This is a genomic window from Cellulomonas sp. P4_D11, assembly GCF_056401915.1.
This window is the reverse complement of the sequence record NZ_JBFUIK010000009.1, coordinates 55,025-110,406: the sequence shown is the minus strand read 5'-3', so window position 1 is coordinate 110,406 and position 55,382 is coordinate 55,025. Positions and strand designations below refer to the sequence as shown.

The following is a 55,382-nucleotide window of genomic DNA, read 5'->3' as shown; positions in this document are numbered from 1 at the left end:
TTTCCCATCCCGAAGCCGAGCACCGAGATGTAGACCCCCGACTTTGCGTGCTCCTCGATGAGCTCGGTGAGCTCGTCGGGGCTGGACGGGCCGACGTTGAAGTCGCCGTCGGTCGCCAGGACGACTCGGTTGTTCCCACCCTCGACGAAGTTCCTGGCCGCCAGCTCGTACGCGGTCTGCAGACCCTGCGCACCGCCGGTCGACCCCCCGGCCCGCAGCTCGCGCAGGATCCGCACCAGCTCGCCGTGCTCGTCACCCCGCACGGAGTCGGCGAGCACCTGGTCGTTGCCGGCGTAGGTCACGATCGAGACGGTGTCGCCCTCGTCGAGCTGCTCCACCAGCAGCTCGAACGAGTCCGCGAGCAGCGGCAGCTTGTTCGGCTCGTCCATCGAGCCGGACACGTCGAGCAGGAAGACGATGTTGTTGCCGCGGCTGGTGGACTTCTCGGCCGTGGCCTGCACGCCGATCATCGCCAGCTGGTGCTCGGGCGCCCACGGCGCGTCCGCGACCTGCGTCGTCACCGTGAACGGGTCCGCAGCGTTCGGCGCCGGCGTCGGGTAGTCGTAGTCGAAGTAGTTGACCAGCTCCTCGATCCGGACCCCCTCCGGCGCGACGCCCTGGCGCAGCTGGCGGCGCAGGTTGCTGTACGACGCGGTGTCGACATCGGAGGCGAACGTCGACAACGGACTCGTCGCCACGTCCTGGAACGGCTGCTCCGGGGAGTCGTCGTACTCCTCCTGGTCGTCCATCGGCGCCTGGCGCCAGCTGTCGTCCGCGGCCGAGCCGTCGTAGGCGGTGTCCTGTCCGTAGGAGGCGTCGCTCGAGCCGTCCGCGCTGCAGGCGCCGAGCGCACCGGCGACGACGACGACGGCCACCGCGGCAACCACGCGGGTCGGCGTCTTTGCGCGGACGTCCACGCGACCATTCCGTCGTGCCGCAGACAGGGTGCCCATCGATGGAACGCGCATCAGTTGCCTCCGTTGTTCGAGGACTGAAGCGTTGCGTCCGGCGGGGGGCCGCGACCAGCACGGAACGGTCACGCGACCGTCCCGGTCGGGTAACGGGCGGCGGCATTTCAGGAATAGCGCCCATCGCAAAGAAAATGCGGCCCGACCTGGGGAGACAATCACCCACAACGAGGCGAGACCGCTGTCGACTATTCCGGTCCCGTCACCGTTGCGTCGAGCACCGACCCTTGTAGCTGCGGAACATCGGTCGCCACCGCGCAGTACACCGCCGTCGCACCCGCCGACCAGTCATCCGGGTACGGGAAGCTCACGTCCGTCCAGACGACCCGCTCGTCGAGCAGACCCGACAGGGGCAGGACCGACACGATCTCCAGGGCGTGCGGCTCGCCGCAGTCCACCGGGTCGGCCGTGCCGAGGTCCCAGGAGTTCGGGTACTCGCGCAAGCAGTCGCCGGCGACCAGATCCGAGCGCAGCGTGCAGTCGGGCAGCTCGTCCCCGAACGCCATGGCGCTCCGCACCACGCTCGCGATCCGGGGCCGACGTCCGGCGAAGCCACCGGGCCGACTACCATCGGCGGGCGGGAGCAGGCGAACCACTCCGGAGTCGTCCGGCGGGTTCCACGGACCACACCCTGATCTCCCGGGCCTCTAGCTCAATTGGCAGAGCAGCGGACTTTTAATCCGCGGGTTGTGGGTTCGATCCCCACGGGGCCCACCGTCAGTCGCGCAGACCCACCGTGTGCCGGAAGCCGGTCGCGGCGTCCCACCAGGTCGCGGCCGTCCCGATGCGGACGGGGGTCAGCACCTCCGAGGTGGTCCCGTTGCCCACCTCGCCGGCAGAGTTCCTCCCCCACCCGACGAGCGCGCCGCCCGTGGTCACGACCACGCTGTCCTGGTCACCGGCGTCCATCGTCCGCGCCTGCCACCAGCCGTTGCGCGGCAGGTAGGTCGGGGTGAGCCGGTTGGTCGTCGTGCCGTCCCCCAGCTGCCCGCCGTCGTTCTGGCCCCACGCCCAGACGCTCGACCCGCTCATGCCGAGCGTGAACGAGCCGCCGGCCTGCGCGGCCACCCATCGGCGGTCCGTCGCAACCTGCAGGGGGCGCGACCGGTCGTTCGTCGTACCGTCACCGAGCATCCCGTAGGTGTTGTCGCCCCACGCCCACAGGGTGGCGTCGCTCCGGATCGCCACGCTGTGCAGACCGCCTGTCGACACGGACACCCACCGCGCCTCGGTCCCGACGCGCACGGGAGCGAGTCGGCGGGTGAACGAACCGTCGCCCAGGACGCCCGAGGTGTTGCTCCCCCACGACCACAGGGTGCCGTCGCTCTTGATCCCGTGGCTGGACGAGCCGGCGGTGCTGACGGCGACCCAGTGGGTGTCGGTGCCGATCCTCACCGGGCTGAGCCTGCTGGTCGTGGTGCCGTCGCCCAGCTGGCCGGTCCAGTTGCGGCCCCAGCCCCACAGCGTCCCGTCGCGCTTGAGCGCGAGCGTGTGCGACGGACCGGCCGAGACCCAGGCCCACTGGTTGGTGGTCCCGATGCGTACGGGGGAGCTCCGCGGGGTCCGCGTGCCGTCGCCGAGCTCGCCGTCGTGGTTGCCGCCCCACGCCCAGAGCGTGCCGTCGGACCGGATGGCGACCGTGTGGTCGCCTCCGACGGACACGCGCGCCCACGCGCGCTCCGTGCCGACGCGTGCCGGGCTGAGGCTCGCCGTCGTGGTGCCGATGCCCAGCTGTCCCCAGGCGTTGTCGCCCCAGGCGTACAGGGCGTGCCCGGTCGGGAGCGCGACGGCCACGGTGGCCGCGCCGGTCAGGGCCGGGTTCGCGACGTCGCGCGCGGTGATCGTCCGCGTGCCGGGGGTCGCCAGCACCGCGCCCTGAAGGCCGGTGAGCACGAGGCGACCGGCGTCGGCGGCGACGAACCGGTGCTGCGCCGGCGTGAACCAGCCGCCGGCGCCGCCGTCGTTGCTGCTCAGGGCGATCGTGCCGAGGTACGACGGGACCGCGTTGGCCCAGGGATCAACTGCGGTCACGGTGAGAGGGAACCGCACGCCGGTCGTGGCCGCGGCAGGCGCCAGCACCTCCAGCGTCGTCACCGGACCCGGCAGGACCCGGACGCTCTCCCACCCTTGGGGCAGACCGGGGTCGGTCGCGGTGACTGCCCAGCCCCCGGCGGTGTACAGCGTCAGGGGGAAGTCATGGCTCCCGCGGTCGGCGGCCGTGTACGTCCACGGTGCGGGCAGGAGCGCACGCGGGTCGCGGGTCGTGAGGGTCACGGTGCCGCGGTACGAGGTCACCGTGTTGGCCCAGGCGTCCTTCGCGACGACCCGGACCGTGACCGTCCCCCCAGCCTGCACGGACGGCAGGTCCTCGATCTGGAGCTGAGTCACGGGCCCGGTCAGCACCCGGACGGTCGCGGTGCCCGCCAGGCCGACCGCGACGGTGTCGGCCGCCGAGACGGTCCGCGAGCCGGCGGTGTGCAGGGTGAGGCCTACGAACGTGTGCACGCCGGCGTCGGCCGTGCCGAACAGGTAGGGGGGCGGCACGACAGGGCCACGGGGGTCGTCGGTGCCGAGCTGGACCGTGCCGAGATAGCCGGCGGCGATCTCACCCGTGGCGGTCCGCGCGGTCACCGTGACGTCGACCGGTGTCCCTGCCACCGTCGTCGCCGGTGCGCTGACCTCGAGGACCACCGCGTCGGCGGGGTCCCCCGGCACGACGGCAGACGCCGCCGGTGCAGCGACCAGTGCCAGGACGCCGAGGAGCCCGGCGGCAAGCACCCGCGGCGCACCGCGTGCCGCTCGCACGGACAGGTGGCCTCGTCCTCGTCGCATCGTGCGCCTCCGCGCCGCGCCCGCGGCGGGGACCCGCCCCGTCGCTGGGACTTCCCTCTCCACGCTCGTCCGGCGGCGGGGCCGGTCCCAGGGTCGAAGGTCCCGGCGCCACCAGTTCACCGCTGGGCGAACACCGGAATGGCGACCCCGGACCGGTCGTTCTGATGGGCAGCACGCGCGGAGCTCGCCTGACGAGCCCCGCCCCACCAGCGAGACGAGGTACCCCGGACATGACCGCCACCACTGTCGACCAGCCCGTGACCGCCGCCGAGCTCACCCGCCAGGACCGCTGCGACCGCTGCGGCGCCCAGGCGTTCGTCAAGGCGACGCTCCCCGCGGCCGACGGGCTCGAGCTGCTCTTCTGCGGCCACCACTTCCGCGCCCACGAGCTCAAGCTGGTCGCAGCCGGCGCGACGATCCAGGACGAGCGCCACCGCATCGACGAGCAGGCGCCCGAGCGCGTCTGACGACGAGGACGCGGGCGCTCAGCCCCGCGTGTAGTACCCCGCGGCGATGTCCTCGAGCAGGCCCGGGTGCGTCGGCTCCCAGCCCAGCAGCCCGCGAGTCAGGTCGCTGGACGCGGGCGTGTCGAGCGCGAAGAACCGGCCGATCCAGCCGAAGTGCTCGGAGGCGTCGGCGGGGTCGACGGACGCGGCCGGGACGTCGAGCCCGCGGCCGATGGCCTCGGCGATCTCGCGCGTCTGCACGCCCTCCTCGCCGACCGCGTGGACGACCGACCCGGCCGGAGCGCCCTCGAGCGCGAGCCGGACCAGGCGCGCGGCGTCGAGCCGGTGCACGGCGGGCCACCGGGCGGAGCCGTCGCCCACGTAGCCGGAGACGCCGGTCGCCCGGGCGATCCCGGCGAGAACGGCGACGAAACCGTGGTCGCCCTCGCCGTGGACGGTCGGCGCGAACCGCAGGCCGACCGACCTGACGCCGCGGTCCGCGTGGTCGCGCGCGAGGTTCTCCGCGCCGCCCCGCATGCTCTCCGGCCCGCGCTGGGTGCTCGCGTCGCGCTCCGTGGCGACGCGGCCAGGGGTGAGGCCGGCGACGCCCGACGCCAGCAGGAACGGGCGGTCGGACCCCTCGAGCACGTCGAGGAACGTCTCCACGGCCGCGCGCTCGGTCCGCCACGCGCCGCCCATGTCGGAGAAGTCGTGGTTGAAGCCCAGGTGGATGACCGCGTCGGCGTCGACCGCGCCCTTGCGGAGGCTGTCCAGGTCGTCGAGGCTCCCGCGGTGCACGGACGCCCCAGCGGCGGCGATGGCGTCGGCGGACTGCGACGAGCGGGCGAGGCCGAGGACGTCGTGCCCCGCGGTGAGCAGCTCGGCGGTGACGGCGGACCCGATCCAGCCGGAGGCCCCGGTGATGAAGACGCGCATGGTGGAACTCCTCGAAGCGATGTCAGTAACTGTCATGAGCACCGTACGCGCGATGTCAGCGTCTGTCATCACTACACTGCTCGGCATGGGTCGATGGGAGCCGGACGCGCGTGGCCGCCTCGCGCGCGTCGCGCTGGAGCTGTACGCCGAGCGCGGGTTCGAGCAGACCACCGTCGAGGACATCGCCGAGCGCGCGGGCGTCACGGAGCGCACGTTCTTCCGCCACTTCGCCGACAAGCGCGAGGTCCTCTTCGACGGCTCGGGCCTGCTCCAGCAGCGCCTCGTCGACGCCATCGCGGACGCGCCGGCGGGGCTCGCCCCCATCGACGTCGTCGGCCACGCCTTCGCCGACGCCGCGGCCCTGCTCGAGGAGCGTCGGGACCACGCGCGCACGCGGGCCGGGGTGATCGCGGCGAACCCCGCGCTCCAGGAGCGCGAGCTGCTGAAGCTGGCCGGCCTGGCCGCCGCCGCGACCACCGCCCTGCGCGAGCGGGGCGTCCCCGACCCCGCGGCGCCGCTGGCCGCGCAGGCGGGCGTGACCGCGTTCTCGATCGGCTTCGAGCTCTGGGTCGCCGACGCGTCGTCGGCCGACCTCGCCACGCGCATCCGCGAGACGCTCGACCAGCTCCGCGCAGTGAGTGTGGGCGACCCGGCCTAGCGTGGCGGGCATGAGCGTGGAGGTGCTGCCCGCGGTCGGCCGCTACGACGACTTCTTCGAGGTCGTCGGCGTCAAGAAGCCCGGCGGCGGCGGGTGCTGGTGCATGGCGTACCGCGACAGCCGCGTGCCCAACGCGGAGCGCGCGCAGTACATGCGCGACGAGTGCGCGCAGGAACCCGGGCCGGGCGTGCTCGCCTACGTCGACGGCGAGGTGGCGGGGTGGTGCTCGGTCGCGCCGCGCAGCAGCTACCGGCGGCTCATGCACTCGCGCACGATCCCGTTCGTCGACGACCGCGACGCGTGGAGCATCGTCTGCTTCGTCGTCCGGCCGCGGTTCCGCCGGCAGGGCCTCATGCACGAGCTCCTCGAGGGCGCGATCGCCCACGCGAAGGCAAGCGGCGCGGAGGTGGTCGAGGGCTACCCGATCGAGGTCGGGACCGGCGACCGGGTGGACATCATCTCGGGCTACGTCGGTACCAGCCGGCTCTTCGAGTCGGCGGGGTTCGCGCGGGCCGCCCCGACCACCGGTCACAGCGGCGGCCGCCCGCGCGTGATCATGCGCCGCGACCTGTGATCACTCCACGCGGGACTGCTCCAGCACAGGAGCCGTGCCCCGCACGCGCGGGCCGTAGCGCAGCATGTCCGAGGCGAGCCCGATGGTCAGCACCCCGAGCGCCAGCACGACGAGGGCCTGCTGGAGCAGCGTCCAGCCGAGCGGCCTCATCGACAGGTGCGCCAGCAGCGCCATGAGCAGGCCGCGGCCGATGATCGCGACGGCCGCGACCAGCACCGTGTCCTGCCGCGGTCCCGTGCTCGACGCCAGCCGCACCAGCAACCAGACCACCACCGCGAGCCCGCCGGCGTAGACGGCGACGAGCGCGAGGCTGCGGTCCGGCACGGCGAGCAGCAGCACCGCGCCGCCGAGCACGCACAGCACGGCGCTGGTCCGGCACGTGGCCCGCCGGCCGTACCGGACGAGGAACGTCCGCTTGCCCAGCAGCGTGTCGCCGCGCACGTCGCGGAAGTCCTTGAGCAGCAGGCGGCCGATGATCGCGACGTACAGCCCGCCCAGCAGCGCGAGGTCGGCGGGCCGCACCTGCGCGTCGGCCGCGACCAGCCCCACGAGGTACGGCACCGCGACGACGCAGAGCGGCAGCACCAGGGAGGCGACCACCCCGCGCTTCGAGAGGCTGAGCGGCGGCACCGAGTACGCGGCCGCGACGAGCAGCCCGGCGACCAGGACGACGAGGACCGGCCAGCCCAGCGCCACGGCGCACGCCACCGCCAGCACCCCGCCGGTGACGGCGACGAGCACCAGCTCGCGAGGCGTGCTCCCGGTGGTGAGCGGCCGGGACCGGTCTCCCGCCAGGTTGATCCGGTCGACCGCCACGTCGGCGAGGTCGTTGAGGACCACCGACGCGAGCAGGTAGCCGATCACGACGACGAGGACGCCGGCCGTCCGCCACAGGTCGTCGGCCGCGCCGTGCTGCGCCAGACCGATGGCGGCATAGCTGCCGGCAAGCAGCACCAGCGCCGGGCGCGCCATGAGGACGACGAGGCGCACGTGCGCGCGCAGGTCGCCCGTCACTTGTTGCTCGCCCACTGGTTCATGCCCACGACGAACAGCACCCCGACGGCGACGACGACCAGCCCGCTGACTCCCAGGACGACCGCGAGCGCGATCCCCACGCCCTGCCAGCCGGTGAGCGAGCGGCGCGGTCGCTGGGGCGGCCAGGGCGGCGGGGCGGGCGGACGGTCGTCATCGGTGGGCACGGGCGGACCTTCCGGTTCGGGTGCCGGGAGACTATCTCGACGATGCTTGCGCTGTGCCAGGATCACCCGAGCATCCGGCAGACGAGTGAAGGAGCACCGATGGCAGGCGGTCTCGCCGCGCTTCTCGACGACATCGCCGCGCTGGCGAAGCTTGCGGCGGCCTCGGTCGACGACGTCGGCGCGGCCGCGGGCCGGGCGAGCGCCAAGGCCGCGGGCGTCGTCATCGACGACACGGCCGTCACCCCGCGCTACGTCCACGGCTTCAGCCCGGACCGCGAGCTGCCGATCGTGCGGCGGATCGCCGTGGGCTCCCTGCGCAACAAGCTGCTGTTCATCCTCCCGGCGGCCCTGCTGCTCAGCCAGTTCCTCCCGTGGCTCCTCACCCCGATCCTCATGGTCGGCGGCACCTACCTCGCCTACGAGGGCGCGGAGAAGATCTGGGAGCTGGTCAGCGGGCACGCGACGGAGCACACGACCACGCCGGTCGCCGTGCAGGGCGAGGCCACGGAGAAGTCGATGGTGAGCGGCGCGATCCGCACCGACTTCATCCTGTCGGCCGAGATCATGGTGATCGCGCTCAACGAGGTGGCCGACGAGCCGCTGCTGTCCCGCGCGATCATCCTCGCCATCGTCGCGCTGGCCATCACCGCCCTCGTCTACGGCGTCGTCGGGCTCATCGTGAAGATGGACGACATCGGCCTCCACCTGGCCGGGCGCAGCAACGGCGCGGCCGCCGCGACCGGGCGCGTGCTGGTCCGCGCCATGCCGAAGGTCCTGTCCGTGCTGTCGACCGTCGGGATCGTCGCCATGCTCTGGGTCGGCGGCCACATCCTGCTCTCGGGCGTCGACGAGCTGGGCTGGCACGCCCCGTTCGAGCTCCTGCACCACCTCGAGGAGGCCGTGCACGGCGTGCCGGGCATCGGGGGGTTCCTCGCGTGGCTCGTCGACACACTCGGCTCGGCGCTCGTCGGCCTCGTGGTCGGCGCCGTCGTCGTCGGTGTCATGCACCTCGTCCCCCGACGCCGGGCACCCGAAGCCGCCCACTGACCGCTGACGCCGAGAGGGCGCACCGGGACGGAGTGCGCGCGGTAGCGACATCGCCCGTGGCCGACCCGACACAATGACTCGCATGGAGCTCGGGTTCACGGCCGGCGTCGCGGCGATCGTCCTGTTCGGCGTCCTCGGCCAGATGCTCGGCAAGGCCACCCGCATCCCGTCGATCATCCCGCTGCTGCTGCTCGGCCTGCTGGTCGGCCCGATGCTGGGCTGGGTGAACCCGGACGCGATCCTGGGCGACGCGCTGTTCCCGCTGGTGTCGATGGCGGTCGGCCTGCTGCTGTTCGAGGAAGCGCTCAAGCTCGACTTCTCACGGCTCCAGGGGGGCGCACGACGGCCGGTGCTCGGCCTGGTGACCTCGGGCGCCCTCCTCACCGGCGTCGGTGCGACCATCCTGGCCCGCGCGGTGTTCGACCTGCCGCTCGACCACGCCCTGGTCATCGGCGCGATCCTCATCGTCTCCGGCCCGACCGTCGTCGGGCCCATGCTCGCGGTGATCCGGCCCAAGCAGCCGCTCGAGTCGGTGCTGGCGTTCGAGGGCATCTTCATCGACCCGATCGGCGCGACCGTCGCGCTCGGCATGGTCAGCATCGCGCTCCACGACGGCGCTCCCCACCTGGGGTGGACGGGGCTGACCGGGATCGTCACCGGCCTGGTGGCCGCGGGGGTGTTCCTCGCGCTGGTGGCCGTCGCCAAGGTCCCGCCGGCGACCCATGTCGCGCTCGGCGTCGCCGTCGCGCTCACCGCGTTCGCCGCCGCGGAGGCGTTCTACGAGGAGTCCGGCCTCTGGGCCACGACCGCCCTCGGGGTCGCGCTCGCCAACCAGCGGTGGGTGCGGCTCGAGGCGCTGCACGAGTTCGGCAGCCACGTCGGCATGCTCCTGATCGGGTCCCTGTTCATCGTGCTGTCGGCGCGCGTCGACCTCGACGCCCTCCTGCACTACGCGCCGCTCACCCTCGTCCTCGTCGCGCTCCTCGTCCTCGTCCTGCGACCGCTGGCCGCCGCGGCCGCCACGAGCCGGACCGTGCTGAGCCGAAGAGAACGGGCGATGGTCGGCTGGATGGCTCCGCGCGGCATCGTGGCCGCGTCGACCGCGAGCGTGTTCGCGCTGCAGTTCGAGGACGCCGGCGAGCCGTTCCCCGAGCTCGTGCCGGTGGTCTTCGGCGTCGTGCTGGCCACCGCGATCGTCTACGGCGCGACAGGTCCGCTGGTCGCGGGCCTGCTGGACGTACGGTCCGACGAGCCCGAGAACGTCGACGACGACGGGATCCCGCGGGAAATCTCCGGACGATCGTGATCATCCCGAGACGTGGATGTTACTTACCGGTAAGACCCTCGTGATGCTCGCAACATCTGTGTGCTACCCATAGCCCACTGAGAATCCAGCGGCGGACGCTCCCTGCGCGTCCGCGGCCCTGACAGAAGAGGTAGCGCATGTCCTCCCTCGCATCACCCCGACGCCGCTTCATCGTGGCGACCGCGGGACTCGCGGCGACAGCCCTCGTGCTGACCGCCTGCTCGGGCAGCAACGACGACGGCGGTGACGGTGGCAGCACCTCCGCCTCCGGTGGCGCGCTGACGATCGGCACCACGGACAAGGTCACCACGCTCGACCCGGCGGGCTCGTACGACAACGGCTCGTTCGCCGTCCAGAACCAGGTGTTCCCGTTCCTCATGAACACGCCGTACGGCAGCCCGGACGTCGAGCCGGACATCGCCGTCTCGGCCGAGTTCACGGCGCCGACGGAGTACACGGTCAAGCTCAAGCCGGACCTGAAGTGGGCCAACGGCCACGACCTGACGGCGTCGGACGTGAAGTTCACGTTCGACCGTCAGCAGAAGATCGCGGACGAGAACGGCCCGTCCTCGCTGCTCTACAACCTGGAGAGCACGGACGCCGTCGACGACACCACGGTGGTCTTCCACCTGAAGTCGGAGAACGACCAGATCTTCCCGCAGATCCTGTCCAGCCCCGCTGGCCCGATCGTCGACGAGGAGGTCTTCTCGGCCGACGCCGTGACGCCGGACGACACGATCGTCGACGGCAACGCCTTCGCCGGGCAGTACACGATCACCGGCTACGACTTCAACTCGCTGATCTCGTACAAGGCGAACCCGGACTACAAGGGCGTCCTGCCGCCGGCGAAGACCGACGAGGTCAACGTCAAGTACTACGCCGAGTCGTCGAACCTCAAGCTGGACGTCCAGGAGGGCAACATCGACGTCGCGTTCCGCAGCCTCTCGGCGACGGACATCGCGGACCTCAAGACGGACGACAAGGTCAAGGTCGTCGACGGCCCCGGTGGCGAGATCCGCTACATCACGTTCAACTTCGACACGCAGCCGTACGGCGCGAAGGCGGACGGCGCCGACCCGGCGAAGGCCCTCGCGGTCCGCCAGGCCGTGGCCGACCTGGTCGACCGCGCGCCGCTGTCGGAGCAGGTCTACAAGGGCACCTACACGCCCCTGTACTCCTACGTCCCGGACGGCCTGACCGGCGCCACCGAGTCGCTGAAGAGCATGTACGGCGACGGCAACGGCGGTCCCGACGCCGCGAAGGCCAAGGCGGCACTCGAGGACGCCGGCGTCACCACGCCGGTCGCGCTGAGCCTCCAGTACTCGAACGACCACTACGGCCCCTCGTCGGCCGACGAGTACGCCCTGGTCAAGCAGCAGCTGGAGAAGGACGGCCTGTTCAAGGTCGACCTGCAGACGACGGAGTGGGTCCAGTACTCCAAGGACCGCACCGCCGACGTGTACCCGGCCTACCAGCTCGGCTGGTTCCCGGACTACTCGGACGCGGACAACTACCTCACGCCGTTCTTCCTCACGGAGAACTTCCTGTCGAACCACTACGACAACCCTGAGGTCAACGACATGATCCTGAAGCAGGCGACCACGGCTGACCCCGCCGCCCGCACCCAGCTCATCGAGGACATCCAGGACGCGGTGGCCAAGGACCTGTCCACGGTCCCGCTCCTCCAGGGCGCCCAGGTGGCCGTCGTCGGCAAGGACGTGACGGGCACCGAGGACACCCTCGACGCCTCGTTCAAGTTCCGCTACGGCGCACTCGCCAACGGCTGACACCAGCAGCACTGGCCGACGGTCCCGCTCCCGAGCACGATCGGGGGCGGGGCCGTCCGGCCGTCCGCACCGCAACAGGCAGGAACCATGACCTCCACCACCACCGGAGCGCCCACGGGCGTCGCGCCCGGCGAACCCACCGCGCCGGCGACCCCGGCTGCGAAGAACAGGCGATCGGGGGGGCACCTGGGCAGCTATCTGCTGATCCGGTTCCTGCTGATCTTCCCGACGATCTTCATCCTGGTGACGACCGTCTTCGTCCTGATGCGCTCGACCGGCGACCCGATCACCGCCTCGCTGGGCGGGCGGCTGACGCACGAGCAGCTGCAGGAACGGATCCACGCCGCCGGGTACGACCGGCCGATCCTGGTGCAGTACTGGGACTACATCACCAACGTCCTGCGCGGCGACTTCGGCACGACGATCTCGACCAACCGCCCGGTGACGGAGGTGGTGCTGACGTACGGCGCCGCCACGCTCGAGCTGGCGTTCTACGCCATGATCGTGGCCCTCCTGGTCGGCATCCCGCTGGGCCGGATCGCGGCCGCGCGCCGCGACCGCAGCGTGGACGCGACCCTGCGGGTGTCCGGGATCGTCGCCTACGCGACGCCCGTCTTCTTCGCCGGCATCCTGCTCAAGCTCGTCTTCTCCGTGTGGCTCGGCTGGCTCCCCGTCGCCGGGCGCGCCTCGACCGACGCCCAGATCGAGATCCAGCGCAACGGCGCGGGGACCGGCCTGTACATCGTCGACGCGATCAGCACCGGTGACCCGGCCGTGGTGTGGGACGTCCTGCAGCACGCGATCCTGCCCGCCCTGGCGCTGGGCCTGCTGACCGGCGGGATCTTCCTGCGGCTCGTCCGCACCAACGTCATCGGCACGCTCTCCACCGGCTACGTCGAGGCGGCCCGCTCCCGCGGCGTCAACGAGCGCCGGCTGCTGCGCCAGCACGCCTGGCGCCCCGCGCTCGTGCCGATCATCACCGTGATCGGCCTGCAGGTCGCGCTGCTGCTCAGCGGCGCGGTGCTCACCGAGACCACGTTCGAGTGGAAGGGCCTCGGCTTCCAGCTGGTCCAGTTCCTGCTGGCGCGCGACTTCGTCGCCGTCCAGGGCCTGGTGGTGCTGCTCGCCGTCGTCGTGGCGCTGACGAACTTCGTCGTCGACGTCATCGCCGCACTCGTCGACCCGAGGATCAAGTACTGATGACCGTCATCGACCCGGATGCCATCCACGCCGCCCCGGCGGCGCCGGAGCACACCTCCCTCTGGAAGCGCCTGCCCGTGGTGCGCCACGTCCGCACGAGCGTCGGCCTGCAGCGCACGATGCTCGTCGTCGGCCTCGTGCTCGTGGCGATCTTCGTCATCACCGCGGCGTTCGCGCCCGTCCTCGCGCCCTACGGCTACGCGCAGCTGGAGTCGAACGGCGTGAACTTCGGTTCGCAGCAGCCGCCGTCCGCCGAGCACCTGCTGGGCACCACCGTCGGCGGGTACGACGTCCTGTCCCGGACCATCTGGGGCGCCCGCCCCGCGTTCCTCGTCATCATCGTCGCGGTGCTGCTCTCGATCTTCGCCGGGGTCATCCTCGGCCTGCTGTCGGGGTACTTCGGCGGCTGGGTGGACCGGGTGCTCGTGGTGATCGCCGACGCGCTCTTCGCGTTCCCGTCCCTGCTGCTCGCCATCGTCGTGGCCATCGTCATCAGCGGCGGTCAGTCGTCGATGTGGGGCGGCGTGATGGCGGCCGCGATCTCCCTGAGCGTGGTGATGATCCCGCAGTACTTCCGCGTCGTGCGCGCCGAGGTGGTGCGCGTCAAGGCCGAGGCGTTCGTCGAGTCCGCCCGGGTGATCGGCTCCGGGCACCTGCGGATCATGGGCCGCCACGTCCTGCGCAACTCGACGCGGACGCTGCCGCTGATCCTCACGCTCAACAGCTCCGAGGCGGTGCTCACGCTGGCCGGACTCGGCTTCCTCGGGTTCGGCATCGAGCCGACGGCGGCCGCGGACTGGGGCTACGACCTGTCCAAGTCGCTGTCCGACGTGACCAGCGGCATCTGGTGGACCGCCGTGCCCCCGGGCGTGGCGATCGTGCTCACGGTGCTGGGGGTGACCCTCGTCGGCGAGTCCCTCAACGACCTCGCCGACCCGCGCCTGCGCACGCGCCGGGCCGCGAAGGCCGCCGTGGTCAGCCCTGTCGTCGCCGTCCCCGGCGGGGTCGCCGACGACGAGTTCGGCACCATCGACGAGCTCGAGGCGCCGTCGAACCTGTACGGCGAGACGGAGGACCGCTCATGACCACCCAGAACGTCGTCGACATCCAGGATCTGCGGGTCTCGTTCGCGACGGACTCCGGCACGGTCCGCGCCGTCGAGGGCGTCACGCTCTCGGTCGCCGCCGGGGAGGTTCTCGCGATCGTCGGCGAGTCGGGCTCCGGCAAGACCGTCACCGCGCGCTCGATCCTGGGCCTGCTGCCGGAGACCGCGCTGACCAGCGGGGCCGTCCTGCTCACCCGCAAGGACGGCTCGGCCACGCACGACGTCGCGACGATGAGCCCGAACGACCTGCGCGACGTGCGCGGGCGCGACGCGGCCATGGTGTTCCAGGAGCCGTCGACCGCCCTCAACCCGGTGTTCCCGGTGGGCTGGCAGATCGCGGAGGGCCTACGCGCCCACCGCAAGCTGTCGGACAAGGACGCCCGCGCCCAGGCGATCGAGGTCCTGCGCCTGGTCGGCATCCCGGACCCGGAGCACCGCGTCGACCACTACCCGCACCAGTTCTCGGGCGGTCAGAAGCAGCGCATCGTCATCGCGCAGGCCCTGGTGCTCGACCCCGGCCTGATCATCGCCGACGAGCCGACGACCGCGCTCGACGTCACCGTGCAGGCCGAGATCCTCGACCTGCTGCGCCGGCTCCCCCAGGAGTACGGCTCGGCGATCGTGCTGATCACGCACAACATGGGCGTCGTCGCGGACCTCGCCGACCGCGTCGCGGTCATGTACAACGGCGAGATCGTCGAGCAGGCGGACGCGCGCACCCTGTTCGCGTCGCCGCAGCACCCGTACACGCGCAAGCTCCTCGACGCCGTCCCGCGCGTCGGCGGCCGGCGGCTGCGCGACCGCGTGCGCGTGGCCGACGAGCTCGAGGCCATGGTCGTCGATGAGTCGGCGACGCCGGTGGTCGAGGCCCGCGACCTGCGGATCGTCTACCCGGGCCGGCTCCGGCAGCCCGCGTTCACGGCCGTCGACGGTGTCGACCTGGTGATCCGGCCCGGCGAGGTGCTCGGGCTGGTGGGCGAGTCGGGCAGCGGCAAGACCACCATCGGCCGCGCGATCGCCGGCCTGACACCCGTCAGCGGCGGCTCGCTGAAGGTCCACGGCGTCGAGATGCTCGGCGTCAAGGAGAAGACGTTCCGCCCGGTCCGCAAGCGCATCGGGTTCGTGTTCCAGGACCCGGCGACGAGCTTCAACCCGCTGCTGACGATCGCGCAGTGCGTCGCCGAGCCGATGGTGGTCCACGGGCTCGCGCGCAACCCGCAGGAGGCGCGGCCGAAGGTCGACGAGCTGATGGAGGCCGTGCAGCTGCCCAAGGCGTTCGGCGACCGGTTCCCGCACGAGCTGTCGGGCGGCCAGCGCCAGCGCGCCAGCCTCGCCCGGGCGCTCATCCTGGGCCCCGAGCTGCTCATCGCCGACGAGCCCACCAGCGCGCTCGACGTGTCCGTGCAGGCCCGCGTGCTCGACCTGTTCGCCCGGCTGCAGGCCGAGCTCGGGTTCGCGTGCCTGTTCATCAGCCACGACCTGGCCGTCGTCGACCTGCTCGCCCACCGCATCGCGGTGCTGCACCGGGGCGTGCTGGTCGAGGAGGGCACCGGCGACCAGGTGCTCGGCGCACCCAAGCACCCGTACACGCAGCGCCTGCTGGCGTCCCTGCCGGTGCCGGACCCGATCGAGCAGGCCGCCCGCCGCGAGCAGTGGCGCACCCTGCGCGCGTCGGAGTGACACACACCCCCTCGCACGGGTGACGGCGGGCCGGTTCACCCACGGGTGGACCGGCCCCCGACGTCGTGCCGGTCAGCCCGTCCGGGCGATGACGATCAGCAGCATCGTCACCAGGAACCCCGTCACCAGGTTGAGCCAGAGGAACCGGCGCCACCCGGCGTTGGCTCGCTCGCAGTCCTCGTCGCGCACGGACCAGAACTGTGCCGTGCTGATCGCATACGGGATGGGCAGCACCGCCGCGAGCGACCCCGGCCAGGGGACGACGAGCAGGACGACCGCCGCGAGCACGTAGAGGACCGTCGACGCCACGACCGTCCGGTGCGCCCCGAGCGCGGTGGCCACCGACGCGATCCCGCCCTCGCGGTCCGCGCGCACGTCCTGCACCGCCCCGAACGCGTGCGACGCCATCCCCCAGAGCACGAACGCCACCAGCACCGGCCAGGTGGTCGACGCCCCGAGGTCCGCGCCCACCAGCACGAGCGCGTACAGCAGGGGGCCGACGAAGTGCATCGCGGAGGTCAGCGAGTCGAGCACCGGTCGCTCCTTGAACCGGAGCACGGGCGCGGAGTACGCGACGACCAGGAAGAGCACCAGGGCCAGCGTGGCGTTGGCGGCCGCGTCGCCGACGAGCAGCAGGTAGACGACGAACGGCACGGTGGCGACAACGCACGACCACAGGATCCGGCGGTGCACCTGCGCGGCGCGCGCCGGTTCGACCAGGCCGCCCTCGATCCCGCCCTTGCGCGGGTTGCGCAGGTCCGAGGCGTAGTCGAACACGTCGTTGATGCCGTACATCAGCAGGTTGTACGGGCCGAGGAAGAACAGGGTGCCGACGACGAACGTGGCATCGATCCGGCCGCCCGTAGCCAGCAGGTAGCCCGCGGCGAACGGGTACGCGGTGTTGATCCAGGAGAACGGGCGCGACGCCGCGAGGACCTCTCTCACGAGCCGGCCCGCGCCTTCCGCCGGCCGAGGACCACCCAGAGCACCGGCATCCCGACGGCCGCGGCGATCGCATAGGCGAAGTCCTCGAGCGGCGCTCCCCACACGTAGACGCCGAGGATCTTGTCGGGGTCGAACTCATAGAGCCCCACCCGGATCATGAGCGTGTCGAAGACCGTGGTGAGCACGCACAGGATCAGCACCGTGACCAGCAGGGGCGACGGCCGCATCGTGCGCAGCACCGGCCACGACACCGCGCCGAGCAGCGCCAGCACGATCACGTTGAGCACGATGTTCGTCACGGGCGCACGTCCCGACGCCGGTCGAACCAGCGCCACGCCAGCAGGGCCGTGTAGCAGAGGAGCGCCAGGAAGAACGCCTCCTCCACGGGCAGCTCGGGTGCCAGCAGCAGCCCGGTCATGTGCGGGGAGTCGCCGCGCGCGAAGATGCCGAGGACCAGACCGAGCCCGTCCCACAGGAGGAAGCCGGCGACGCCGATCCCGACGGTGAGCGCGGCGCGGCGGGGGTCGGCCCAGAACGCGAGCCGGAACCGGCGGTCCAGCAGGGCGAGGCCACCCAGCGACAGCAGCAGGGCGGCGAGGTACAGGACGCTCATCCGACCTGCTCGCTCCACACCCCGCGGCGACGCGCGGACGCCAGGTAGCCGGGCCGCAGCGGGGCGGGCAGGGGTCGCGACGACGTCTCCCCGAGCATCCGCTTGACCACGAGCTCGGCGCTGATCAGGCACATCGGCAGTCCCACACCCGGGATCGTGCCACCCCCGACGTGCAGGACGTTCGGGACGCGCGCGGAGGCGTCGCCCGGCCGGAACATCGCGCTCTGCCGCAAGGTGTGCTCCATGCCGAGCGCGGTGCCGCGCCACGCGGAGAAGTCGCGCGCGAAGTCGGCGGGACCGACGACCCGCCGGGTCACCACGCGGTCCCGCAGGTGGGGGATGCCCGCCCAGTCGGCCACCTGGTCCAGGTACCGGTCGGCGTGCGTCTCGAGATCGTCCCCGCCCAGAGAGGGGTCGGCGGGGAACGGGACCAGCACGAACAGGTTCTCGTGCCCCGCCGGCGCGGCGGTCGGGTCGCTGGCGGTGGTACGGGACACGTACATCGAGGCCACCTCGGGCACCCGCAGGCCGTCCGGTGCGGAGGCGCGTCCGGTGCCGAGGATGTCCTCGAAGTTCGTCGGCCAGTCCCGCGTGAAGAACAGCGAGTGGTGGGCCAGCTCGGGCAGCTCGCCCCGCACCCCGGCCATGATCAGCAGCGCCGAGATCCCGGGCCCGCGGTCCGCCCACCACTCGTCGGGCAGGTCCCGGTGCCGGCCCAGCAGCTCGGTCTCGGTGTGGTGGCGGTCCGCGGCCGACACGACGACGTCGGCCGGGACCAGCGTGCCGTCGGCGAGCCGGACGCCCCGGGCCGTGCCTGACCTGCGTGGATGCCGGACGGACGGCGACTCGTCGGCGATCTCGATCGACGCCACGTCGGCGCCGGTCCGCACCTCGACACCCTCCTTGCGCGCGATCCGCTCCAGCGCCTCGATCACCGTGTACATCCCGCCGCGTGGGAAACGTACGCCGTCGACGAGGTCGAGGTGACTCATGAGCGAGTACAGGGCGGGGACCCGGTACGGCGACGACCCGAGGAACACCGCGTGGTACCCGAGCACCTGCCGCAGGACCGGGTCGGTGACGGTGCCGGCGACCTTGTCGGCGAGCGTCCCGGTCAGCAGCCCGGCCAGGGTGCCCGACTGCCGCACGACGTCCAGCGACAGCAGCCGGTCCGGCCGTGCGAACGTCGTGTAGAGGAACGAGTCGAGCGCGGTGCGGTACGCCTGCGTCGACGCCTCGGCGTAGCGCCGCATCGCCTCGCCGGCCCCGGGCTCGCGGGCGTCGAACGTCGCCCAGTTGGCCTCCGGGTCGCCGACGACGTCGAACGGCTCGGCCGGGCCGTCGTCGGCGGGCTCGGGGAACAGCCGGTACGCGGGGTCGAGCCGCTCGAGCTCGATGTGGTCCTCGATGCGCTCCCCCAGCAGCGCGAACGCGTGCTCGAAGACCTCCGGCATGAAGTACCACGAGGGCCCGGTGTCGAACCGGAACCCGTCGACGGACAGCGTGCCCGCGCGCCCCCCGAGCTGGTCGTGCCGCTCGAGCAGGGTCACCAGCGCGCCGCCGCGGGCCAGCAGCGCGGCGGTCGTCAGGCCGGCGATGCCCCCGCCGACGACGACGACGCGCCCCGGACCCGGCCCGCCCGCACGTCCGCTCATGCGTCGACCGCGCGGCCCGCCCGCGCCTCCGCCACCACGGACTCGCCGACCACCAGCAGCTTGACCGGGGTGGGCAGGCGCACGCGGCCGACCAGCAGCGACTCGGGCGGCCGCGTCGCGATCTCGTCGAGGAGCCGCTGGTAGAGCGCGAGCGTCGCACCGACCGCGTAGCGCGCCCGCCGGGGCAGGCTGGGCACCGCCGCGCGGGCCACGGCGACGTCGGCGTTGATCTCGCTGAGGATCGAGTGGAGCTGCGCGTCGTCGAGGTGCCCCGGCGTGGTCCCCGGGAAGTACGTGCGGCCGAGCTCCTCGGTGTCGGCGCCGAGGTCGCGCAGGAAGTTGATCTTCTGGAACGCGGCACCCAGCGCCCGCGCGCCCGCCACCTGGGTCTCGTCGGGCTGGCGCACGGGCTCGTCGGGCCGCCGGTCCTCGTTGAGGAAGGCCCGTACGCACATCAGCCCGACCACCTCGGCGGACCCGTAGACGTAGGCGTCGTAGCTGGCCCGGTCGTGCGCCCGCACGGTGAGGTCGGTGCGCATCGAGGCGTAGAACGGCCCGGTCTCGGCGCCGCTGATGCCGACGCGGCGGGCCGTGCGCGCGAACGCGTGCACGACGAGGTTGGTCGAGTACCCGGTGCGCAGGGCGCGCGTGGTCTGCGCCTCGAGCTCGTCCAGCTCGGCGCCGGCGTCATCGCCCCGATAGGTGTCCACGACCTCGTCGGCCAGCCGCACCAGCGCGTACACCGCGCGGATGTCCTGCTGCGCCCGTCGGCCGAGCAGGCGCGTGCCCAGCCCGAACGACGTGGAGTAGGCGGCCAGCACGCCGGCACTCGTGCGCGCGGCCGTGGCGTCGTACAGCCGGAGCGCCCGGTCACGGGCGGATCGCACCTCCGACATCGGCTCCCCCAGCACTCAGTGGCCCCGTCCGACGAGATCGTCGACGACGCCCACAAGGTAGCCTCCCAGCGGTTCGGGGAGGCCGCTCATCGCCAGCTCGCGCGCGTGCAGCCCCGTCCGGCGGGCCAGCTCGCGCACCTCGTCCAGCGCGCCGCACGCCGTCATCACCCCGCGCACGGCCGCGGCGCCCGCCTCGTCGAGATCCGTCCGCCCGACGTGCGCGTCCAGCACGGCGCACCCGGCCTCGTCGGCCAGCGCGTACGCCCGCCGCAGCAGCTCCGTGCGCTTGCCCTCGCGCAGGTCCGACAGCACGGACTTGCCCGTCACCTGCGGGTCCCCGAACACCCCGAGCTCGTCGTCGGTGAGCTGGAAGGCGACCCCGAGCGCCGACCCGACGGCGCCGAGCAGGGCGGTGCGGCCGTCGTCGACCCCCGCCAGGATCGCGCCGACGACGAGCGGCAGGCGGCCCGAGTACGCCGCGGTCTTCAGCTCCGCCACCGCGAGCGCGTCGACGTCCCGCGGCGAGGCCAGCGACGCCGTGACGTCGAGCAGCTCGCCGACGACGGTCGTCTCGATCCCCTCGGCCAGCAGCCCGATCACCTTCACGAGGGCGGCGGCGTCCGCCGGGGCGCTCGCCACCAGGGAGAACGCCGACGCGATGGCCAGGTCGCCCGCCAGCAGGCCGGCCGCGAGCACCTGGTCGGCGACCACGCGCTCGTCGAGACCCCGGGCCGCCAGCCGGGCACGGGTGGCACCCGCGACGTTGGGCCGTCCGCGCCGGACCTCGTCGTGGTCCAGCAGGTCGTCGTGCACGAGCATCGCGGTGTGCAGCACCTCGACGGCGGCCGCGACCGGTGCGATCGCCCGGGCGTCGGTACCGCCGAGCCCGAGGTAGGCGGCGACGGCCAGCCGGGGGCGCATGAGCTTGCCGCCGACGACCCCCGCCAGGTCGGTCCACAGCTGCGCCGCCACGTCGGAGCGGCCGGCCGCGACGCGGGTGCGGGCGTCGACGAACTCCTGCAGCACCGCCGACGTCGTGGCCATCGCGCGCTCGACAGCCTCGGCCAGGTCGGCCTCGTCGGCGGCTCGGACCTCGACCGGCTCCTCCTGGACCGTCACCCGCGACTCTCCCTGCATGGGCCCTCCCGTCGTCTGCCGGTTTCCGCCTCGCCCCGCAGGAGATGCTCAGCATACTGAGCATTCCGCCGGGCGCATCAGGAAGCCCTGCCGATCCCCTCGCACACCTGTCGCGCACCCCTTCGGCCCGAAGGCCCTCCGCGGATGCACCTGGCCGCGATCTCCCCCCGCCGCGGACGCGGTCGGCTCGGCCGCGCCGTCGTCGGTACGCTCGGGCGCATGACATGGCTGGTCACCGGGGGTGCCGGGTACATCGGGTCGCACGTGGTGCGGGCGTTCGGGCAGGTCGGACTGGAAACCGTGGTCCTCGACGACCTCTCCAGCGGCCACCAGGGCTTCGTCCCCGACGACGTCCCGCTGGTCGAGGGCTCGATCCTCGACACGGACCTGGTGGCCGACGCCCTGTCGCAGCACGGTGTCGTCGGCGTCGTCCACCTCGCGGGGTTCAAGTACGCCGGCGTCTCGGTCGAGCGCCCCCTGCACACGTACGACCAGAACGTCACCGGCACGGCGCACCTGCTCGAGGCCATGGCCTCGCAGGGCGTCGATGCGATCGTCTTCTCGTCGTCGGCCGCCGTCTACGGCACCCCCGACGTCGACCTGGTCACCGAGTCCACGGCCACCAACCCCGAGTCCCCGTACGGCGAGTCCAAGCTCATCGGCGAGTGGCTCCTGCGCGACCAGGGCACGGCTGCGGGCCTGCGCCACACGTCCCTGCGGTACTTCAACGTCGTCGGCTCGGGGACGCCGGAGCTCTACGACACCAGCCCGCACAACCTCTTCCCCCTGGTGCTCGACGCACTGGCCGAGGGGCGCACCCCACGGATCAACGGCACCGACTACGCCACGCCCGACGGCACCTGCGTCCGCGACTACATCCACGTCGCCGACCTCGCCGACTCCCACGTCGCCGCCGCCCAGGCCCTCGCGGCCGGCCGCACCCTGGAGCCCGTCTACAACCTCGGCTCCGGCGACGGCGTCTCGGTCCGGGAGATCATGACGGCGATGGCCGAGGGCACCGGCATCCCCTTCGAGCCCGAGACCGGGCCGCGCCGCCCCGGCGACCCCGCCCGCATCGTCGCGTCCGGCGAGCTGGCCGCGCGCGACCTCGACTGGCAGATGCGCCACACCCTGCTCGACATGGTGACCAGCGCCTGGGAAGCCCGCCGGTCCCACTGAGCACCGTCAGAGGGCCTGGAGCCTCGGGAGCTGGTCGACGAGGCCCTCGAGGACCGACTCGCTGCCCGCGTAGACGCCCTCGGCGCGCGGCCAGTGGACCACCACGTCGCTGAAGCCCAGGGCGGCGGCGCGCTCGACGCCCTCGGTCACCACGTCGAGCGACGTCATCGAGAAGATCGGCGCCCCGTCCAGGCTCAGGTACCGCCGCAGCGGCGGCTCGCCGACGGGCCGAGCGGTGGCCTCGATGGCGTCGAGCTGCTCGAGCATCGTCGCCAGCCCGGTCCACCACTGCTCCTGCGCCGCGGCCGGGTCGGTGGGCGTGTCCTCCGTCGCGTACGCGGGGCCGTAGGTCACCCACCCCTGGCCGTACCGCGCGGCGAGCGCCATGGTGCGCGGCCCGTTGGCCGCCACGAGGAACGGAGTGCGCGGCTGCGCGATCGTGCCGGGGATCATGCGGGCCTGGTCGGCGCGGTAGAAGGCGCCCTGGTGGGAGGTGACCGGGTGGGTCAGCAGCTCGTCGAGCAGCCCGAGGAACTCCTCGAACCGCCGCGTGCGCTCCCCGCGCGTGGGCGGGTCGCCGGTGACCGAGGCGTCGAACCCCTCGCCGCCGGCGCCGATCCCGAGCAGGAACCGCCCGCCGCTGATGTCGTCGAGGCCCATGACGTCCTTGGCGAACGGCACCGGGTGCCGGAAGTTGGGCGACGCCACCCAGGTGCCCAGCCCGATCCGCTCGGTGACGGCGGCCGCGGCGGCGAGCAGCGGGACGGTCGCGAACCAGGGCTGGTCGGCGAGGGCCCGCCAGGCGAGGTGGTCGTACGTCCACGCGTGGTCGAAGCCCCACTCCTCGGCCAGCTGCCACCTGCGACGCGCCGACGCCCAGCGCTCCTGCGGCAGCAGCGCGATCCCCACAGCAACCATGCCCCGACCCTATGCGCCCGTCAGGCGTGGGCGTGGTGCTCGGTGCCCGTGGTGGACGGGGGCTCCAGCTGGAACGTGCAGTGGGCGACGTCGAAGTGGCCGGCCAGGCAGCGGCGCAGCTCGTCGAGCACGCGACCCGCCTCGCCGCGCGAGAGGAGCTCGTCCGGCACCTCGACGTGGGCGGACAGCACCGGGACGCCGGACGTGATGGTCCAGGCGTGCAGGTCGTGCACCCCGAGCACCCCGGGGACCCGGCAGATGTGCGCCCGGATCGCATCCAGGTCGACCCCGCGCGGCGTCGCCTCCAGGAGGACGGTCGCGACCTCGCGCAGCAGCGCGACGGCGCGCGGCACGATCATCAGGCCGATGATCACGGACGCGATGCCGTCGGCCCGCTCGAACCCCGTGGTCAGCACGACCACGGCGGCGACGACGACCGCCGCGGACCCCAGCAGGTCGCCCAGCACCTCGAGGTAGGCGCCGCGGACGGTGAGCGACTCGCTCTGCCCGCGTCGCAGCAGCGCCAGCCCGACGCCGTTGGCGGCCAGCCCGAGAGCGGCGACCGCCAGCATGAGACCGGCCTCGACCGTGCCCGGCGTGAGGATCCGGGCGATGCCGCCGACGATCACACCGATCCCGACGACCGCGATGACCAGGCCGTTCACCAGCGCGGCGAGGATCTCGGCGCGCTGCCAGCCGAACGTGCGCGCGGCGGTCGCGGGCCGGGCGGCCAGCGCCGTGGCCCCGAGCGCGAGGCCCACCCCGGCGGCGTCGGTGAGCATGTGCCCGGCGTCGGCGATGAGCGCGAACGACCCGGAGATAAGGCCGCCGACCACCTCGACCACCATGACGACGAGCGTGAGGACGAGGACGGCGAGCAGCCGTCCTCGGTGCGCCTGCGCCGCGGTCGCGTGCGCGTGGTCGTGGCCCACGGTCAGTCCCAGCCCAGCTCGTGCAGCCGGTCGTCGTCGATGCCGAAGTGGTGCGCGATCTCGTGCACCACGGTGACGGCGACCTCCTCGACGACGTCCGCGCGGTCGTCGCAGACCGCGAGCGTGGGCAGCCGGAAGATCGTGATCCGGTCCGGCAGCGACCCGGCGGCCCAGAACTCGCCGCGCTCGGTCAGCGGCGTCCCCTCGTACAGACCGAGCAGGTCCACCTCGCCCTCCGGCGCCTCGTCCTCGACCAGCACGACGACGTTGTCCATCATGGCCGCCAGCTCGTCGGGGATCTCGTCGAGCGCGTCGCGGACGGCATCCTCGAACTCGGCGCGCGACATGTCGACCATGGGCACCATCCTGCCTGCTCACGACGACGTGACGGTGGCCACGGTCGGTCACTTTGGAGTTCGGGCCGATCACCCCGTATGCTCGTCACCGGTCATCCGGCGCCTCGGCGTTGGGGGTTGGATGTTCGCGTCGGACAAGCCCCCATCGTCTAGCGGCCTAGGACCCCGCCCTTTCACGGCGGTAGCACGGGTTCGAATCCCGTTGGGGGTACGAGCAGTATCAGCACCAAGGCCTTGCAGCTTCACCCAAGGCCCCGTAGCGCAGTTGGTTAGCGCGCCGCCCTGTCACGGCGGAGGTCGCGGGTTCAAGTCCCGTCGGGGTCGCTCGATCTACGCCCGGTCAGCAGTTCTGTGATGAGCAGAGACCGGGCGGCGTCGTTTAGGCCACTTAGCTCAGTTGGTAGAGCGTTCGACTGAAAATCGAAAGGTCGGCAGTTCGACCCTGCCAGTGGCCACCTCAGAAGCCCCGCCCGGACGATCCGGAGCGGGGCTTCGTCCTGTGCACCCGGTGCGACGAGCGCGCCTGCGCTGCTGCGCGGCAGCCCGGCGACCAGGGCTTCTGCTCCTAGGCTGAGCGCACCGCACGCCGCACCAGGAGGACCTATGGCCAGCACCCCCGGAGCCGACCGACCCCGCAGCTTCTTCGACCGGTTCACCGAGCCGCTGGCCGACCGGGCCCGCGAGAAGTTCAGCCAGGTCGAGGACCACGTGCGCGAGGCCGTCCAGGTCGAGATCGACGCCGTGACGCGCAGCGTCCGCGCCCGCGCGATCGAGGTCCGCCCGGCGGCCATCGGCTTCGGCGCGGCCGCCCTGGTGACCTTCTTCGGGCTCGCCCTGCTGGTCACTGCCGCCGTCCTGGGCCTGGCCTACGCGGTGGACCCGTGGCTGTCCGCGCTCATCATCGGCGTCGCGCTCGTGCTCGTCGGCGGCGGGATCGCGGCCTGGGCCAAGCGGCGCCTTCCTCCGGCGCCGGCCGTCTCCGTGGTGCGGATCCATGAGCCCGTCCACCCCGCCGAGGAGCAGGTGCACCCCTGGGAGGACTGACCTCCGGTGGGTGATCCGGGCCTCACCTCTCGCGCTGCGGATCGCTGACCAGCAGACTGAGTGGTCTACGGACGTGCAGACGAGAGGCCGTGCCCATGATCACGCAGTCGGGACCGCCGGGCGACGAGAAGTCGCTGGGCCAGCTGGTGTCCGATCTCAGCGAGCAGGCCGCGCGGCTGGTGCGCGCGGAGATCGACCTGGCCAAGGCCGAGATCACCGGCCGCGCGCAGCAGCTCGGCATCGGCGCGGCGCTGGTCGCCGTCGGCGCCGTGCTCGCGCTCTACCTGCTGGGTGCCGGGATCGCGACCGCGATCATCGTGCTCGACCTGTGGCTCGACCTCTGGCTGGCGGCGCTCATCGTCTGCGTGGCCCTGCTGCTGGTCATCGTGGTGCTCGTGCTCATCGGTATCAACCGCATCAAGGCCGGCTCGCCACCCACTCCCGCGAAGGCCATCGAGAACGTGCAGCAGGACATCGCCGCGGTGAAGGCAGGATTCCAGTCATGAGCGACGAGAAGGACCAGAAGCCGGCCAAGCCCGCGAAGCCCTTCAGCACCCCGGACATGGTGGCGGCCGAGGCCGAGATCGCGGTGACGCGCGACCAGCTGGCCTCGACGGTCGACGAGCTGGTCGCCCGACTGGACCCCCGGGCGCAGGCGGGCCGGGCCGTGGAGTCGGGCCGTCAGCTGTGGAACGACGCCACCAACGGCGACGCGGACCCCGAGGACCGCAAGAAGGCGTTCACCGTGCTGGGTGGCGCGGCGGCCGGCGTGGCCGTGCTGCTCGTGCTGCTCGTGGCGGCCGCCCGCCGGAAGGGCTGACACGCGACGACTCCGGGGCGCGCACCGTTGCGCACCCCGGAGTCGTTCGTCGTGCTTGCGCGCATGGAACGGCCGAGGGCGCGTCGAGGAGGGTCGACGGCCTCGGCCTGGCTGGGACGGTCGTTCAGCCGTCCGACGGGCGCTGCTGCGGGATGCCGTTGAGCAGGTCGCGCACCTCGGACTCGCGGTAACGACGGTGACCACCCAGGGTGCGGATCGACGACAGCTTCCCGGCCTTCGCCCAGCGGGTGACGGTCTTCGGATCGACCCGGAACAAAGTCGCGACCTCGGAGGGCGTGAGCAGTGCTTCGGATTCTGCGGCGTGTGCGTTCATCAGCTGCCTCCTGGCAAGCGTGCGGCCTGCGGCTCCGACGGCGTCGGCGCCCGGCCAGTACAGGTGCGGGTGGTACATGTGGAGCGGTGGTGCGGCGGTGCGTTGTGAAACGTTATCCACCGAGCGTAACCCGGTTCGAGTTGACGAAACCGGGGCAACGCCTACCTAGCATGAACGAAAGCCGCAGATGTCGCATTCCAGGACACGGTCTGGTAACGAACCTTCACACGACCCTCATGAACCTCTCATCAAGCGCGACCCTCGGGCCGTAAGCACTACCCTAAACCCGACCAAACGGTCATACATCCCGACGCGCGGGAGAACTGCACGAGGAAGTTGGACGGTAGTCCTGATCCAGAGGCTCGCCTAGCAGCCGGACGTGACGCGTGTCGCCCACAGCGAGTGGTCGGAATACCGAACGACCATGTACCGTTGCCCCACGAAGAGACGATTCAGCACCCCGGGGCCGCACGTGTCAGCACGGAGCCGCCCCGCATCCACGTAAGAGGGGGTCGATGCCATGGGGCGCGGCCGTCAGAAGGCTAAGCAGACGAAGGTGGCCCGGGAGCTGAAGTACTTCAGCCCGGAGACCAACTACCGAGCTCTCGAGCAGGAGCTCACGTCGCACGGCCACAACGATGTCGTCACCGACAACCGCCCTCGCGCGGTTGTGGAGACGGACACTGACGACGACAGCGACGACTACCGACGCTGGTCGGACGACGATCGCTGACCGTTCTCACCACCTGCGCTGACGCGTAGGACCCGCGCCGCACCACCTCTCGCAGGTGGTGCGCGCGTGTCTGCGCGGGTGGTGAGGAACGGCGTCAGACCCGGTAGGAGCCGCTGAGCTGGACGGCTCCCCCGTGCACACCCTTGGTGCCCGCGACGAAGCCGGGCGCCCCCACCACGTCGGTGGACGGATCGGCGTGCCGGACGGTGCCCAGCTCCCACGCCTTGAGCCCGAGCTCCGCGGCATGCGCGAGCACTCCGCCGACGGCGTCGGCGGCCACGATCGCCACCATGCCCACGCCGAGGTTCAGGGTGCCCTCGAGGTCGGTCCACGGGACCTGGCCCAGCCGCTGCACCAGCGAGAACACCGGCGGCAGCGTCCAGCCGCCGCGGTCGATGTCGGCCACCAGGCCCTGCGGGAGCACGCGCGCGACGTTCGACGCGAGCCCACCGCCGGTGACGTGGCTGTACGCGTGCAGCCCGCCGACGCCGGCGCGCTCGACCAGCGCCAGGCAGTCGCTGGCGTAGACGCGGGTGGGCTCCAGCAGCTCCTCGCCCAGCGTGCGGCCGAGCTCGTCGACGTGGCGGTCCAGGGACCAGCCGGCCACCGAGACCACCTTGCGCACCAGCGAGTAGCCGTTCGAGTGCAGACCGCTCGAGCCCAGCGCCAGCAGCACGTCGCCGGCGCGCACGCGCTCCGGCCCCAGCAGCTGGTCGGCCTCGACCACGCCCGTCGCGGCACCGGCCACGTCGTACTCGTCGGGACCCAGCAGGCCCGGGTGCTCCGCCGTCTCGCCGCCGACGAGCGCCGTTCCGGCCACCGAGCACGCCGCGGCGATGCCGCGCACGATGCCGGCGATCCGCTCGGGCACCACGCGACCGCACGCGATGTAGTCGGTCATGAACAGCGGCTTGGCACCGACCACGACGATGTCGTCGACGACCATGCCCACCAGGTCGAACCCGATGGTGTCGTGGATGTCGAGCGCCTGCGCGATGGCGACCTTGGTGCCGACGCCGTCGGTGGAGGTGGCCAGGAGCGGCTTGCGGTACTGCAGGAGGGCGCTGGCGTCGTACAGCCCGGCGAACCCTCCGACGCCGCCGAGCACCTGCGGGCCGTGCGTCGCGCGCACGGCGTCCTTCATCAGCTCGACGGCTTTGTCGCCCGCCTCGGTGTCGACCCCGGCGGTGGCATAGGTGACCTGCTGCGCGCCGCTCACGGGTGGTCCAGCGCGCTCGCGCCACCGGCGCTCGGCACGATCGAGAGCAGACCGTCCTCGGGCGCGCCCAGCGGCAGCTCGTTCTGCTCGAGCAGGAACTTGCCCAGCCGGTCGTCCGGCGGAAGCTCGATCGGGTACTGGCCCGTGAAGCACGCGGCGCACAGCTGCGACGCGGGCTGCTCGGTCGCGGCGATCATGCCCTCCGGGGAGATGTACCCGAGCGAGTCGGCGCCCAGCGACGCGGCGATCTCGTCGACCCCCAGGCCGTTGGCGATGAGCTCCGCGCGGGACGCGAAGTCGATGCCGTAGAAGCACGGCCACTTCACCGGCGGCGAGCTGATCCGCACGTGCACCTCGGCCGCGCCGGCCTCGCGCAGCATCCGGATGAGCGCGCGCTGGGTGTTGCCGCGCACGATCGAGTCGTCGACCACCACCAGGCGCTTCCCGCGGATGACTTCCTTGAGCGGGTTGAGCTTCAGCCGGATGCCCAGCTGGCGCAGCGTCTGCGACGGCTGGATGAACGTGCGGCCCACGTAGGCGTTCTTGGTGAGGCCCTGGCCGAACGGGATGCCCGACGCGGCGGCGTAGCCGACGGCCGCGGGGGTGCCCGACTCCGGCACCGGGATGACCAGGTCCGCCTCGACGGGGTGCTCGACGGCCAGGCGGCGGCCCATGGCCACGCGCGCGGCGTGCACGGAGCGGCCGGCGATCGACGTGTCGGGGCGCGCCAGGTAGACGTACTCGAACACGCAGCCGGCGCGGTCCACGGGCGCGAAGCGGCTGCTGCGCAGGCCGTCGGCGTCGATGGCGATGAACTCGCCGGGCTCGATCTCGCGGACGAACGACGCGCCGACGATGTCGAGCGCCGGCGTCTCGCTGGCCACGACCCAGCCGCGCTCGAGCCGGCCGAGCACGAGCGGGCGCACGCCCTGGGGGTCCCGGGCGGCGTAGAGCGTGTGCTCGTCCATGAAGACCAGGCTGAACGCGCCGCGCAGGCGCGGGAGCACCTCGAGCGCCGTCGCCTCGAGGGTGTGGTCCGGGTCCCCCGCCAGCAGCGCGGTGATCAGCGCCGTGTCGGTGGTGTTGCCGCGCGCGAGCTCGCCGCGCCGCTGGCTGCCGTACCGCTCGGCGACGAGGTCGACCAGCTCGGCCGTGTTGGTGAGGTTGCCGTTGTGCCCGAGGGCGACGGTGCCGGCGGACGTGGGTCCGAGCGTCGGCTGCGCGTTCTCCCAGGTGCTGCCACCGGTGGTCGAGTAGCGCGCGTGACCGATGGCGATGTGCCCCTGCAGGGCGTTCAGCGCGGTCTCGTCGAAGACCTGGGAGACCAGCCCCATGTCCTTGTAGACGAGCAGCTGCTGGCCGTTGGAGGTGGCGATGCCCGCCGACTCCTGGCCGCGGTGCTGCAGCGCGTACAGGCCGAAGTAGGTCAGCTTGGCGACTTCCTCGCCAGGAGCCCACACACCGAAGACGCCACAAGCGTCCTGGGGGCCTTTTTCGTTGGGGAGGAGGTCGTGGTTCAGACGTCCGTCTGCGCGGGGGGCCACGTGCCTATGGTCGCACACGCGTCGGCGTCGGCGGCCATCCGGACCACAGGTCAGACGACAGCTCAGTCGTCGGCGGGCAGGGCGCGCCGCACGCTGCGGCGGTCGGCCAGGATGGCGACCAGGCCGCCGACGAAGCCGCCGAGCACCGCACCGGCGACGGCCATCCACGTGCGGACCGCACCCTCGCCGTCGAGGAACGAGATGAACCCCGAGCCGTCCGCCGCGCGCGGGGCGGCCGGCTCGATCACGGCGGTGAGCACGAGGCCCACGACGATGCCGACGATGACGCCCGCCGTGATGAACGCGCCGTACTTCGGGGCGTGGCGGACCGTGGCCGGCTGGGCGACCTCGGCCAGCTCCTGCTCCGACGGGATGGGGACCCCGCGGGCGTCGAGCGCGGGCGCGTCGGTCACGGGCGGGACCGCGGTCTCGTCGGCGGCGTCCTGCGGCTGGGGGTCGTTCGGCACCCCGTGATCCTAGGTCAGTGCGGGTTCAGCCGCGGGCGCGGGCGGCCTGCAGCGGCAGCCACTCCCGCAGGTCCGCGCGCTCGCCCGACGCCCGGATCCGGCCGTCCGCCACCGCGGACTGCCAGGTCAGCGCGCCGGTGGCCAGCGCGAGCCAGGTCTGCGCGTCGGTCTCCACCACGTTCGGCGGGGTGCCGCGGGTGTGACGAGGTCCTTCCACCGCCTGCACGGCGCCGTCGGGCGGCACCCGCACCTCGACCGCGTTGCCGGGGGCCACCTCGGCCAGCTCCTCGAGCGTGAACCGGACGGCCGTGCGCCGCGCGGCGGTCGGGACGCCGGCCGGGTCCGCTCGCCAGACCGCGAGCGCAGCCCGTCCGTCGGCGGGGTCGGTACGGCGTCGCGGAGGCACAGGTCGATTGTGCCGTGCCCGCGCCGGGGCTAGCCTCCTGGCCATGACCTCGACGACCTGGCGCTGGCTGCACTAGACGCAGCCCGCGGTCGTCCTGCCCCCGAGCTGCTCACGCGGCCTCGGGGGCATCGCTGTCTCCTGGCACGTGCGCGGCGCCCGTCCCCCGAGGAGATCCCATGAAGCGCATGCTCACCGGCGAGCGGCCGACCGGTCCGCTGCACGTCGGCCACCTGTTCGGCACCGTGGCCAACCGGGTCCGCCTGCAGCAGTCCGGCGTCGAGACGGTCCTCGTGCTGGCCGACTACCAGGTCATCACCGACCGGGACGGCACGGGCGACATCGCCGCCAACGTGCACGAGATCGTGCTCGACTACCTGGCCGCCGGCATCGACCCCGACGCGGCGACGATCTTCACGCACAGCGCCGTCCCGGCCCTGCACCAGCTGATGCTGCCGTTCCTGTCGCTGGTGTCCGTGGCCGAGCTCGAGCGGAACCCCACCGTCAAGCAGGAGCTGGCGGACTCCGGCCGGTCGATGAGCGGGCTGCTGCTCACCTACCCGGTGCACCAGGCCGCGGACATCCTGTTCTGCCACGCCGACGTGGTGCCCGTGGGCAAGGACCAGCTGCCGCACCTGGAGCTGACCCGGACGATCGCCCGCCGGTTCACGCAGCGGTACGGACCCTGCTTCGCGGAGCCCGAGGCCCTCCTCTCCGAGGCGCCGACCGTGCTGGGCACCGACGGCCGCAAGATGAGCAAGAGCCGCGGCAACGCGATCGAGCTGCGCGCGACCGCCGACGAGACGGTCCGGGCGATCCGGTCCGCCAAGACCGACACCGACCGGACGATCACCTACGACCCGGAGCACCGGCCGGAGGTCGCCAACCTGCTGCTGCTCGCCTCGCTGTGCACGGGGGTCGTCCCGGAGGCGATCGCCGACGAGATCGGGTCCGGGGGCGCCGGCCGGCTCAAGGCCGTCGTCGCCGAGGCGCTGGTCGCGTACCTGGCTCCCCTGCGCACCCGTCGCGCCCTGTTCGCCGCGGAGCCCGGGCTGGTGGCCGACATCCTCGCCGCGGGGAACGCCCGGGCGAACGCGCTCGCGGACGCCACGATCCGTGACGTCCGCGAGCTCATGGGGATGGTCTACGGCTGAGTCACCATCTCGCGTTGCGGGCCAGCTCGAGGGCGATGTCCTGGAACCAGGCACCGGCCGCCGGTCCGCCGTTGCACGTGCCGTCCGACTCGCCCGGCAGCTTGCCCCAGAGGAGGGCGTCGAGGCCCGACCCGTCGTTGACCAGGGTCGGCTTCTCGCCGAGCGCCCGACCACGCGGGTTGCACCACTCGCCGTTGGACCCGTTGCCGTTGCGGGACGTGTCGATGACGAACCTCCGGCCGCCCAGCTGCTGCGAGATCTGCTGGCCGTACGACCTCGACGCGGCGGTCGTCTGGTAGTTCGACGTGTTGAGGGCGAACCCGACCGCGTACTCGAAGCCGACCTGGTTCAGCCGGCTCACGGCCGTGCTCACCGGCAGCCACGACGAGTGGCCGGCGTCGATGTAGACGCGCGCGCCCTTCAGCGTGAGCGACTTGGCCGCGTACCTGAGGAAGCCGACGCGGTCGCCCTGTCCGGCGCAGTCGCCCAGCTGGGCGAGGGCGTCGGGCTCGAGGACCACGTACGGGTTGCCCTGGATCCCGGAGGCGACGGTGTCGATCCAGGCCGCGTACGCGCTCTCGGCGACGCCGCCGCCGGAGTACGAGCCGCAGTCGCGGCCCGGGATCGCGTAGACGACGAGCATCGGGGTCTTCCCGGCGGCCTTCGCGCGGCCGGTGTAGTCGGCTACCTCCGCCTTGGCGTGCGCCGGGTCGGCCCAGTTGCCCACCCAGTACGCCTGCGGGGTCAGGGCGATCTTCTCGAGCAGCGCCTTGTCCGTGCCGGTCGCCGCCTGCCACGCGCGGTAGCCCTGCGTGGTCGGGTCGACGTAGAAGCTGCTGGCGGTCGGGGGTGTGGTCGCTGTCGGCGTGGGCGTGGGCGTCGGTGTCACCGTTCGGGTCGGGGTGGGTGTGGGGGTGGGGGTGGGTGTCGTGCCCGTGCACGGCGTGCCGTTCACCGTGAAGGAGGAGGGCGCGGGGTTCGAGCCGCTCCACGAGGCGTTGAACCCGAAGCTCGTCCGGCCGTTCGTCGCCAAGGAGCCGTTCCAGGGGAGGCTCGCGACGGAGACGGCCGAGCCCGTGGTGGTGGCCGTGCCGTTCCACAGGCTGGTGATCTTCTGGCCGGCGCCGAACGACCAGCCGACGGTCCACGCGCTCACGGGGTCGCCCAGGTTGGTGACGGTCACGTCGGCGCCGAAGCCGCCCTGCCACTGGTTGGTGATCCGGTAGTCGACCTGGCAGCCGGTGGCGGCCTGGGCGGCGCTGGCGGTGACGGCGGTGAGACCGGCCACCGCGACGGCCGCGGCGGCGAGCAGCGCGGTGACGCTTCTGCGGGTGGGCATGGGCGGGGATCTCCTCGGGACGGCTCGGGGTCGTGGGGTCCCGCTCGCGTCGGCGGTGACGTCGCGGGACCGGTCCCGTCGAGGAAACCGGACGCCCGGGCGGTCTGGCGAGCGGTCGCGCGCATCCGAAACGTTTAGCCAACGGATCCGGCTCGTCGATGCGCTTCCGCACCCCCGGGCTCGTATCTGCGGCCGGCGGCGGCCATCCTGAGAGGTGGCGCGGCGATGCACCCCCGGCTGCCGCGTAGGAGGTCCGGTCATGCGGTCACGACGCCTGCTCGCTGCGCTCACCCTCGTCGCCGCCCTGGCCGCGTGCACCTCGCCGCCCACCACCGCGGCCCCTGCCGAGACGTCCCCCGCGGCCGTGGACGTCGCGCCCACCAAGGGCTCGGGCGACGTCGAGCAGCCGCAGGACCAGGGTGACGCTCTGCCGGTCCTCACCACCGCCGTCGCCGGGTCCGGCTCCCCGGCGTCCGTCGAGGCCGGAGTCGTGTGCCTCTTCTGGAGCTGGGGCGGCCAGGGCACGCCGCAGCTGTCCGACGGGATGTCGTTCGCCATCGCCCACGCCGAGGTCGAGCCCGCCACGTGGTCGGTCTACGACGCCGCGTGCACGGGCCAGTCGGGCCGGGCCTGCCTCGGCGCCACCATCACGGTCGACGACTCCGGCTGCCTGGTCGGGTTCGCCCGGGACGGCGGCCCGACCGCGCCGCCCGGCGCGAGCGCGCTCGTCGGCATGTCCGGCACCCTCTCCTGCGCGGATCCGGCGACGACGGCCGACTGCGACGACGTGGCCGCACAGCTGGGCTCCGCCCCGGACGTGTCGGCGGACCTCGACCTCGAGAGCTTCCCGGTCACCAACGGGGACGGCTGACGTGGCGACCACCCCGAGCGGCCGCGTGCTGCCCGGGTGGCTCACGCTGGCGACGCAGATCGCCGCGCCGATCACGCTGGTGACCACGCTGCTCTTCTACTTCGGGTACGTGTTCACGCGGTCGCAGTACGCGTACTTCGGGGTCGACGTCGACACCATCGGGCTGACGCCGCGCGACTACGTGATGCGCAGCCCGCAGCCGCTCCTGGTCCCTCTGCTGGTGCTGACCGTCGTGTCCGTCGCGGTCGTCGCGCTGCACGGGCGCATCGACGCCGGGGCGCGCCAGGCCCGGTCGGCCGACGGCGGCGACGCCCGGGTGCAGCGCGCCGCGCGCTGGTGGGTGTCGGCCGGCTGCGGGGTGCTCGTGGCCGGGCTCGTGCTGCTCGTCGCCTACGCCTGGTGGGGTGCCTGGCCGTACCTGTCGCTCGTGTCGGCGATCCTCATCGGGGTCGGCGCCGCGGTCTGCGGCCTGACCCTCGGCTACGCGACGACGCGAGCCCCCGGGATCGTCGCCGGGATGTGGGTGCTGGTCCTGGCCGCCGCGTTCTGGGCCGTGTCGATCACGGCGGACTGGTCCGGCCGCGGGCAGGCCCAGCAGCTGGCTCGCAACCTCGACGACCTGCCTGCCGTCATCCTCGACAGCCCCGCCGACCTGCACCTGCGCAACACCGTCGCCGCGCCCGAGGACCTGTGCTGGGCCACCGGCGACGCGCCCGACCCCGCGTGCGCCGCCCTCACCGACCAGCCCCGCTACCGGTACCGCGGGCTGCGGCTGCTGGTCCAGGGGCCGACCGCGATGTTCCTCGTGCCGTCCGCGTGGTCCGCGAGCGCGACGACCCTGATGGTGCCGCGGACGGCCGACGTCCGGCTGCAGTTCCAGTTCGTGAACGTACCGCCGGGCTAGCCGCGCGGGTGGCCCGGTCCTCGCAAGCCGCGCTGGTACTGCCGGGTCTGCGCCTTCCAGCGGCGCTTCTCCAGCGCGGCCAGGTGGGCGTCCGTCCGCCGGGCCTGGTAGGCGGCCTCGCGCGCCAGCCGGCGCCAGCTCTCGTACCGACGCAGGGACAGCTCGCCGCTGTCGAGCGCCGCCCGGATCGCGCAGCCGGGCTCGCCCGCGTGGTGGCAGTCCGCGAACCGGCAGGCGAGCGCCAGCTCGGCGACGTCCGCGAAGGTGGTGTCCAGCGCATCCCCGTCGGCGACCAGGCCGACGCCGCGGATGCCCGGGGTGTCGATCAGCACGGCGCCGCCCGCCAGCCGGACCAGCTCACGGTGCGTCGTGGTGTGCCGGCCACGGCCGTCCGACCGCTGCCCGCCCGTGGCCATGACGTCGCGCCCGGCCAGCGCGTTGACCAGCGTCGACTTGCCGGCACCCGACGGGCCGACGACGACCAGCGTCGCGCCGGGGACCAGCAGCTCACGCAGGCGCTCCATCCCCTGGCCGGTCGGGACGCTGACCGCATGCACGTCGACCGCGAGCGCGACCGCCGCGACCTCCTCGGCCATGCCGGCGGCGTCGGGCACCAGGTCCGCCTTGGTGAGGACGACGACCGGTTGCGCGCCCGACCGCCACGCGAGCGCCAGCAGGCGTTCCACGCGCCCGAGCTGCGGATCGGGGTCGAGGTGCTCGACCACGAGGACGACGTCGATGTTGGCGGCGAGGGCCTGGACGCGGGACGTCGCCCCGGCGGAGTCCCGGACCAGCGCGGTCCGGCGCGTGGCCAGCGTCCGGGCACGGGGGCCCTCGTCGGTGTCGTCGACGAGCATCCAGTCACCGACGGTCGGCGGCAGCCGCTCGCCGTCCTCGGTCGCGATGAGCCCGTCGCGATCGAGCGCGACGCGACGCGGCGTCGCGGCCGCCATGAGCTCATGAGCGGACAGCACGAGGACCGCGCCCTTGTCGGCGCGCACCACGCGGACGTGGTCGGGGTGGAGATCGGCTGGCACGCCGTCGACGCTATGTCGGCGCGCCCCGCCCCTCCAGGCAAATACGCGAGAACAACGTTGCGGCCGTCATGCGGCTCCGCAACGGCCGCAACGTTGTTCTCGCGGGGGGGGTCAGCCGAACCAGCGCGGGAGGGTCGCCTCGAAGGCCGCGCGGGCCTCGTCCAGCGGCAGGGTGAACAGGCCCTGGACCTCCACGGCCGGTCCGTGCACGTGGTCGGACTCGTCGACCGGCGTGCCGGCGCCCGGCGAGCAGGACTCGGCCGTCTCGCCCAGGCGCAGCGCCGGGACGCCGCGTGCGGTGCAGAGGTCGACCAGGCGCACCTCCTCCGAGCGCGGCACCGCGACGAGCACGCGGCCCGTCGACTCGGAGAACAGGGCCTCGAACGGCGTGACGCCGTCGCGCTCGCAGATCGGGTCGAGCGACACCTGCACGCCGACGCCGTAGCGCAGGCTGGACTCGATGAGCGCCTGAACCAGGCCGCCCTCCGAGAGGTCGTGGGCGGCGTCGACCAGGTCGTCGCGGCTGGCGTGCGTGAGCACCGTCGCCAGCCGGCGCTCGGCCGCGAGGTCTACGGCCGGCGGCAGGCCGCCGAGGTGGCCGTGCACCACGTCGGCCCAGGCGGACCCGTCGAGCTCGGCGCGCGTGGTCCCCAGCAGGTACACGGCCTGCCCGGGGGCGGTCCAGCCCGACGGGGTGGCGTCGGCGACGTCGTCGAGCACGCCCAGCACGCCGACCACCGGGGTCGGGTGGATGGCGGAGTCGATCAGGCCGGGCTCGCCGGTGCCGTTGTAGAGCGAGACGTTGCCGCCGGTGACCGGCACCTCGAGCACCTGGCACGCGTCGGCCAGGCCGCGGATGGCCTCGACCAGCTGCCACATCGAGTCGGGGTGCTCGGGGCTGCCGAAGTTGAGGCAGTCGGTCACCGCCAGCGGGCGGGCGCCCGTCGTCGCGACGTTGCGGTACGCCTCCGCGAGGGCCAGCTGCGCGCCTGAGTACGGGTCGAGCTTGGCGTACCGGCCGTTGGCGTCGGTGGCGAGCGCGACGCCCAGGCCGGTCGACTCGTCGACGCGGATGACGCCCGAGTCGTCGGGCTGCGCGAGCGCGGTGTTGCCCTGCACGAAGCGGTCGTACTGGTTGGTGACCCAGGCCTTGGAGGCGAGGTTGGGGCTGGCCAGCAGCTGGAGGGCGGTCGCGCGGATCTCGGCGTCGGTGGCCGGGCGGGCCAGCGCCGCCGTCGTGTCGGCGTTGAGCCCGTCCTGCCAGGCCGGACGCGCGTACGGGCGGTCGTAGACCGGTCCGTCGTGCGCGACCGAGCGCGGCTCGACGTCGACGATCCGCTCGCCGTGGTGGTCGATGGTCAGGCGGCCCGTGCCGGTGACCTCGCCGATCACGGCGGTCTCGACGTCCCACTTGCCCGTGATGGCCAGGAACTCGTCGAGCTGGTCGGGCCGGACCACGGCCATCATGCGCTCCTGCGACTCCGACATGAGGATCTCGCCGGCCGTGAGGGTGGGGTCGCGGAGCAGCACGTTCTCGAGGTCGACGTGCATGCCGCCGTCGCCGTTGGAGGCCAGCTCGCTGGTGGCGCACGAGATGCCTGCCGCGCCCAGGTCCTGGATGCCCTCGACCACGCGCGCGGCGTAGAGCTCGAGGCAGCACTCGATGAGCACCTTCTCCATGAACGGGTCGCCCACCTGCACCGACGGTCGCTTGGAGGGCTTCGTGTCGTCGAACGTCTCGGACGCGAGGATCGAGGCGCCGCCGATGCCGTCGCCGCCGGTCCGCGCGCCGAACAGGACGACCTTGTTGCCCGCGCCCGAGGCGTTGGCCAGGTGGATGTCCTCGTGCCGCAGCACGCCGAGGCACAGCGCGTTGACCAGCGGGTTGCCCTGGTACGAGGCGTCGAACACGAGCTCGCCGCCGATGTTGGGCAGGCCCAGCGAGTTTCCGTAGCCGCCGACGCCGGCCACGACGCCGTGCACCACGCGGGCGGTGTCGGGGTGGTCGACGGCGCCGAAGCGCAGCTGGTCCATGACCGCGACCGGGCGCGCGCCCATCGAGATGATGTCGCGCACGATGCCGCCCACGCCCGTGGCCGCGCCCTGGTACGGCTCGACGTAGGACGGGTGGTTGTGCGACTCGACCTTGAAGGTCACGGCCCAGCCGTCGCCGATGTCGACGACGCCGGCGTTCTCGCCGATGCCGACGAGCAGGTGCGCCTTCATGGCGTCGGTCGTCTTGTCGCCGAACTGGCGCAGGTGGTTCTTGCTCGACTTGTAGGAGCAGTGCTCCGACCACATGACCGAGTACATGGCGAGCTCGGCGGCGGTGGGGCGGCGGCCCAGGATGTCGCGGATGCGCTGGTACTCGTCCGGCTTGAGGCCCAGCTCCGCGAACGGCTGCTCCTGGTCGGGGGTCGCGGCGGCGACGTCGACGGTGTCGGTCTGGGGGGCGCGCGCAGGTGCGGTGGTCATCGATTCCCTCGGTGGAGACCCGTGGCTCTCTCGCCACCTCTCGGCAGCGCGGCCGACGTCGGCAGACGACGCCCAGGATACCGGGGCCCGGACTCCGCCCCGCGCACCGTCCACGCGACCGCACTGAGGCCCGATCGGCCCGTCGAGGCCCTCGGCGGGCGAGCAAATCCGAAGCAGTTTTGCGAGGCCCGGCGCTCCGGGCAACCACGGGCACTGACCTGGGCGGACGCGCGGCCCGGCGCGTCCCGCCGAGGCCGCACGGCGTCCGTGTCGTCTTCGTCCGAGTTGCGCGGTTCGGGTGGCCGTGTGACGGTCGTCTCATGAAAGCGCTTCCTATGGGCACCGGCGACGGCCGTCCGAGCGCTGCCCCGGTGACGATCTACGACGTAGCCGAGCGTGCCGGCGTCGGCATCGCCACCGTCTCCCGCGCCCTGCGCGGCTCTGCTCCCGTGGCCGAGTCGACCCGGGCGCGCGTCCTCGTCGCCGTCGAGGAGCTCGGCTTCCGGGCCAGCCACGCGGGCACCTCGCTCGCGGAGCGCCGGCACGCCGCCAACGGGATCGTCTTCCCCGACCTGTCGGGCCCGTACTACGCCGAGGTGCTGCTGGGCTACGAGGAGGCTGCGTCGCGGCTCGGCCGCAGCGTGCTCGTGCTGGCCACGCACGGGCGGCCCGACCCCGACGCCGCCGTGCGCGAGCTCGCCGGGCGCGTCGACGGCCTCGTCCTGCTGGGTCGCACGGTCTCCGACGAGACGATCGCCGGTCTCGCCGGGCTCCCCGTCGTCGTGGTGGCCCGGCCCGTGCTCGCCGGGGTCGACTCCATCCGCGCCGACGGCATCACTTCCGCCCGCGCGCTCGGCGAGCACCTCGCGGGCCACGACGTGCGCCGGGTCGCCTTCCTCGGCTCCCCGGAGGAGTCCCCCGATGTCGCCGAGCGGTGGCGCGGCGTCCGCGAGGGCCTCACCGCGCACGGCATCGAGCCCACGCTCACGCCCTGCCTCTTCGACGAGGCGTCGGGCACGCGCGTCGCGGCGGCCCTCCTTGCCGTGCGCGATCGCCCCGACGCGCTCGTGTGCGCGAACGACGAGATCGCGCTCGGGGCGATCGTCGCCGCCGAGGAGATCGGCCTGCGGGTCGGCCGCGACATCGCCATCACCGGCTGGGACGACGTGATGGCCGCGCGCCACGCCCGTCCCGCCCTCACCACCGTCCGCCAGCCGATGCGCACGCTCGGGGCACTCGCCGCCGAGGTGCTGGACCAGCGCATCACCGGAAACCGCACGACCCCGCGGCACGAGTCGCTCGCCACCGACCTGGTGGTTCGCGACAGCTGCGGCCTGCACCCCTGACACGACCCCACGAGGGGCTGTCCAGGTTCGAGGAGGAACCGCCATGAGGAGATCCGCGCGCGTCAGCGTCGCCGCGTTGGCCATCACCACGTTCGCACTGGCCGCCTGCGGCCGGAGCGACACCCCGGCCGCCGAGGACGCCAGTGCAGCACCCGTCGCCACCGGCGACGTCAGCGGCACCGTCACCGTCTGGGCCATGGGGACCGAGGGCCAGGCACTGGGAGAGTTCGCGAAGAAGTTCACCGAGGAGAACCCGGACGTGACCATCGACGTCACGGCCATCCCCTGGGACGCGGCCCACGACAAGATCGCCACGGCCATCGCGGCCGACGAGACCCCGGACGTCTCGATGATCGGGACCACCTGGATGGGCGAGTTCGCCACCAGCGGGGGCCTCGACCCGACGCCGGACGTCGTCGACAAGTCCACGTTCTTCGACGGCGCGTGGAGCTCCACCGAGGTCGGCGGCACCTCGTACGCCGTGCCGTGGTACGTCGAGACGCGCGTGATCTACGTGGACACCGCGCTCGCGGAGAAGGCCGGCGTCTCCCCGACCCCCGCCACGTGGGACGACCTCATGACGACGTCCAAGGGCATGCAGTCCGCGGGCGCGCAGTGGGGCATCAACCTGCAGCCCGGGCAGACCGGCGCCTGGCAGACGTTCATGCCGTTCGCGTGGCAGGCCGGGGCGGAGATCATGAACGCGGACCAGACCGAGTTCACGTTCGACAGCCCCGAGTTCGTCAAGGCGCTCACGTACTACCAGTCGTTCTTCACCGACGGCGTGGCCCCCAAGGAGCTGCCCGACGGGACGCTGGAGCCCGACTTCGTCGCCGGCAAGATCGGCGCGTTCTCCTCGGGCCCGTGGCACATCGGGATCCTCAACGACACCGGCGGCGAGGGGTTCATGGACAGCGTGACCCTCGCGCCCATGCCCAAGGACGTCAAGCAGGCGTCGTTCATCGGCGGCAGCAACCTCGCCGTGTTCAAGGGCTCCGAGAACCGCGACGCGGCCTGGAAGTTCGTGCAGTGGCTGAGCCAGCCGGACGTCCAGGCGGAGTGGTACACGACGACGAGCGACCTGCCCGCCGTGCAGTCCGCGTGGGACTCGGGCGACCTTGCCTCCGACCCGGCGCTCAAGGTGTTCGGCGACCAGATGACGACCGCGATGGCGCCCCCGTCGATCCCGACGTGGGAGCAGATCTCGAGCGTCATCGACACCGAGCTGGAGAAGGTCTGCAAGTCGGGCATGGACCCGGCCGAGGCCGCGAAGGCGATCCAGCAGCAGGCCGAGTCGATCGGCACGGGGCTCTGACGTCATGACCACGACCCTGACCTCCGGGCCGGGCGTGGTGCCCGCGGGGGCGGCCGACCAGGCCGCCCCCCGGGTCCGGCGCTCGTCGCCCCTGCGTCGTCGGCGCAGCATCGCCGCGTGGGGCATGGCCGCACCGTTCGTGCTGCTGTTCCTCGTGTTCACCGCGTGGCCGGTGCTCTCGTCGCTCTTCATGAGCGTCACCGACATCAAGAGCCGCGACCTGAAGAACCCCTTCGCGGTCAACTTCGTCGGCCTCGAGAACTTCTCCACCGTGCTGACCGACCCGACGTTCCAGAAGGCCGCGTTCAACACCCTGTACTTCGTCGTCGTCGGCGTCCCGCTGACCATCCTCGTGGCGCTCGCCATCGCGATCGCGCTGAACACCGGCATCACCAAGCTGTCGGGGTTCTTCCGGATCGGCTACTACATGCCCGTCGTCACGTCGATCGTGGCCGTGGCGGTCGTGTGGCGGTTCCTGCTGCGGCCCGAGAACGGCCTCGTCAACGAGGTGCTCAGCTGGGTCGGCATCACCGGCCCGGACTGGTTGGGCAGCACCACGTGGGCGATGCCGTCCCTGATCGCCATGTCCGTGTGGCGCTCGCTCGGCACCCTCGTCGTGATCTTCCTGGCCGGGCTGCAGTCGGTGCCCAAGGCCCTGCACGAGGCCGCGGCCCTGGACGGCGCCAACGCGTGGCAGCGGCTGCGCCGGATCACGATCCCGACGATCCGCCCGACCATGCTGTTCGCGGGCGTGATCACCGGCATCGGCTTCCTGCAGTTCTTCGAGGAGCCGTTCGTGATGACCCAGGGCGGGCCGCTGAACAGCACGCTCTCGGTCGCCTACCTCGTCTACAACACGTTCGGGTTCGGCAACTACGGCGTCGCGGCCGCCATGAGCTACGTGCTGTTCGCCGCGGTCGTCGTCCTCACGATCGTGCAGTTCAGGGTGCTGGGCGATCGCGACGACGCGACCGGCTCGAAGCGCCGCTGGTTCCGCCGCCCGGGAGGTGCGTCCGCATGACCGCCGCCACCATCGCGAAGCCCGGCACGCCGCCCGACGGCAAGCCGCGCGGCACCGAGGGCTCGCACATCGGCGAGCCGCAGGCCCGGCCCTGGCTCTACGTCGTGCTCGGCATCGGCCTCGTGCTCGTCGTCACGCCGTTCGTCTGGATGCTGCTCGGCTCGTTCATGACCGAGGGTGAGCTGCGCGCGAACCCGCCCACCTGGTTCCCGCACAACCCGACGCTCGACAACTTCCGCGAGCTGTTCACCGTGCTCGACTTCCCGCAGTACTTCACCAACTCGACCGTCGTCGCGATCGTCGTGACGCTGGGCAACCTGGTGTTCTGCTCGATGCTCGGGTACGCGTTCGCCAAGATCGACTTCTGGGGCCGGAAGTGGCTGTTCCGCCTGGTGCTGGCCACGCTGATGATCCCCGGGATGGTCACGCTGGTCCCGCTGTTCGTGCTGGTCAGCAACCTCGGCCTGGTCAACACCTACTTCGGGCTGATCCTGCCGTTCCTGGCCGGGCCGTTCGGCGTGTTCCTCATGCGGCAGTTCATGCAGGGCATCCCCGACGAGCTCATCGACGCCGCGCGCGTCGACGGCGCCGGGGAGCTGCGGATCTTCGCTCGGGTGGTCATGCCGCTGTGCAAGCCGGCGCTGGCCACGCTCGCGATCCTCACGTTCCTCGGGTCCTGGAACAACTTCCTGTGGCCGCTGGTGGTCTCCAGCACCGAGGACATGTACACGCTGCCCGTCGCGCTCGCCCTGGTGAGCGTCGGGCAGAACTCCACCCAGTACGGCCTGCTCCTCGCCGGCGCCATGGTCATCGTCGTCCCGATCCTGATCGTGTTCTTCGCGCTCCAGAAGCACTTCGTCCAGGGCCTGGCCACCACCGGCCTCAAATCATGAAGGGCTCACTGATGAGACTCCGACCCCTCGCGGCTGCAGCAGCGGCCGCCGCACTCCTGGTCACCGGCGCGACGACCGCGTCCGCCGGCTGGCGCCACCACGACGACGGCGCCCTCACCCAACACGACCGGGCCGACCTCCGTCGCTGGGCCGACGACACCTGGACCTCCTTCGTCGCCATGACGGACGAGACCACCGGGCTGCCGGCCGACAACATCGAGGCGTCGCTCGACCCCGCCACCCGGTCGGGCTACACCTCGCCGACGAACATCGGCGCCTACATGTGGTCCACGGTGTCGGCCGAGGAGCTCGGGATCATCGGCAAGCGCGAGGCCAAGCAGCGCCTGAAGCAGACGCTGACCACGCTCGCGACGATGGAGCGCCACGAGCCGAGCGGGATGTTCTACAACTGGTACGACGAGCACACCGGCGCCAAGCTCACCGCGTTCCCCAGCGGCGACACGGTGTACCCGTTCCTGTCGACCGTGGACAACGGCTGGTTCGCGGCCGCGCTCATGGTGGTCCGCACCGCCGAGCCGTCGCTGCGCAAGCAGGTCGACGTGCTGCTGGACCCGATGAACTTCGCAGCGTTCTACGACGCGAACCAGTTCGGCGGCACCAGGCCCGGCATGATGCGCGGCGGCTTCTGGGCCGACCCGCCCAACGTGGAGACCGACCCGGGCACGGTGGCGGGGACGCCGGTGTACTTCACCAAGAACCACTACGACATCACCAACTCCGAGCCGCGGATCGCCAGCTACATCGGCATCGCGCGCGGCCAGATCCCGCCCGCGCACTACTTCGCGACGAACCGCACGTTCCCGGCCAGCTGTGACTGGTCGTGGCTCGAGCAGCGGCCGGTCGGCGTGACGCGGACCTACGAGGGCATCGACGTGTTCGAGGGCGCCTTCACCTACCGCGGCATGCACATCGTGCCGACGTGGGGCGGCGACATGTTCGAGGAGCTCATGCCCGACCTGCTGGTGCCCGAGTCCACCTGGGCGCCCAAGAGCTGGGGCGTCAACCACCCGCTCGCCGTCCGTGCGCAGATCGAGCACGGCCTCGACGAAGCCGGCTACGGGTACTGGGGCTTCTCGCCGGCCAGCGACCCGTTCGCGGAGTACAACGTCTACGGCGTCGACGCCATCGGCATGAGCCCCGAGGGCTACCCGTCCGACCGCGAGGCGACCAACGTCGACGCCGGCTACGACGGCTGCCGCCCGGCCACCAACCCGACGCCGACCTTCGGCGACGGCGTCGTGACCCCGCACGCCTCGTTCCTCGCGCTGCCGTACGCGCCCCGTGAGGCCGTCGACAACCTGCGCAACATCGAGACGACGCTCGGCGCGTACGGGGCCGGGGGGTTCTACGACTCCGTCGCCGTGCGCTCGAACACGCAGGCGAAGCGCTACCTCTCGCTCGACCAGGGCATGGTCCTGGGCGCGGTGGGCAACCTGCTCGGGAACGACGTGCTGCACCGCTCGTTCGGGACGCGCGACGTGGAGAGGGTCCTGCGACCGCTCATCGGCCAGGAGGAGTTCAGCGCGGGGGTGATCAAGTGACCGGCGCGCGCACGGACTGGGAGGCCCGGATCGGGCGTCGGTCGGACACGGTGGCCGCCGGGGAGATCCCGGTGCTCGCCCCGCCGTCGGGCGTGTACGCGGCGCCGGGCGTCGGCCAGGTGACCCTCCACTGGGACCCGGTGGACGGCGCCGTCGGCTACCAGGTCCTCCGGGACGGGGTCCCGCTGGACCACCAGGGCGGCGACGTCCTCGCGGTGCCGCACGGGCCGTACGCGGACACCACCGGCGAGCCCGGGGTGCCCTACCGGTACTCGGTCGCCACGGTGACCGACGTCGACGTCACGGGCCCCGGGGGCGACGAGGTGGTCGCGGCCTCGCTGCCGGCCGGCCAGCCGGCCGGGGTCGAGGTGCTGGTCGACCTGTCCGAGGTCGTCCGCGAGCTGCCCCGGCCCTGGCGGCCCATGATCGGCTCGGAGCACCTCAGCCTGCTGCTGAGCGACGAGACGGTGGGCGGCCAGAGCATCGCGGCCGACCTGACGAGCGCGCTGCGCGCTGCGCACGACGAGCTCGGCGTCGCGACGGTGCGGGCGCACGCGATCCTGTGCGACGACCTCGGCGTCTACCGCGAGGTGGGCGGCGAGCCGGTGCACGACTTCTCGGGCGTCGACGCGACGTACGACGCGCTGCTCGCGCTGGGCCTGCGGCCCGTCGTCGAGCTGTCGTACATGCCCCGGGACCTCGCGTCCGACCCCGGCGTCACGGTGTTCGACTACGCCGCGATCGTGTCCCCGCCGAAGGACTGGGAGCGTTGGGCGTCGTTGATCACGGCGCTCACCCAGCACCTGGTCGATCGCTACGGGCTCGACGAGGTCCGGTCGCGCTGGTCGTTCGAGGTCTGGAACGAGCCCAACCTCGAGGTGTTCTGGTCGGGCACGCGCGAGGAGTTCTGGCGGCTCTACGACGTGACGGTCCGCGCGGTGCGGGAGGTCGACGACGAGCTGGTCGTCGGCGGCCCTTCCACGGCCGCCGCGGGCTGGGTCGACGGGCTGCTCGAGCACGTCGCCTCGTCGGGAGCACCCGTCGACTTCGTGTCCACCCACACGTACGGCAACGCGCCGCTGGACCTGCGGGCGACGCTCGCGCGGCACGGCCGTGAGGACGCCGAGATCTGGTGGACCGAGTGGGGCGTCAGCCCGACGCACTTCGGCAACGCCAACGACGGCGTGTTCTCCGCGGCCTTCCTGGCGCGCGGGATGCGCTCCGCGGCGGGGCGGATCCACGCCCTGTCGTACTGGGTGGTCTCGGACCAGTTCGAGGAGCTCGGCCGCCCGCCGCGGCTGCTGCACGGCGGGTTCGGGCTGCGCACGGTCGGGGAGCTGCGCAAGCCCCGCTGGTGGGCGCTGTGGCTGCTCGAGCGGCTGGGCCGCGACGAGGTCGCGGCCACCGTCACCGGCGACGGCGCGGACAGCCTGGTCGAGGCGTGGGCGTCGCGGGACGGGGACGACGTCGGCAGGGTCGCGATCGCGCTCTGGAACGGCACGCTCGACCAGACCAAGGTCGACGGCTCCGCGGACCTCGCCCGCACCGCGCGTCTCGTCCTCGACGGGGTGCCCGACGGCCCGTGGGTCGTCCGGGAGTCGCGGGTCGACGCGGACCACTCGAACATCGCGGCCCTCTGGTCGTCCATGTCGGGCGGCGCCGACTGGCCCACCGACGAGCAGTGGTCCGCGCTGCGGGCTGCGGACCGGCTCGCGGTGACCGAGCGGCCGTGGGACGGGACCGACCTGATCGTCGAGCTCCCGAGCCCGTCGATCGTGCTGGTCGAGCTGGTCCGGCCGGCTTGATCTCTCGCACGGCGGTCGTCTACCAGGTCTACGTCCGGTCCTTCCTGGACGCGGACGGCGACGGCGTCGGTGACCTGGCGGGTCTGACCGCCGGTCTCGACGCCGTCGCCCGCCTGGGCGTCGACGCGGTGTGGCTGACCCCCGTGTACCGCTCGCCGCAGGCCGATCACGGGTACGACGTGGCCGACCACCGCGACATCGACCCGCTGTTCGGGGACCTCGCGACGTTCGACGCGTTCGTCGCCGCGGCTCACGGGCGCGGGCTCGGCGTGGTCATGGACCTGGTGCCCAACCACGTGTCCGACCAGCACCCGTGGTTCGTCGCGGCGCGGGCCGGCGGTCCGGAGCGCGCGCTGTTCCACGTGCGGTCCGAGCCGACGGGGTGGCGGTCCATGTTCGGCGGGTCCGCGTGGTCGCGCCTGCCGGACGGGTCGTTCTACCTGCACCTGTTCGCGCCTGAGCAGCCGGACCTGAACTGGTCCCACCCGGACGTGCAGGCGGACTTCGCCGAGACCCTGAGGTTCTGGCTGGCGCGCGGGGTGGACGGGTTCCGCGTGGACGTCGCGGGCGGGCTGGCCAAGGACCCGCTGTACGCCGAGGCTCGCCGGGACGCCGTGCACCCCCACTGGGACCGGCCCGAGGTGCACGAGATCTACCGCTCGTGGCGCGGGGTCCTCGGCCCCTCGGTGCTCGCGGTGGCCGAGGCCTGGGGTCCGCCCGACCGGACGGCGGCGTTCGCGCGGCCCGACGAGCTGGGCCAGGCCTTCGCGTTCGACATCCTGCGGACGCCGTGGTCGGCCGCGGCGCTGCGGAGGACGGTCGACGCCCAGCTGGCCGCCCACCGCGCCGTCGGAGCCCTGCCCGCGTGGGTGGCGGGCAACCATGACATCGCCCGGGTGGCCACCCGCCTCGGCCCGCAGCGCGCGCTCGCCCTGCACCTGTTCCTGCTCGCGCTGCCCGGCGCGTTCTACCTCTACGCCGGCGACGAGCTGGGACTGCCCGACGCCGTCGTGCCGCCCGAGGCGTGGCAGGACCCGCAGTCGCTGCGGTCCGGCGGCCGGCTGTCCAACCGGGACGGTGCCCGGGTGCCGCTGCCCTGGACCTCGGGGCCCGGCCTCGGGTTCACCACGGGCACGCCGTGGCTGCCGGTGCCGCCGTCGTGGGGCGCGTACGCGCGCGACCGGCAGGAGGCCGACCCCACCTCGACCTGGTCGGTCCTGCACCGGGCCCTGGCGGCCCGGTCGGCGCTGTGGACGTCGGAGGACCTGGTCTGGCAGGACGCGCCGCGCGGGGTGCTGGTCGGCCGCCGCGGCGAGGCCGTCGTGGTGCTCAACGCGTCGTCGCGCCCGTGGCCGCTCGCGCGGCTGACCGGCGGGACCGTGGTCGCCCGGAGCGACCCGCGCGCCGACCCCGCCGTCGTGTCGCCGTCGGAGTGCGTCTGGCTGCGAGAGATCGTCACCCCGTAGAGACGTGTCTGCGCACGTCAGGGACCGGTAACTTTCGCAGGGTGACATCACGGGGGGCACTGGCGGCACTACTGCTCGTGCTCGCGCTCGCCGGCTGCACGAGCGGGCACGCCGAGCCGCCCGCCTCCCCCCGCCCGACCGCGACCCCGACCGTGCCGGCGGCACCCCCGGTGAACCCGGACGACCCGGCCGTCGTGCGGGCGACCGGGGTCCCGCTGACCTCCGGGCTCGTGACCGTGATCGTCGCGGCGCCGGCCCTCGGCGTGACCCCGGACGTCGACAGCTCCGCCCGCCTCACCGTGCCGGGCGGCGAAGCGCGGCTCGCGGCGCCGGAGGGCATGACGATCACGGCGCTCGCCGACGGCTCGGGCGTCGTGCGCGACGGCGCCGGCGCGTTCGTCGCCGGCCTGACCACCGAGCCGTGGGGCGTCCACCTCGAGCAGGTCGGTCCCGACGTGGTCCGGCTCACCACCGACGACGCCGGACCCGCGGGCGCCTGGTTCACGTCCGTGGTCGTCGACAGCGCCACCTGGGGCCAGGCCGAGGGCGGGACGTCGCTGGCGGTCACCCCGAGCGGCTGGGCCCGCGCCGGCAGCCTCGCCGCGCAGGAGGGTCTCTGGGCGCAGGTCGTCGCGCAGGCTCCCGACGCCGACGCCCCGGGGATGCAGGCCCAGCTCGAGTGCCACGAGCTGGGCGCCCCCGACAAGGAGACCTGGAACCTCGAGCCGTGGCGGCCCGAGGTGGACGCCCTCGAGATGATCAAGGACCGCTGCAACCCGGAGTGACGACGTCCCCGACGGGCCGACCGGCGTCCGGAACACTGGGGGCGACGAGGGGCAGGGGCTCCTCCCGGCACGGAGGTGCGGCATGTCCGGACAGGCGACCACCCCGCAGAAGGAGAGCGCGTTCGCCGCGTTCCTCAAGCGCCGCTGGCTCGCGATCCTCATCGTCGTCGTCGCGGCCGTCATCATCGCGGCGAACCGCGACGAGGTCGAGTTCAGCATCGTGTTCACGCACTTCGCGATGCCGCTCTGGGTCATCCTCGCCGTGACCTTCGTGCTGGGCGCGATCGTCGGCTGGATCGCCAAGACCCGGCGGGCGAGCCGCAAGGGCTGATCCTCGCGGCGCCGACGTGCCCGCTGCTACGGTCCGCGCATGCCCCGGAACCCGACGCTCCGCGCGGCCGGGGCAGCCGCCCTCGTCGCGGCGCTCGGGTGGCTGCTCAGCGGCGTCGTGCGCGCGACCGTGTCGGGGTCGACCGTCGGCTCCGGTGCGCTGGTCGAGCTCCTGGTCCCCTCGACCGGCGGCTCCCTCGTCCACACGAGCGTGCCGCGGCTGGTGCTCGCCGGGCTCGTCGGGACGCTCGTCGCCGGCGGCGTCACCGGCGCGGCGGCGTTCACCGCGCTCCGCACGGGCGGGGCCGGCCGGGCCGCCGTCGTGCTCGCGTGCTGGTGCGCCACCGTGCTCGGGTCGGTCGCCGGCCAGCTGGTCAGCGGCGTGCTCGTGCAGGCCAGCCCCGTGATCGGCTACGACCTGCCGTCCGCGCTGTGGACCGGGCCGTACTGGGGCGCGCTCGTCGGCTGGGTGGTCGGCCTGGTCGTCGTCGCCGTCCTGCGCCGGTCGGGGACCACCCTGCCCTCCCCCGAGCCCGCCCGGGCCCAGGCCGCGGCCGTAGCCGCCGGGTTCGCCGCCGGCGTCGGCTGGGCGCTCGTCGGACTGCTGCACCGCGGCGCGCCGCCCTCGAGGCTGCTGTCGATCGTCCTGTCCAACTCGTCGACCGACTACCTCGAGGCTCCCGGCGCCGCGCCGGTCGTCGCGTACGTCCTGGCCACGGTGGTCGTCGGCGTCGTCGCCGCCCTCGTCACGCGGCTCGCGGCACGCTCCGTGGACCTCGGTCCGGGCCGGGCGGCGTTCATCCTGGCCGCCTGGCTCGGGGTGGTGCTCGCCGCGTCGGCCGGCCCGGTGGTCACCGCGCTCGGCTACGTGGTCGGCACCGGCGACGACTGGTCGCTCGGCCTCGTGCTCAACGTGCTGGCCGCGACCCTGCCGACGAACGCGCTGTGGGGGCTCCTGTACGGCTGGCTCGTCGCGCTCGCCGCCCTCGCCGTGCTGCTGCGCGTGAACCCGACGCCGACCCCGGCGGCCGAGCCCCACCAGCCGGCTCATCGCGCGCCCTGAAAGTGGCTCGGCCCGCCTCCCGCGGGGTACGCGGGGAGACGGGCCGAGCACCGTCCGGCTCCGGGGGGTGGGCCGACGGTCAGCGCGCCGGGTGTGGGCGCGCGGTCTGCGGGTCAGCGCTTGTGCTTCTCCGGGACGGGGGCGTCGCCGGATGCGCGCTGCGCCCGGTAGTAGGCCCGGGCCTCGTCCTGCCGGGCCTGCTCGGCACCGGACGCGATCGGGGCGCGCAGGTGGGCCTGCTCGTACCCGAACGCGTCGACCAGGCTCTGCGCGTGCGGGCGCAGCCGGGCCAGCAGCCGGTCGATGTACGACGTCACCGTGCGGGCGCGGCCGGCGGACAGGCGACCGTTGAGCAGGTACCAGGTGAGGTTCCGCTCGACGACCGTGAGCCCGAACAGGTCGCGCACCCACGTGAGGATCTGCTTGGTGCCCGGGTCCGTCACGCGCTCGAGGGCCGCGGTGAACGACTCCCACTGGACCAGCTCGGCGTGCGCGCGCGCCGCCTCGATCAGCTCGTGCTGGTGCGCGTTGAACAGCGCCGCGGCCGTCGCCGGGTCGGCTTTCTGGGCCGGGCGCAGCGCCTGCGCGACCTCGGCGACCATCGTCTCGACCCGGTCGACCAGCAGCTCGCGCTGGGTCGACGTCTCGCGCAGCTGACCGGCCGAGCGGCGGGGGTCCCCCACGTCGGCGATCGTCTGCACCGCCCGGTGCAGCGGCGTGCGGTACCGGGCGGCGTCGGACGCGCGCTCGGCCACCATGCGCGCGACCTTCGTCGCGTCCAGGTGCTTGAAGCCCTTGGCGTAGTCCGCGAGCAGGCGCTTGCCGACGAGCTGCAGCAGGACCGTGTTGTCGCCCTCGAACGTCGCGTAGACGTCCATGTCGGCGCGCAGGCTGGTGAGCCGGTTCTCGGCGAGGAAGCCCGCGCCGCCGCACGCCTCGCGCGCCACCTGCAGGGTGGTCAGCGCGTGCCAGGTGGACGCCGGCTTGAGGGCCGCCGCCAGCGTCTCGAGGTCCTCGCGGGTCTCCGGGGTGTCGTTGCGGCCCGAGAAGACGTCGTCGAACGCGGCGAGCAGGTCCTCGTGCGCGAACCCGGCGGCGTACGTCTCTGCCAGCAGCGGGAGCAGGCGGCGCTGGTGCTCGGCGTAGTCGAGGATGACGACCTCGTCCGTCGGCGACGCGGCGTTGAACTGCCGGCGCTGGTTGCCGTACGTGATCGCGATGGTCAGGCCCACGCGGGCGGCCGTGACGGCGGCCCCGTCGAGCGAGACGCGGCCCTGGACCAGCGTGCCGAGCATGGTGAAGAACCGGCGGCCCGGGCTCGCGATGGGCGACGAGTAGGTGCCGTCCTCGGCGACGTCGCCGTACCGGTTGAGGAGGTTGGTCCGCGGGATCCGCACGTGGTCGAACCAGAGCCGCCCGTTGTCGATGCCGTTGAGGCCGCCCTTGAGACCGTCGTCCTCGCCGCCCACTCCGGGCAGGAACTCCAGGGTGTCGGCGTCGCGGATGGGCACGTAGAACGCGTGCACCCCGTGGTCGGTCCCGGCCGTGATCAACCGGGCGAAGACGGCCGCGGCCGTGCCGTGCTGGCCAGCGTTGCCCAGGTAGTCCTTCCATGCCGCGCGGAACGGCGTGTGGATGACGAACTCCTGCGTGGCCGGGTCGTACGTCGCGGTGGTGCCGATGGCGGCGACGTCGGAGCCGTGGCCCGTCTCCGTCATCGCGAAGGCGCCGGGGACCTTGACCGAGAGGGCGTCGGCGAGGAGCTCGTCGTGGTTGCGCTCGGTGCCCAGGTGGTAGATGGCCGAGGCGAACAGGCCCCACTGCACGCCCGACTTGATCTGCAGCGACGGGTCCGCGTGCGTGAGCTCCTCGAACCGGGCGAGGAAGCCGCCGTGGTCCTCGGCGCCGCCGAAGCGCTCAGGGAACGAACGGTGCACGTCCCCCTCGGCTGCGAGCAGGCGGAGCTGGCCCAGGACGCGCTCGCGGTGCTCGGCGAGCGTCTGGCCCTCGATCCGGTGGAACCGCTCGTCCGCCATCAGGGTGCGGGCCGCGAGACGCAGCTCCGGGTAGTGCCCGAGCAGGACCTTGTGCAGGTGCGCGATGTCGACGTTGGTGACGTCGGCGTCGAGCCGCGGGTCACCGGAGTCCGGCGCCTCGACCGTGGGGCGGGGTGTGGTGGTGGTCATCGGGGCTCCTCCGGGGCGTACGTCAGGTCCGAGGTGGGGTCAGGGGTGGTGCGGTGACGGTCACGGGCGAGCAGCCCGACGGGTCCGGCCCAGAGCCAGGCGGCGACCTGGGCGGTGATCTCCTCGCGGTCCGGGCTGTCGGGCTCGTCGCGGTGGGCCAGCCACCACTCGCCGGAGCCGCGGACGAAGCCCACCGCGCCGGCGGCCCAGGACTCGGCCAGCGCGACCCGCGCCCGCAGCGGGGCGTCGTCGTCGTGGTCGTCGGAACCCTCGGGCCGACGCGCGGTGCGCCGACCGTCCGCGTGCTCCTCGGTCAGGCCGCGGGCGAACGGGGCGGCGACGAGGGCGGTCACTGAGTCGAGGAAGTGGCCCAGCGGCCCGCCGGACTCGACCGAGCCGTTGCGCGTCACGAACGCGTAGACGTTGGGCGACGACTCGATCATCTCGAGGTAGACCGCGACCATGGCCCGCAGGCCGTCCCGCGGGGTCGGCGCGATCCGCAGGACGCCCTCGAGCGCCCCCTGGATCTGGAGCACGACGGCCTCGGCGACCGCGATCTGCAGGCCGGTCTTGTCCGCGAAGTAGCGGTAGACGATCGACTTCGAGGTGCCCGCGGCGGCCGCGATCTCCTCCATCGACACGTCGGGTCCGCGGTGGTGCACGGTGCGGCGGGCGATGCGGACCAGCTCGGCGCGACGGGCCTCGCGGTGGTCGGCCCAGCGGGTGGACCGGCCGTCGGCGGCGAAGGCATCCTGAGGAGGACGGCGGCTGACGGGGGGCGCGGGAAGGGTCGGTCGCGCACGACCGACCTCGGTGTTCAGCAGGGTGAGGGCCGTCGCCTTCGACGGGCCCGGCGTGACAGGGCTCACGAGACCGAAGGTATCAGGTACTGTGGGTTTCGGACACCACGTCAGTTCGAGCGCATCCGCTCGGGCCCCCCGACGCTCAGCGACGATGCTCAGTGACATGCGAGAGGAACGCCCCATGGCCCCCTCCAAGGCCCGCACCACCCCCACCGTCCGGCCCGCCTACGTGCTCGGCGGGAACCGCATCCCCTTCGCCCGCGCCGGCGGCCCGTACGTCCGCGCCAGCAACCAGGACATGCTCACCGCGGCGATCGACGGCCTCGTCGCCCGGTACGGGCTGCAGGGCGAGCGCATCGGCGAGGTCGCCGCGGGTGCCGTGCTCAAGCACAGCAAGGACTTCAACCTCACGCGCGAGGCCGTGCTCGGGTCGGCGCTCTCGGCCGAGACCCCCGCGTACGACGTCCAGCAGGCCTGCGCGACCGGCCTCGAGACCGTCGTCTCGCTGAGCAACAAGATCCGCCTGGGCCAGCTCGAGTCGGCCATCGCCGGCGGCGTGGACTCCACGTCGGACGCCCCCATCGCGGTGAGCAACCGCCTGCGTCGCGCGCTGCTCGATCTGTCGCGCGCGCGCAGCACGAAGCAGAAGCTGGCGGCGATCGCCCAGATCCGCCCGAAGGACCTCGCGCCGTCGGCCCCGAACACCGGCGAGCCGCGCACGCACCTGTCGATGGGCGAGCACCAGGCGCTGACCACCGCCCAGTGGGGCATCACGCAGGCCGCGCAGGACGAGGTCGCGCTGGCCAGCCACCAGAACCTGGCCGCCGCGTACGACTCCGGCTTCTTCGACGACCTGGTCACCCCGTTCCGCGGACTCACCCGCGACGCCAACCTGCGCGCCGACTCGTCCCTGGAGAAGCTGGCGAAGCTCAAGCCGGCGTTCGGGCTCGGCCTGGACACCCCCGCGACGATGACGGCGGGCAACTCGACGCCCCTGTCCGACGGGGCGTCCACGGTGCTGCTCGGCTCGGCGGACTGGGCGGCCGCGCACGACCTGGTGCCGCTCGCGTCCGTGGTCGACGCCGAGGCCGGGGCGGTCGACTTCGTGCACGGGGACGACGGCCTGCTCATGGCCCCCGCGTTCGCGGTGCCGCGGCTGCTCGCGCGCAACGGCCTGACGCTGGCCGACCTGGACTACATCGAGATCCACGAGGCCTTCGCCGCGACCGTGCTGACGACGCTCGCCGCGTGGGAGTCCGAGGAGTTCGGCCGCACGCGGCTCGGGCTCGACGGGGCGTTCGGCACCGTCGACCGGTCGAGGCTCAACGTGCACGGCTCGTCGCTGGCGGCGGGCCACCCGTTCGCCGCGACCGGCGGCCGGATCATCGCGACCATCAGCAAGGAGCTGCACCGCCGCAAGGTGGAGTCGGGATCCGACAAGCCGGTCCGCGCGCTCGTGTCCGTCTGCGCAGCCGGCGGGCTGGGCCTCACCGCGATCCTCGAGGCGGCCTGACCATGACCGACACGTACCTCAACCTCGTGAACAGCGGCGTCACCAAGAAGCTGGCCAAGCAGCTGGGGCTTCCGCAGCCGGCACCGCTGCGCCGGTACGAGCCGGGCCGTCCGCTGATCGACGGCGCCGTGCTCGTCCTCGGGCGAGGCGGCGAGTCCGACGCGCTGTCCCGGTACCTGTCGACCGACTGGGACCTCGACGTGCACCGGACCGCCACGCCCGGCACCCGGTACGTCGCCGTCGTCCTCGCGCTCACCGAGCTCACGCACCCCGACCAGCTGGCCGAGCCGGTCCTGGCCGCGGGCGCGGTGCTCAAGTCGCTGCCGCGCGGCGCCCGGGTGGTCACGGTCTCGCGGGCCGCGGGTGCCGACGACGCCCCGGCGGTCGCGGCCGCCCGGCAGGGCGTGGACGGCCTGCTCCGCTCGCTGGCCAAGGAGCTGCGCGGCGGGTCGACCGGCAACGGGATCGTCGTCGCCGACGGCGTGCCCGTCACCGCGCCGTCGGTCGTCGGCGCCCTGCGGTTCTTCCTGTCGACGAAGTCCGCGTTCGTGGACGGGCAGCTGCTGGCGGTCGACTCCTCC

Annotated in this window: 54 protein-coding genes and 4 tRNA genes (2 of these 58 running past the window's edge); 33 read left to right on the top strand and 25 right to left on the bottom strand. The window is 72.9% G+C overall.

The window, feature by feature from the left end; translation table 11 throughout:
* Together AC1DT4_RS08025 and AC1DT4_RS08020 are read right to left on the bottom strand one after the other, a co-directional pair.
* On the bottom strand, positions 1–917 hold the 5' portion of the coding sequence (locus AC1DT4_RS08025) for a vWA domain-containing protein (protein ID WP_477089252.1). It extends 643 nt beyond the left edge of the window; only the first 917 of its 1,560 coding nucleotides appear in the window; its start codon is at positions 915–917; the stop codon falls past the left edge of the window.
* Between the two features lie 239 nt (positions 918–1,156).
* Entirely contained in the window at positions 1,157–1,474 is a 318-nt protein-coding gene (locus AC1DT4_RS08020) for a hypothetical protein (RefSeq protein ID WP_477089251.1), read from the bottom strand.
* A gap of 135 nt (positions 1,475–1,609) precedes the next feature.
* Here AC1DT4_RS08020 and AC1DT4_RS08015 point away from each other — a divergent pair.
* Positions 1,610–1,682 (top strand) — tRNA-Lys (locus tag AC1DT4_RS08015).
* Positions 1,683–1,685: 3 nt separating this feature from the next.
* Here the strand turns inward: AC1DT4_RS08015 and AC1DT4_RS08010 are convergent.
* Positions 1,686–3,773 (bottom strand): RCC1 domain-containing protein, encoded by a 2,088-nt coding sequence (locus AC1DT4_RS08010; RefSeq protein WP_477089250.1) that lies wholly within the window; start codon positions 3,771–3,773, stop codon positions 1,686–1,688.
* Between the two features lie 257 nt (positions 3,774–4,030).
* On the opposite strand from AC1DT4_RS08010, the gene AC1DT4_RS08005 reads away from it, so the two are divergent.
* Positions 4,031–4,267: a DUF7455 domain-containing protein gene (locus AC1DT4_RS08005; protein WP_477089249.1), complete on the top strand. Its 237-nt coding sequence runs from the start codon at positions 4,031–4,033 to the stop codon at positions 4,265–4,267.
* Positions 4,268–4,285: 18 nt separating this feature from the next.
* Here the strand turns inward: AC1DT4_RS08005 and AC1DT4_RS08000 are convergent, their stop codons facing one another.
* On the bottom strand, positions 4,286–5,182 hold the full coding sequence (locus tag AC1DT4_RS08000; RefSeq protein WP_477089248.1) for an SDR family oxidoreductase: 897 nt from the start codon (positions 5,180–5,182) through the stop codon (positions 4,286–4,288).
* Positions 5,183–5,267: 85 nt separating this feature from the next.
* On the opposite strand from AC1DT4_RS08000, the gene AC1DT4_RS07995 reads away from it, so the two are divergent.
* Together AC1DT4_RS07995 and AC1DT4_RS07990 are read left to right on the top strand one after the other, a co-directional pair.
* Positions 5,268–5,840, top strand: a complete 573-nt coding sequence (locus tag AC1DT4_RS07995; protein WP_477089247.1) for a TetR family transcriptional regulator — start codon at positions 5,268–5,270, stop codon at positions 5,838–5,840.
* A 10-nt stretch (positions 5,841–5,850) separates the two neighbouring features.
* A complete protein-coding gene (locus AC1DT4_RS07990; RefSeq protein WP_477089246.1) occupies positions 5,851–6,414 on the top strand; it encodes a GNAT family N-acetyltransferase in 564 nt (187 codons plus the stop codon).
* On the opposite strand, the gene AC1DT4_RS07985 is transcribed toward AC1DT4_RS07990, so the two are convergent.
* Both AC1DT4_RS07985 and AC1DT4_RS07980 read right to left on the bottom strand, forming a co-directional pair.
* Positions 6,415–7,428, bottom strand: a complete 1,014-nt coding sequence (locus AC1DT4_RS07985) for a UbiA prenyltransferase family protein (RefSeq protein WP_477089245.1) — start codon at positions 7,426–7,428, stop codon at positions 6,415–6,417.
* Positions 7,425–7,613 carry a hypothetical protein gene (locus AC1DT4_RS07980; RefSeq protein WP_477089244.1) on the bottom strand — a complete coding sequence of 63 codons (189 nt, stop codon included), beginning with the start codon at positions 7,611–7,613 and terminating at the stop codon, positions 7,425–7,427. Before AC1DT4_RS07980 ends, AC1DT4_RS07985 begins: the two co-directional genes overlap by 4 nt.
* A gap of 99 nt (positions 7,614–7,712) precedes the next feature.
* Here AC1DT4_RS07980 and AC1DT4_RS07975 point away from each other — a divergent pair, with 99 nt between their 5' ends.
* From AC1DT4_RS07975 to AC1DT4_RS07950, 6 genes are all read left to right on the top strand, one after another.
* Positions 7,713–8,660, top strand: a complete 948-nt coding sequence (locus AC1DT4_RS07975) for a DUF808 domain-containing protein (protein ID WP_477089243.1) — start codon at positions 7,713–7,715, stop codon at positions 8,658–8,660.
* A gap of 82 nt (positions 8,661–8,742) precedes the next feature.
* A complete protein-coding gene (locus AC1DT4_RS07970; RefSeq protein WP_477089242.1) occupies positions 8,743–9,966 on the top strand; it encodes a cation:proton antiporter in 1,224 nt (407 codons plus the stop codon).
* A 137-nt stretch (positions 9,967–10,103) separates the two neighbouring features.
* Positions 10,104–11,753, top strand: a complete 1,650-nt coding sequence (locus tag AC1DT4_RS07965) for an ABC transporter substrate-binding protein (RefSeq protein ID WP_477089241.1) — start codon at positions 10,104–10,106, stop codon at positions 11,751–11,753.
* Between the two features lie 87 nt (positions 11,754–11,840).
* The gene (locus tag AC1DT4_RS07960) at positions 11,841–12,953 is read left to right on the top strand and encodes an ABC transporter permease (RefSeq protein WP_477089240.1); all 1,113 of its coding nucleotides are present in this window, start codon (positions 11,841–11,843) and stop codon (positions 12,951–12,953) included.
* Positions 12,953–14,038 (top strand): ABC transporter permease, encoded by a 1,086-nt coding sequence (locus AC1DT4_RS07955; RefSeq protein WP_477089239.1) that lies wholly within the window; start codon positions 12,953–12,955, stop codon positions 14,036–14,038. Before AC1DT4_RS07960 ends, AC1DT4_RS07955 begins: the two co-directional genes overlap by 1 nt.
* Positions 14,035–15,738 (top strand): ABC transporter ATP-binding protein, encoded by a 1,704-nt coding sequence (locus AC1DT4_RS07950; RefSeq protein ID WP_477089238.1) that lies wholly within the window; start codon positions 14,035–14,037, stop codon positions 15,736–15,738. The genes AC1DT4_RS07955 and AC1DT4_RS07950 overlap by 4 nt, the downstream gene beginning before the upstream one ends.
* Positions 15,739–15,810: 72 nt before the next feature.
* Here the strand turns inward: AC1DT4_RS07950 and AC1DT4_RS07945 are convergent, their stop codons facing one another.
* The 6 genes from AC1DT4_RS07945 to AC1DT4_RS07920 are packed head-to-tail and all read right to left on the bottom strand — an operon-like array spanning position 15,811 to position 20,966.
* Positions 15,811–16,683, bottom strand: a complete 873-nt coding sequence (locus AC1DT4_RS07945; protein WP_477089237.1) for a prenyltransferase — start codon at positions 16,681–16,683, stop codon at positions 15,811–15,813.
* Entirely contained in the window at positions 16,680–16,982 is a 303-nt protein-coding gene (locus AC1DT4_RS07940; RefSeq protein WP_477089236.1) for a lycopene cyclase domain-containing protein, read from the bottom strand. The genes AC1DT4_RS07945 and AC1DT4_RS07940 overlap by 4 nt, the downstream gene beginning before the upstream one ends.
* Complete coding sequence (locus tag AC1DT4_RS07935; RefSeq protein WP_477089235.1) at positions 16,979–17,296, bottom strand: lycopene cyclase domain-containing protein; 318 nt, start codon at positions 17,294–17,296, stop codon at positions 16,979–16,981. Before AC1DT4_RS07935 ends, AC1DT4_RS07940 begins: the two co-directional genes overlap by 4 nt.
* Positions 17,293–18,951 (bottom strand): phytoene desaturase family protein, encoded by a 1,659-nt coding sequence (crtI, locus tag AC1DT4_RS07930; RefSeq protein ID WP_477089234.1) that lies wholly within the window; start codon positions 18,949–18,951, stop codon positions 17,293–17,295. Before crtI ends, AC1DT4_RS07935 begins: the two co-directional genes overlap by 4 nt.
* The gene (locus AC1DT4_RS07925; protein WP_477089233.1) at positions 18,948–19,847 is read right to left on the bottom strand and encodes a phytoene/squalene synthase family protein; all 900 of its coding nucleotides are present in this window, start codon (positions 19,845–19,847) and stop codon (positions 18,948–18,950) included. Before AC1DT4_RS07925 ends, crtI begins: the two co-directional genes overlap by 4 nt.
* Positions 19,848–19,862: 15 nt before the next feature.
* A complete protein-coding gene (locus tag AC1DT4_RS07920; protein WP_477089232.1) occupies positions 19,863–20,966 on the bottom strand; it encodes a polyprenyl synthetase family protein in 1,104 nt (367 codons plus the stop codon).
* A gap of 237 nt (positions 20,967–21,203) precedes the next feature.
* On the opposite strand from AC1DT4_RS07920, the gene galE reads away from it, so the two are divergent.
* Positions 21,204–22,163 (top strand): UDP-glucose 4-epimerase GalE, encoded by a 960-nt coding sequence (galE, locus tag AC1DT4_RS07915; protein ID WP_477089231.1) that lies wholly within the window; start codon positions 21,204–21,206, stop codon positions 22,161–22,163.
* A gap of 6 nt (positions 22,164–22,169) precedes the next feature.
* On the opposite strand, the gene AC1DT4_RS07910 is transcribed toward galE, so the two are convergent.
* The 3 genes from AC1DT4_RS07910 to AC1DT4_RS07900 are packed head-to-tail and all read right to left on the bottom strand — an operon-like array spanning position 22,170 to position 24,369.
* Positions 22,170–23,081, bottom strand: coding sequence for an LLM class flavin-dependent oxidoreductase (locus AC1DT4_RS07910; RefSeq protein WP_477089230.1), 912 nt, complete (start codon positions 23,079–23,081; stop codon positions 22,170–22,172).
* Between the two features lie 20 nt (positions 23,082–23,101).
* A complete protein-coding gene (locus tag AC1DT4_RS07905) occupies positions 23,102–24,013 on the bottom strand; it encodes a cation diffusion facilitator family transporter (protein WP_477089229.1) in 912 nt (303 codons plus the stop codon).
* Positions 24,014–24,015: 2 nt separating this feature from the next.
* Positions 24,016–24,369 carry a metallopeptidase family protein gene (locus tag AC1DT4_RS07900; RefSeq protein ID WP_477089228.1) on the bottom strand — a complete coding sequence of 118 codons (354 nt, stop codon included), beginning with the start codon at positions 24,367–24,369 and terminating at the stop codon, positions 24,016–24,018.
* A gap of 138 nt (positions 24,370–24,507) precedes the next feature.
* Here AC1DT4_RS07900 and AC1DT4_RS07895 point away from each other — a divergent pair.
* The 6 genes from AC1DT4_RS07895 (at position 24,508) to AC1DT4_RS07870 (ending at position 26,233) form a co-directional block, all read left to right on the top strand.
* Positions 24,508–24,580 (top strand) — tRNA-Glu (locus tag AC1DT4_RS07895).
* 39 nt (positions 24,581–24,619) lie between these two features.
* Positions 24,620–24,693, top strand: a tRNA-Asp gene (locus tag AC1DT4_RS07890).
* A gap of 58 nt (positions 24,694–24,751) precedes the next feature.
* Positions 24,752–24,824 (top strand) — tRNA-Phe (locus AC1DT4_RS07885).
* Between the two features lie 148 nt (positions 24,825–24,972).
* A complete protein-coding gene (locus AC1DT4_RS07880; protein WP_477089227.1) occupies positions 24,973–25,413 on the top strand; it encodes a phage holin family protein in 441 nt (146 codons plus the stop codon).
* Between the two features lie 95 nt (positions 25,414–25,508).
* The gene (locus AC1DT4_RS07875) at positions 25,509–25,919 is read left to right on the top strand and encodes a phage holin family protein (protein WP_477089279.1); all 411 of its coding nucleotides are present in this window, start codon (positions 25,509–25,511) and stop codon (positions 25,917–25,919) included.
* Entirely contained in the window at positions 25,916–26,233 is a 318-nt protein-coding gene (locus tag AC1DT4_RS07870; protein ID WP_477089226.1) for a DUF3618 domain-containing protein, read from the top strand. Before AC1DT4_RS07875 ends, AC1DT4_RS07870 begins: the two co-directional genes overlap by 4 nt.
* Before the next feature lie 124 nt (positions 26,234–26,357).
* On the opposite strand, the gene AC1DT4_RS07865 is transcribed toward AC1DT4_RS07870, so the two are convergent.
* The gene (locus tag AC1DT4_RS07865) at positions 26,358–26,567 is read right to left on the bottom strand and encodes a BldC family transcriptional regulator (RefSeq protein ID WP_477089225.1); all 210 of its coding nucleotides are present in this window, start codon (positions 26,565–26,567) and stop codon (positions 26,358–26,360) included.
* 520 nt (positions 26,568–27,087) lie between these two features.
* On the opposite strand from AC1DT4_RS07865, the gene AC1DT4_RS07860 reads away from it, so the two are divergent.
* Positions 27,088–27,300, top strand: a complete 213-nt coding sequence (locus tag AC1DT4_RS07860) for a DUF3073 domain-containing protein (RefSeq protein ID WP_056026136.1) — start codon at positions 27,088–27,090, stop codon at positions 27,298–27,300.
* A 94-nt stretch (positions 27,301–27,394) separates the two neighbouring features.
* On the opposite strand, the gene purM is transcribed toward AC1DT4_RS07860, so the two are convergent.
* From purM to AC1DT4_RS07840, 4 genes are all read right to left on the bottom strand, one after another.
* Positions 27,395–28,519 carry a phosphoribosylformylglycinamidine cyclo-ligase gene (purM, locus tag AC1DT4_RS07855; protein ID WP_477089224.1) on the bottom strand — a complete coding sequence of 375 codons (1,125 nt, stop codon included), beginning with the start codon at positions 28,517–28,519 and terminating at the stop codon, positions 27,395–27,397.
* Positions 28,516–30,063 (bottom strand): amidophosphoribosyltransferase, encoded by a 1,548-nt coding sequence (purF, locus tag AC1DT4_RS07850; protein ID WP_477089223.1) that lies wholly within the window; start codon positions 30,061–30,063, stop codon positions 28,516–28,518. Before purF ends, purM begins: the two co-directional genes overlap by 4 nt.
* Positions 30,064–30,125: 62 nt before the next feature.
* Positions 30,126–30,530, bottom strand: coding sequence for a histidine kinase (locus tag AC1DT4_RS07845; RefSeq protein ID WP_477089222.1), 405 nt, complete (start codon positions 30,528–30,530; stop codon positions 30,126–30,128).
* A 25-nt stretch (positions 30,531–30,555) separates the two neighbouring features.
* On the bottom strand, positions 30,556–30,936 hold the full coding sequence (locus tag AC1DT4_RS07840; RefSeq protein ID WP_477089221.1) for a sterol carrier family protein: 381 nt from the start codon (positions 30,934–30,936) through the stop codon (positions 30,556–30,558).
* Positions 30,937–31,112: 176 nt separating this feature from the next.
* Here AC1DT4_RS07840 and trpS point away from each other — a divergent pair, with 176 nt between their 5' ends.
* Positions 31,113–32,087: a tryptophan--tRNA ligase gene (gene trpS, locus AC1DT4_RS07835; protein WP_477089220.1), complete on the top strand. Its 975-nt coding sequence runs from the start codon at positions 31,113–31,115 to the stop codon at positions 32,085–32,087.
* Position 32,088: 1 nt separating this feature from the next.
* On the opposite strand, the gene AC1DT4_RS07830 is transcribed toward trpS, so the two are convergent.
* The gene (locus AC1DT4_RS07830) at positions 32,089–33,426 is read right to left on the bottom strand and encodes a glycoside hydrolase family 6 protein (protein ID WP_477089219.1); all 1,338 of its coding nucleotides are present in this window, start codon (positions 33,424–33,426) and stop codon (positions 32,089–32,091) included.
* 259 nt (positions 33,427–33,685) lie between these two features.
* On the opposite strand from AC1DT4_RS07830, the gene AC1DT4_RS07825 reads away from it, so the two are divergent.
* Together AC1DT4_RS07825 and AC1DT4_RS07820 are read left to right on the top strand one after the other, a co-directional pair.
* Positions 33,686–34,297 (top strand): hypothetical protein, encoded by a 612-nt coding sequence (locus tag AC1DT4_RS07825; RefSeq protein ID WP_477089218.1) that lies wholly within the window; start codon positions 33,686–33,688, stop codon positions 34,295–34,297.
* A 1-nt stretch (position 34,298) separates the two neighbouring features.
* Positions 34,299–35,201, top strand: coding sequence for a hypothetical protein (locus AC1DT4_RS07820; protein WP_477089217.1), 903 nt, complete (start codon positions 34,299–34,301; stop codon positions 35,199–35,201).
* Here AC1DT4_RS07820 and rsgA read toward each other — a convergent pair.
* Both rsgA and purL read right to left on the bottom strand, forming a co-directional pair.
* Positions 35,198–36,238 (bottom strand): ribosome small subunit-dependent GTPase A, encoded by a 1,041-nt coding sequence (rsgA, locus tag AC1DT4_RS07815; protein WP_477089216.1) that lies wholly within the window; start codon positions 36,236–36,238, stop codon positions 35,198–35,200. The two genes, AC1DT4_RS07820 and rsgA, sit on opposite strands and share 4 nt — an antisense overlap.
* A gap of 111 nt (positions 36,239–36,349) precedes the next feature.
* Positions 36,350–38,713 (bottom strand): phosphoribosylformylglycinamidine synthase subunit PurL, encoded by a 2,364-nt coding sequence (gene purL / locus AC1DT4_RS07810; protein WP_477089215.1) that lies wholly within the window; start codon positions 38,711–38,713, stop codon positions 36,350–36,352.
* Positions 38,714–39,033: 320 nt separating this feature from the next.
* Between purL and AC1DT4_RS07805 the strand changes: the two genes are divergently transcribed.
* The 10 genes from AC1DT4_RS07805 (at position 39,034) to AC1DT4_RS07760 (ending at position 50,299) form a co-directional block, all read left to right on the top strand.
* A complete protein-coding gene (locus AC1DT4_RS07805; RefSeq protein WP_477089214.1) occupies positions 39,034–40,059 on the top strand; it encodes a LacI family DNA-binding transcriptional regulator in 1,026 nt (341 codons plus the stop codon).
* 43 nt (positions 40,060–40,102) lie between these two features.
* A complete protein-coding gene (locus AC1DT4_RS07800) occupies positions 40,103–41,374 on the top strand; it encodes a sugar ABC transporter substrate-binding protein (protein ID WP_477089213.1) in 1,272 nt (423 codons plus the stop codon).
* Positions 41,375–41,378: 4 nt separating this feature from the next.
* Positions 41,379–42,395 carry a carbohydrate ABC transporter permease gene (locus tag AC1DT4_RS07795; RefSeq protein ID WP_477089212.1) on the top strand — a complete coding sequence of 339 codons (1,017 nt, stop codon included), beginning with the start codon at positions 41,379–41,381 and terminating at the stop codon, positions 42,393–42,395.
* The gene (locus AC1DT4_RS07790; protein ID WP_477089211.1) at positions 42,392–43,288 is read left to right on the top strand and encodes a carbohydrate ABC transporter permease; all 897 of its coding nucleotides are present in this window, start codon (positions 42,392–42,394) and stop codon (positions 43,286–43,288) included. The genes AC1DT4_RS07795 and AC1DT4_RS07790 overlap by 4 nt, the downstream gene beginning before the upstream one ends.
* Before the next feature lie 11 nt (positions 43,289–43,299).
* Positions 43,300–44,850, top strand: a complete 1,551-nt coding sequence (locus tag AC1DT4_RS07785; RefSeq protein ID WP_477089210.1) for a glucoamylase family protein — start codon at positions 43,300–43,302, stop codon at positions 44,848–44,850.
* Positions 44,847–46,655, top strand: coding sequence for a GH39 family glycosyl hydrolase (locus tag AC1DT4_RS07780; protein ID WP_477089209.1), 1,809 nt, complete (start codon positions 44,847–44,849; stop codon positions 46,653–46,655). Before AC1DT4_RS07785 ends, AC1DT4_RS07780 begins: the two co-directional genes overlap by 4 nt.
* Positions 46,652–48,121, top strand: a complete 1,470-nt coding sequence (locus AC1DT4_RS07775; protein ID WP_477089208.1) for an alpha-amylase family glycosyl hydrolase — start codon at positions 46,652–46,654, stop codon at positions 48,119–48,121. The genes AC1DT4_RS07780 and AC1DT4_RS07775 overlap by 4 nt, the downstream gene beginning before the upstream one ends.
* 41 nt (positions 48,122–48,162) lie before the next feature.
* Entirely contained in the window at positions 48,163–48,906 is a 744-nt protein-coding gene (locus AC1DT4_RS07770; protein WP_477089207.1) for a DUF2599 domain-containing protein, read from the top strand.
* A gap of 82 nt (positions 48,907–48,988) precedes the next feature.
* Positions 48,989–49,237: a LapA family protein gene (locus tag AC1DT4_RS07765; protein ID WP_477089206.1), complete on the top strand. Its 249-nt coding sequence runs from the start codon at positions 48,989–48,991 to the stop codon at positions 49,235–49,237.
* 39 nt (positions 49,238–49,276) lie between these two features.
* The gene (locus tag AC1DT4_RS07760; protein ID WP_477089205.1) at positions 49,277–50,299 is read left to right on the top strand and encodes a hypothetical protein; all 1,023 of its coding nucleotides are present in this window, start codon (positions 49,277–49,279) and stop codon (positions 50,297–50,299) included.
* Positions 50,300–50,412: 113 nt separating this feature from the next.
* Here AC1DT4_RS07760 and AC1DT4_RS07755 read toward each other — a convergent pair whose 3' ends face one another.
* Together AC1DT4_RS07755 and AC1DT4_RS07750 are read right to left on the bottom strand one after the other, a co-directional pair.
* Positions 50,413–52,485: an acyl-CoA dehydrogenase family protein gene (locus tag AC1DT4_RS07755; protein WP_477089204.1), complete on the bottom strand. Its 2,073-nt coding sequence runs from the start codon at positions 52,483–52,485 to the stop codon at positions 50,413–50,415.
* Positions 52,482–53,354 carry a TetR/AcrR family transcriptional regulator gene (locus AC1DT4_RS07750; protein ID WP_477089203.1) on the bottom strand — a complete coding sequence of 291 codons (873 nt, stop codon included), beginning with the start codon at positions 53,352–53,354 and terminating at the stop codon, positions 52,482–52,484. The genes AC1DT4_RS07755 and AC1DT4_RS07750 overlap by 4 nt, the downstream gene beginning before the upstream one ends.
* A 115-nt stretch (positions 53,355–53,469) precedes the next feature.
* On the opposite strand from AC1DT4_RS07750, the gene AC1DT4_RS07745 reads away from it, so the two are divergent.
* Positions 53,470–54,801 carry an acetyl-CoA C-acetyltransferase gene (locus AC1DT4_RS07745; RefSeq protein WP_477089202.1) on the top strand — a complete coding sequence of 444 codons (1,332 nt, stop codon included), beginning with the start codon at positions 53,470–53,472 and terminating at the stop codon, positions 54,799–54,801.
* 2 nt (positions 54,802–54,803) lie between these two features.
* Positions 54,804–55,382, top strand: the 5' portion of a protein-coding gene (locus AC1DT4_RS07740) for a 3-oxoacyl-ACP reductase (RefSeq protein WP_477089201.1). 765 nt of this gene lie beyond the right edge of the window; the window shows 579 of its 1,344 coding nt (coding positions 1–579); its start codon is at positions 54,804–54,806; its stop codon lies off the right edge, out of view.

Coding starts and splice junctions, on each gene's coding strand:
- AC1DT4_RS07875 (WP_477089279.1), top strand. CDS start 25,509: ATGATCACGCAGTCGGGACCGCCGGGCGACGAGAAGTCGCTGGGCCAG.
- AC1DT4_RS07900 (WP_477089228.1), bottom strand. CDS start 24,369: ATGGTCGACATGTCGCGCGCCGAGTTCGAGGATGCCGTCCGCGACGCG.
- AC1DT4_RS07955 (WP_477089239.1), top strand. CDS start 12,953: ATGACCGTCATCGACCCGGATGCCATCCACGCCGCCCCGGCGGCGCCG.
- AC1DT4_RS07880 (WP_477089227.1), top strand. CDS start 24,973: ATGGCCAGCACCCCCGGAGCCGACCGACCCCGCAGCTTCTTCGACCGG.
- AC1DT4_RS07790 (WP_477089211.1), top strand. CDS start 42,392: ATGACCGCCGCCACCATCGCGAAGCCCGGCACGCCGCCCGACGGCAAG.
- AC1DT4_RS07805 (WP_477089214.1), top strand. CDS start 39,034: ATGAAAGCGCTTCCTATGGGCACCGGCGACGGCCGTCCGAGCGCTGCC.
- AC1DT4_RS08000 (WP_477089248.1), bottom strand. CDS start 5,182: ATGCGCGTCTTCATCACCGGGGCCTCCGGCTGGATCGGGTCCGCCGTC.
- AC1DT4_RS07860 (WP_056026136.1), top strand. CDS start 27,088: ATGGGGCGCGGCCGTCAGAAGGCTAAGCAGACGAAGGTGGCCCGGGAG.
- AC1DT4_RS07990 (WP_477089246.1), top strand. CDS start 5,851: ATGAGCGTGGAGGTGCTGCCCGCGGTCGGCCGCTACGACGACTTCTTC.
- AC1DT4_RS07960 (WP_477089240.1), top strand. CDS start 11,841: ATGACCTCCACCACCACCGGAGCGCCCACGGGCGTCGCGCCCGGCGAA.
- AC1DT4_RS07865 (WP_477089225.1), bottom strand. CDS start 26,567: ATGAACGCACACGCCGCAGAATCCGAAGCACTGCTCACGCCCTCCGAG.
- crtI (WP_477089234.1), bottom strand. CDS start 18,951: ATGAGCGGACGTGCGGGCGGGCCGGGTCCGGGGCGCGTCGTCGTCGTC.
- AC1DT4_RS07975 (WP_477089243.1), top strand. CDS start 7,713: ATGGCAGGCGGTCTCGCCGCGCTTCTCGACGACATCGCCGCGCTGGCG.
- AC1DT4_RS07745 (WP_477089202.1), top strand. CDS start 53,470: ATGGCCCCCTCCAAGGCCCGCACCACCCCCACCGTCCGGCCCGCCTAC.
- AC1DT4_RS07965 (WP_477089241.1), top strand. CDS start 10,104: ATGTCCTCCCTCGCATCACCCCGACGCCGCTTCATCGTGGCGACCGCG.
- AC1DT4_RS07785 (WP_477089210.1), top strand. CDS start 43,300: ATGAGACTCCGACCCCTCGCGGCTGCAGCAGCGGCCGCCGCACTCCTG.
- AC1DT4_RS07910 (WP_477089230.1), bottom strand. CDS start 23,081: ATGGTTGCTGTGGGGATCGCGCTGCTGCCGCAGGAGCGCTGGGCGTCG.
- AC1DT4_RS07755 (WP_477089204.1), bottom strand. CDS start 52,485: ATGACCACCACCACACCCCGCCCCACGGTCGAGGCGCCGGACTCCGGT.
- AC1DT4_RS07925 (WP_477089233.1), bottom strand. CDS start 19,847: ATGTCGGAGGTGCGATCCGCCCGTGACCGGGCGCTCCGGCTGTACGAC.
- AC1DT4_RS07830 (WP_477089219.1), bottom strand. CDS start 33,426: ATGCCCACCCGCAGAAGCGTCACCGCGCTGCTCGCCGCCGCGGCCGTC.
- AC1DT4_RS07950 (WP_477089238.1), top strand. CDS start 14,035: ATGACCACCCAGAACGTCGTCGACATCCAGGATCTGCGGGTCTCGTTC.
- AC1DT4_RS07870 (WP_477089226.1), top strand. CDS start 25,916: ATGAGCGACGAGAAGGACCAGAAGCCGGCCAAGCCCGCGAAGCCCTTC.
- AC1DT4_RS07795 (WP_477089212.1), top strand. CDS start 41,379: ATGACCACGACCCTGACCTCCGGGCCGGGCGTGGTGCCCGCGGGGGCG.
- AC1DT4_RS07995 (WP_477089247.1), top strand. CDS start 5,268: ATGGGTCGATGGGAGCCGGACGCGCGTGGCCGCCTCGCGCGCGTCGCG.
- AC1DT4_RS07800 (WP_477089213.1), top strand. CDS start 40,103: ATGAGGAGATCCGCGCGCGTCAGCGTCGCCGCGTTGGCCATCACCACG.
- AC1DT4_RS08005 (WP_477089249.1), top strand. CDS start 4,031: ATGACCGCCACCACTGTCGACCAGCCCGTGACCGCCGCCGAGCTCACC.
- AC1DT4_RS07765 (WP_477089206.1), top strand. CDS start 48,989: ATGTCCGGACAGGCGACCACCCCGCAGAAGGAGAGCGCGTTCGCCGCG.
- trpS (WP_477089220.1), top strand. CDS start 31,113: ATGAAGCGCATGCTCACCGGCGAGCGGCCGACCGGTCCGCTGCACGTC.
- AC1DT4_RS07760 (WP_477089205.1), top strand. CDS start 49,277: ATGCCCCGGAACCCGACGCTCCGCGCGGCCGGGGCAGCCGCCCTCGTC.
- galE (WP_477089231.1), top strand. CDS start 21,204: ATGACATGGCTGGTCACCGGGGGTGCCGGGTACATCGGGTCGCACGTG.
- AC1DT4_RS07935 (WP_477089235.1), bottom strand. CDS start 17,296: ATGAGCGTCCTGTACCTCGCCGCCCTGCTGCTGTCGCTGGGTGGCCTC.
- AC1DT4_RS07825 (WP_477089218.1), top strand. CDS start 33,686: ATGCGGTCACGACGCCTGCTCGCTGCGCTCACCCTCGTCGCCGCCCTG.
- purL (WP_477089215.1), bottom strand. CDS start 38,713: ATGACCACCGCACCTGCGCGCGCCCCCCAGACCGACACCGTCGACGTC.
- AC1DT4_RS08020 (WP_477089251.1), bottom strand. CDS start 1,474: ATGGCGTTCGGGGACGAGCTGCCCGACTGCACGCTGCGCTCGGATCTG.
- AC1DT4_RS07970 (WP_477089242.1), top strand. CDS start 8,743: ATGGAGCTCGGGTTCACGGCCGGCGTCGCGGCGATCGTCCTGTTCGGC.